This is a genomic window from Rhodococcus sp. NPDC003318, from assembly GCF_042879035.1.
GTDB lineage: Bacteria > Actinomycetota > Actinomycetes > Mycobacteriales > Mycobacteriaceae > Rhodococcus_G.
In genome coordinates, this window is record NZ_JBIAOU010000016.1 from 1 (window position 1) to 57,671 (window position 57,671).

At 69.9% G+C, this 57,671-nt stretch carries 51 protein-coding genes (1 of these 51 running past the window's edge); 15 read left to right on the forward strand and 36 right to left on the reverse strand.

Translation table 11 applies throughout. The annotated features are described in order from the left end of the window. Window positions 1-202: 202 nt before the first annotated feature. Complete coding sequence (gene tyrS, locus ACFYVR_RS20860; RefSeq protein WP_387476688.1) at window positions 203-1,477, reverse strand: tyrosine--tRNA ligase; 1,275 nt, start codon at window positions 1,475-1,477, stop codon at window positions 203-205. Between the two features lie 227 nt (window positions 1,478-1,704). Between tyrS and ACFYVR_RS20865 the strand changes: the two genes are divergently transcribed. After that, a complete protein-coding gene (locus tag ACFYVR_RS20865; protein ID WP_387476690.1) occupies window positions 1,705-2,634 on the forward strand; it encodes a TauD/TfdA dioxygenase family protein in 930 nt (309 codons plus the stop codon). A gap of 504 nt (window positions 2,635-3,138) precedes the next feature. Beyond that, window positions 3,139-4,065: a LysR family transcriptional regulator gene (locus tag ACFYVR_RS20870; RefSeq protein ID WP_387476692.1), complete on the forward strand. Its 927-nt coding sequence runs from the start codon at window positions 3,139-3,141 to the stop codon at window positions 4,063-4,065. Window positions 4,066-4,075: 10 nt separating this feature from the next. Here the strand turns inward: ACFYVR_RS20870 and ACFYVR_RS20875 are convergent, their stop codons facing one another. The 12 genes from ACFYVR_RS20875 to ACFYVR_RS20930 form a co-directional block, all read right to left on the reverse strand. Further along, complete coding sequence (locus ACFYVR_RS20875; protein ID WP_387476857.1) at window positions 4,076-4,693, reverse strand: DNA-3-methyladenine glycosylase; 618 nt, start codon at window positions 4,691-4,693, stop codon at window positions 4,076-4,078. Between the two features lie 75 nt (window positions 4,694-4,768). Beyond that, entirely contained in the window at window positions 4,769-4,984 is a 216-nt protein-coding gene (locus ACFYVR_RS20880) for a Trm112 family protein (protein WP_387476694.1), read from the reverse strand. Window positions 4,985-5,038: 54 nt separating this feature from the next. After that, window positions 5,039-8,011, reverse strand: coding sequence for an AMP-binding protein (locus ACFYVR_RS20885; protein ID WP_387476696.1), 2,973 nt, complete (start codon window positions 8,009-8,011; stop codon window positions 5,039-5,041). Between the two features lie 76 nt (window positions 8,012-8,087). Then, window positions 8,088-9,509 (reverse strand): argininosuccinate lyase, encoded by a 1,422-nt coding sequence (gene argH, locus ACFYVR_RS20890; RefSeq protein WP_387476698.1) that lies wholly within the window; start codon window positions 9,507-9,509, stop codon window positions 8,088-8,090. A gap of 2 nt (window positions 9,510-9,511) precedes the next feature. Next, the gene (locus tag ACFYVR_RS20895; protein ID WP_387476700.1) at window positions 9,512-10,711 is read right to left on the reverse strand and encodes an argininosuccinate synthase; all 1,200 of its coding nucleotides are present in this window, start codon (window positions 10,709-10,711) and stop codon (window positions 9,512-9,514) included. 86 nt (window positions 10,712-10,797) lie between these two features. Then, window positions 10,798-11,277, reverse strand: a complete 480-nt coding sequence (locus tag ACFYVR_RS20900) for an arginine repressor (RefSeq protein ID WP_387476859.1) — start codon at window positions 11,275-11,277, stop codon at window positions 10,798-10,800. 74 nt (window positions 11,278-11,351) lie between these two features. Continuing rightward, window positions 11,352-12,293 (reverse strand): ornithine carbamoyltransferase, encoded by a 942-nt coding sequence (gene argF / locus ACFYVR_RS20905; RefSeq protein ID WP_387476702.1) that lies wholly within the window; start codon window positions 12,291-12,293, stop codon window positions 11,352-11,354. Between the two features lie 2 nt (window positions 12,294-12,295). Beyond that, a complete protein-coding gene (locus ACFYVR_RS20910) occupies window positions 12,296-13,483 on the reverse strand; it encodes an acetylornithine transaminase (protein WP_387476704.1) in 1,188 nt (395 codons plus the stop codon). Beyond that, on the reverse strand, window positions 13,480-14,418 hold the full coding sequence (gene argB / locus ACFYVR_RS20915; protein WP_387476706.1) for an acetylglutamate kinase: 939 nt from the start codon (window positions 14,416-14,418) through the stop codon (window positions 13,480-13,482). Before argB ends, ACFYVR_RS20910 begins: the two co-directional genes overlap by 4 nt. Continuing rightward, window positions 14,415-15,659 (reverse strand): bifunctional glutamate N-acetyltransferase/amino-acid acetyltransferase ArgJ, encoded by a 1,245-nt coding sequence (argJ, locus tag ACFYVR_RS20920; RefSeq protein WP_387476708.1) that lies wholly within the window; start codon window positions 15,657-15,659, stop codon window positions 14,415-14,417. Before argJ ends, argB begins: the two co-directional genes overlap by 4 nt. Further along, window positions 15,656-16,717, reverse strand: a complete 1,062-nt coding sequence (gene argC / locus ACFYVR_RS20925) for an N-acetyl-gamma-glutamyl-phosphate reductase (RefSeq protein WP_387476710.1) — start codon at window positions 16,715-16,717, stop codon at window positions 15,656-15,658. The genes argJ and argC overlap by 4 nt, the downstream gene beginning before the upstream one ends. A 68-nt stretch (window positions 16,718-16,785) precedes the next feature. Beyond that, window positions 16,786-18,321 (reverse strand): class I adenylate-forming enzyme family protein, encoded by a 1,536-nt coding sequence (locus ACFYVR_RS20930; RefSeq protein ID WP_387476712.1) that lies wholly within the window; start codon window positions 18,319-18,321, stop codon window positions 16,786-16,788. 119 nt (window positions 18,322-18,440) lie between these two features. Between ACFYVR_RS20930 and ACFYVR_RS20935 the strand changes: the two genes are divergently transcribed. Together ACFYVR_RS20935 and ACFYVR_RS20940 are read left to right on the forward strand one after the other, a co-directional pair. Further along, complete coding sequence (locus tag ACFYVR_RS20935; protein WP_387476714.1) at window positions 18,441-19,109, forward strand: TetR/AcrR family transcriptional regulator; 669 nt, start codon at window positions 18,441-18,443, stop codon at window positions 19,107-19,109. After that, on the forward strand, window positions 19,106-20,773 hold the full coding sequence (locus ACFYVR_RS20940; RefSeq protein WP_387476716.1) for an acyl-CoA dehydrogenase family protein: 1,668 nt from the start codon (window positions 19,106-19,108) through the stop codon (window positions 20,771-20,773). The genes ACFYVR_RS20935 and ACFYVR_RS20940 overlap by 4 nt, the downstream gene beginning before the upstream one ends. Window positions 20,774-20,805: 32 nt before the next feature. Here the strand turns inward: ACFYVR_RS20940 and ACFYVR_RS20945 are convergent, their stop codons facing one another. The 8 genes from ACFYVR_RS20945 to infC form a co-directional block, all read right to left on the reverse strand. Then, on the reverse strand, window positions 20,806-20,976 hold the full coding sequence (locus ACFYVR_RS20945; RefSeq protein ID WP_387476718.1) for an adenylate cyclase: 171 nt from the start codon (window positions 20,974-20,976) through the stop codon (window positions 20,806-20,808). A 98-nt stretch (window positions 20,977-21,074) separates the two neighbouring features. Further along, on the reverse strand, window positions 21,075-21,497 hold the full coding sequence (locus tag ACFYVR_RS20950) for a hypothetical protein (RefSeq protein WP_387476720.1): 423 nt from the start codon (window positions 21,495-21,497) through the stop codon (window positions 21,075-21,077). A gap of 121 nt (window positions 21,498-21,618) precedes the next feature. Next, complete coding sequence (gene pheT, locus ACFYVR_RS20955) at window positions 21,619-24,105, reverse strand: phenylalanine--tRNA ligase subunit beta (protein ID WP_387476722.1); 2,487 nt, start codon at window positions 24,103-24,105, stop codon at window positions 21,619-21,621. A 36-nt stretch (window positions 24,106-24,141) separates the two neighbouring features. Further along, the gene (pheS, locus tag ACFYVR_RS20960; RefSeq protein WP_387476724.1) at window positions 24,142-25,212 is read right to left on the reverse strand and encodes a phenylalanine--tRNA ligase subunit alpha; all 1,071 of its coding nucleotides are present in this window, start codon (window positions 25,210-25,212) and stop codon (window positions 24,142-24,144) included. Window positions 25,213-25,262: 50 nt separating this feature from the next. After that, window positions 25,263-26,075 carry a TrmH family RNA methyltransferase gene (locus ACFYVR_RS20965; RefSeq protein ID WP_387476726.1) on the reverse strand — a complete coding sequence of 271 codons (813 nt, stop codon included), beginning with the start codon at window positions 26,073-26,075 and terminating at the stop codon, window positions 25,263-25,265. Window positions 26,076-26,098: 23 nt separating this feature from the next. Further along, on the reverse strand, window positions 26,099-26,488 hold the full coding sequence (rplT, locus tag ACFYVR_RS20970) for a 50S ribosomal protein L20 (RefSeq protein ID WP_387476728.1): 390 nt from the start codon (window positions 26,486-26,488) through the stop codon (window positions 26,099-26,101). 66 nt (window positions 26,489-26,554) lie between these two features. Continuing rightward, window positions 26,555-26,749, reverse strand: coding sequence for a 50S ribosomal protein L35 (gene rpmI / locus ACFYVR_RS20975; RefSeq protein WP_387476730.1), 195 nt, complete (start codon window positions 26,747-26,749; stop codon window positions 26,555-26,557). A 48-nt stretch (window positions 26,750-26,797) separates the two neighbouring features. Then, window positions 26,798-27,493 (reverse strand): translation initiation factor IF-3, encoded by a 696-nt coding sequence (gene infC / locus ACFYVR_RS20980; RefSeq protein WP_387476861.1) that lies wholly within the window; start codon window positions 27,491-27,493, stop codon window positions 26,798-26,800. A 251-nt stretch (window positions 27,494-27,744) separates the two neighbouring features. Here infC and ACFYVR_RS20985 point away from each other — a divergent pair, with 251 nt between their 5' ends. Then, a complete protein-coding gene (locus ACFYVR_RS20985) occupies window positions 27,745-28,122 on the forward strand; it encodes a DUF1844 domain-containing protein (RefSeq protein WP_387476732.1) in 378 nt (125 codons plus the stop codon). A 525-nt stretch (window positions 28,123-28,647) separates the two neighbouring features. Here the strand turns inward: ACFYVR_RS20985 and uvrA are convergent. Then, entirely contained in the window at window positions 28,648-31,572 is a 2,925-nt protein-coding gene (uvrA, locus tag ACFYVR_RS20990; protein ID WP_387476734.1) for an excinuclease ABC subunit UvrA, read from the reverse strand. Window positions 31,573-31,764: 192 nt separating this feature from the next. Here uvrA and ACFYVR_RS20995 point away from each other — a divergent pair, with 192 nt between their 5' ends. The 3 genes from ACFYVR_RS20995 to ACFYVR_RS21005 are packed head-to-tail and all read left to right on the forward strand — an operon-like array spanning window position 31,765 to window position 35,397. Next, entirely contained in the window at window positions 31,765-32,454 is a 690-nt protein-coding gene (locus ACFYVR_RS20995) for an MBL fold metallo-hydrolase (RefSeq protein ID WP_387476736.1), read from the forward strand. Between the two features lie 50 nt (window positions 32,455-32,504). Next, the gene (locus ACFYVR_RS21000) at window positions 32,505-33,050 is read left to right on the forward strand and encodes a pyridoxamine 5'-phosphate oxidase family protein (RefSeq protein WP_387476738.1); all 546 of its coding nucleotides are present in this window, start codon (window positions 32,505-32,507) and stop codon (window positions 33,048-33,050) included. A gap of 46 nt (window positions 33,051-33,096) precedes the next feature. After that, the gene (locus ACFYVR_RS21005) at window positions 33,097-35,397 is read left to right on the forward strand and encodes a HelD family protein (protein ID WP_387476740.1); all 2,301 of its coding nucleotides are present in this window, start codon (window positions 33,097-33,099) and stop codon (window positions 35,395-35,397) included. A 44-nt stretch (window positions 35,398-35,441) separates the two neighbouring features. On the opposite strand, the gene ACFYVR_RS21010 is transcribed toward ACFYVR_RS21005, so the two are convergent. Next, window positions 35,442-35,894, reverse strand: coding sequence for a universal stress protein (locus tag ACFYVR_RS21010; RefSeq protein ID WP_387476863.1), 453 nt, complete (start codon window positions 35,892-35,894; stop codon window positions 35,442-35,444). 180 nt (window positions 35,895-36,074) lie between these two features. On the opposite strand from ACFYVR_RS21010, the gene ACFYVR_RS21015 reads away from it, so the two are divergent. Both ACFYVR_RS21015 and ACFYVR_RS21020 read left to right on the forward strand, forming a co-directional pair. Further along, complete coding sequence (locus ACFYVR_RS21015) at window positions 36,075-38,927, forward strand: alpha/beta fold hydrolase (protein WP_387476742.1); 2,853 nt, start codon at window positions 36,075-36,077, stop codon at window positions 38,925-38,927. After that, the gene (locus tag ACFYVR_RS21020) at window positions 38,924-39,793 is read left to right on the forward strand and encodes an ABC transporter permease (protein ID WP_387476744.1); all 870 of its coding nucleotides are present in this window, start codon (window positions 38,924-38,926) and stop codon (window positions 39,791-39,793) included. Before ACFYVR_RS21015 ends, ACFYVR_RS21020 begins: the two co-directional genes overlap by 4 nt. A gap of 39 nt (window positions 39,794-39,832) precedes the next feature. Here the strand turns inward: ACFYVR_RS21020 and uvrB are convergent, their stop codons facing one another. After that, the gene (gene uvrB / locus ACFYVR_RS21025; protein ID WP_387476746.1) at window positions 39,833-41,989 is read right to left on the reverse strand and encodes an excinuclease ABC subunit UvrB; all 2,157 of its coding nucleotides are present in this window, start codon (window positions 41,987-41,989) and stop codon (window positions 39,833-39,835) included. Window positions 41,990-42,055: 66 nt separating this feature from the next. Between uvrB and ACFYVR_RS21030 the strand changes: the two genes are divergently transcribed. Beyond that, entirely contained in the window at window positions 42,056-42,559 is a 504-nt protein-coding gene (locus ACFYVR_RS21030) for a DUF402 domain-containing protein (protein ID WP_387476748.1), read from the forward strand. Between the two features lie 6 nt (window positions 42,560-42,565). Here the strand turns inward: ACFYVR_RS21030 and coaE are convergent, their stop codons facing one another. Continuing rightward, window positions 42,566-43,780 carry a dephospho-CoA kinase gene (gene coaE / locus ACFYVR_RS21035; protein ID WP_387476750.1) on the reverse strand — a complete coding sequence of 405 codons (1,215 nt, stop codon included), beginning with the start codon at window positions 43,778-43,780 and terminating at the stop codon, window positions 42,566-42,568. A 123-nt stretch (window positions 43,781-43,903) separates the two neighbouring features. On the opposite strand from coaE, the gene ACFYVR_RS21040 reads away from it, so the two are divergent. Continuing rightward, on the forward strand, window positions 43,904-44,122 hold the full coding sequence (locus tag ACFYVR_RS21040) for a hypothetical protein (protein WP_387476752.1): 219 nt from the start codon (window positions 43,904-43,906) through the stop codon (window positions 44,120-44,122). A 153-nt stretch (window positions 44,123-44,275) separates the two neighbouring features. On the opposite strand, the gene rpsA is transcribed toward ACFYVR_RS21040, so the two are convergent. Continuing rightward, window positions 44,276-45,748 (reverse strand): 30S ribosomal protein S1, encoded by a 1,473-nt coding sequence (gene rpsA, locus ACFYVR_RS21045; protein WP_387476754.1) that lies wholly within the window; start codon window positions 45,746-45,748, stop codon window positions 44,276-44,278. Window positions 45,749-45,937: 189 nt separating this feature from the next. Here rpsA and ACFYVR_RS21050 point away from each other — a divergent pair, with 189 nt between their 5' ends. Beyond that, window positions 45,938-46,801 carry a class I SAM-dependent methyltransferase gene (locus tag ACFYVR_RS21050; protein ID WP_387476756.1) on the forward strand — a complete coding sequence of 288 codons (864 nt, stop codon included), beginning with the start codon at window positions 45,938-45,940 and terminating at the stop codon, window positions 46,799-46,801. Between the two features lie 7 nt (window positions 46,802-46,808). On the opposite strand, the gene ACFYVR_RS21055 is transcribed toward ACFYVR_RS21050, so the two are convergent. From ACFYVR_RS21055 to ACFYVR_RS21080, 6 genes are all read right to left on the reverse strand, one after another. Continuing rightward, complete coding sequence (locus tag ACFYVR_RS21055) at window positions 46,809-47,006, reverse strand: hypothetical protein (RefSeq protein ID WP_387476758.1); 198 nt, start codon at window positions 47,004-47,006, stop codon at window positions 46,809-46,811. 2 nt (window positions 47,007-47,008) lie between these two features. Next, window positions 47,009-47,905, reverse strand: a complete 897-nt coding sequence (locus ACFYVR_RS21060) for an SPFH domain-containing protein (RefSeq protein ID WP_387476760.1) — start codon at window positions 47,903-47,905, stop codon at window positions 47,009-47,011. Between the two features lie 59 nt (window positions 47,906-47,964). Next, a complete protein-coding gene (locus ACFYVR_RS21065) occupies window positions 47,965-48,717 on the reverse strand; it encodes an amino acid ABC transporter ATP-binding protein (RefSeq protein ID WP_387476865.1) in 753 nt (250 codons plus the stop codon). An 8-nt stretch (window positions 48,718-48,725) separates the two neighbouring features. Continuing rightward, the gene (locus ACFYVR_RS21070; protein WP_387476762.1) at window positions 48,726-49,688 is read right to left on the reverse strand and encodes an amino acid ABC transporter permease; all 963 of its coding nucleotides are present in this window, start codon (window positions 49,686-49,688) and stop codon (window positions 48,726-48,728) included. Between the two features lie 29 nt (window positions 49,689-49,717). Then, window positions 49,718-50,614, reverse strand: a complete 897-nt coding sequence (locus ACFYVR_RS21075; RefSeq protein ID WP_387476764.1) for an ABC transporter substrate-binding protein — start codon at window positions 50,612-50,614, stop codon at window positions 49,718-49,720. 82 nt (window positions 50,615-50,696) lie between these two features. Continuing rightward, a complete protein-coding gene (locus ACFYVR_RS21080; protein WP_387476766.1) occupies window positions 50,697-51,830 on the reverse strand; it encodes an isocitrate/isopropylmalate dehydrogenase family protein in 1,134 nt (377 codons plus the stop codon). Here ACFYVR_RS21080 and ACFYVR_RS21085 point away from each other — a divergent pair. Together ACFYVR_RS21085 and trxA are read left to right on the forward strand one after the other, a co-directional pair. Further along, on the forward strand, window positions 51,829-52,341 hold the full coding sequence (locus ACFYVR_RS21085; RefSeq protein WP_387476768.1) for a 2'-5' RNA ligase family protein: 513 nt from the start codon (window positions 51,829-51,831) through the stop codon (window positions 52,339-52,341). The two genes, ACFYVR_RS21080 and ACFYVR_RS21085, sit on opposite strands and share 2 nt — an antisense overlap. Window positions 52,342-52,453: 112 nt before the next feature. Then, the gene (trxA, locus tag ACFYVR_RS21090; protein WP_387476770.1) at window positions 52,454-52,816 is read left to right on the forward strand and encodes a thioredoxin; all 363 of its coding nucleotides are present in this window, start codon (window positions 52,454-52,456) and stop codon (window positions 52,814-52,816) included. Between the two features lie 51 nt (window positions 52,817-52,867). Here the strand turns inward: trxA and ACFYVR_RS21095 are convergent, their stop codons facing one another. From ACFYVR_RS21095 to ACFYVR_RS21110, 4 genes are all read right to left on the reverse strand, one after another. Continuing rightward, complete coding sequence (locus ACFYVR_RS21095) at window positions 52,868-53,641, reverse strand: PIG-L family deacetylase (protein ID WP_387476772.1); 774 nt, start codon at window positions 53,639-53,641, stop codon at window positions 52,868-52,870. Between the two features lie 16 nt (window positions 53,642-53,657). After that, complete coding sequence (gene polA / locus ACFYVR_RS21100; RefSeq protein ID WP_387476774.1) at window positions 53,658-56,387, reverse strand: DNA polymerase I; 2,730 nt, start codon at window positions 56,385-56,387, stop codon at window positions 53,658-53,660. A gap of 114 nt (window positions 56,388-56,501) precedes the next feature. Then, window positions 56,502-57,197: an ABC transporter ATP-binding protein gene (locus tag ACFYVR_RS21105; protein ID WP_387476867.1), complete on the reverse strand. Its 696-nt coding sequence runs from the start codon at window positions 57,195-57,197 to the stop codon at window positions 56,502-56,504. An 85-nt stretch (window positions 57,198-57,282) separates the two neighbouring features. Beyond that, window positions 57,283-57,671 carry the end of an ABC transporter ATP-binding protein gene (locus ACFYVR_RS21110; RefSeq protein WP_387476776.1) on the reverse strand. The gene runs 604 nt beyond the window's last position, so 389 of the gene's 993 nt are visible here — the last part of the coding sequence; its start codon lies off the right edge, out of view; it ends in the stop codon at window positions 57,283-57,285.

Genomic DNA, 57,671 nt, shown 5'->3' on the forward strand with positions numbered 1-57,671 from the left:
GTCACACCACCCGACCGTCACCGAAACCCCAGGTCACCCACCCCCACACCACCCCGGACCCCGAAATCACACCGATGTGACCCCGACCACCCTCCGCACAGCACTCCCCGAAACGACGGAGGGCGCCGCCTCTCGCATCACGCGAGACGACAGCGCCCTCCCCAGGACTCGTGCTGCAGAACACGCAGCGGTGTCGGTCCGCTCAGGCGGACACCAGCTGGATGCCGGCGAAGTTGCGCTTGCCACGCCGGATCACCAGCCACTGCCCGTGCAGCAGGTCGGCTGCATCGGGCGTCCAGTCCTCGGCAGCGACCTTGGCGTTGTTGACGTAGGCGCCGCCCTCCTTCACCGCACGCCGAGCCGCCCCCTTGCTCTCGGACAACCCACTCGCCACGAGGAGGTCGACGATCGTCGACGGTTCGCCCGGCCGGACCTGCGCCACCGACGCCTCGATGAGGGCGGCGGCCAGGGTCGACTCGTCGAGATCGCGGAGCTCACCCTTGCCGAACAGGGCCTGACTGGCGAGTTCGACTGCCGCGGTGTTCTCCGCGCCGTGCACGAGGGTGGTCATCTCCGCAGCCAGCCGGCGCTGCGCAACCCGGGCCTGCGGACGCTCGGCGACCTCGACCTCGAGCTCCGCGAGTTCGTCCTGTCCGAGGAAGGTGAACCACCGCAGGTAGCGGATCACGTCGGCGTCGCCGGTGTTCACGAAGTACTGGTACCAGGCGTACGGGCTGGTCATCTCCGGGTCGAGCCACAGGCTTCCGCCGCCGGTGGACTTGCCGAACTTCTTGCCGTCGGACGAGGTCACCAGCGGCACCGTCATCGCGTGCACCGACTCCCCGTCGACACGTCGGTTCAGTTCGACACCGGCGATGATGTTGCCCCACTGGTCGGAGCCGCCGACCTGCAGCGTGCACCCGCGTTCGCGGCGCAACTGCAGGTAGTCGTTCGCCTGAAGCAGCATGTAGCTGAACTCGGTGTAGGAGATGCCGTCGGACTCGAGCCGCCGCTTGACGGTGTCTCGGGCGAGCATCACGTTCACCGAGAAGTGCTTGCCCAGGTCGCGCAGGAAGTCGATCGCGGACAGCTTCCCGGTCCAGTTCATGTTGTTCTCGACGATCGCCGCGTTGTCGCCGTCGAACGACACGAAACGTTCGAGCTGTGCCCGGATCCGGTCGGCCCACTCGGCGACGGTGTCCGCCGAGTTCATCGTCCGCTCCCCCACGTCGCGGGGATCGCCGATCAGGCCGGTGGCGCCACCCGCGAGCACGATGGGCTTGTGCCCGGCGAGCTGGAAACGCTTGAGCGTCAGGAGCGGAACGAGGTGACCGGCGTGCAGGCTCGGACCGGTCGGATCGAAGCCGCAATAGAGGGTGACCGGACCACCGTCGGCGTCACGACGCAGGGCGTCGAGATCGGTGGACTGCTGGATGAGTCCACGCCAGGTCAGTTCGTCGATGATGTTCTCAGTCACGAGGTCGATCATCCCATCCGCGCCACCGCGCCGTTCGAGCCGGTTGTCCCGCCGTCACCCCGACGAGGGGGCACTGAAGGCGCGCGCTGTTAAGTCCGAGCTGAAGGAAGCGGGTAGAGCGAGGTTGTTGGTTGCGGCGGTCACCGGTCGCAGCATGGGGATCGCAAAGCCCCCAGCGGCTCTGCAGTCCACACAACCCAGTCCGCGACCACACAAGGAGCTGGCGCATGACCACGATCACCGAATCGGCACTCGGACTCGACGTCGTCCCACTCGCCGGCTACATCGGTGCCAAGATCACCGGTGTCGACCTGCGGGACGATCTCGACGACGCGACCGTCGCCGAGATCCGAGCCGCGCTGAACAAGTACAAGGTCGTGTTCTTCCGCGACCAGCAGATCGGCCACGCCGAGCAGGTGGCCTTCGCTCGCCGGTTCGGCAGGGTGACCCCGGCGCACCCGCACGAGGAGAACCCGCCGGAGGGCTTCCCCGAGATCCTCCCCATCGACAGTCGCCGGTACGAGACGAACCTGGGCCGCAAGCGCACGTCCTACGACCACAGCTGGCACACCGACGTCACCGCCCTGGTCAATCCTCCCGCCGCGTCGATTCTGCGGGCGGACATCCTTCCGCCCTACGGCGGTGACACCGCATGGACGAATCTCGTTGCGGCGTACGAGAACCTGCCCCAGGAGCTCCGTGACCTCGCCGACCGGATCGACATCCGTCACCAGTTCCAGGCCCGGGCCGCGGAAGGCAGCCAACGCGATCGCAAGATCAGGGAGGCCAATCTCGTCGCCTACCACCCCGCGGTCCGGGTCCACCCGGAAACCGGCGAGCGGGCGCTGTTCGTCAGCCCCGGCTTCACGCGCGGCGCACGCGAGATTCGCGGCTTCAGCCCCGACCAGAGCGAGCGCATCCTGAAGCTGTTGTGGTCCGAGGCGACTCGCACCGAGTACACGGTCCGGTTCCGTTGGAAGCCCGGATCCGTCGCGTTCTGGGACAACCGCGCGACCGCGCACCTCGCCATCGCCGATGCTGCTCACCTCGGGCACGACCGGGTCCTCTATCGCGTCACCCTGGAGGGCGACGTCCCCAGGGGCGTGGACGGGCGCGAGTCGGAACTGGTGTCGGGCGAACCGTTCCACGGCGCCTGACCCGTCCACCCGTCCGACACGGACAACCCACCGAACGCCTCGGCTGTGCCCCGGCCCGCGCCACCGCGAGCCGGGGCACGGTGCCGTTCGCGGCGCGTGCCGACCACCGGGCCGCAACAATGGACTCACCGTGACGGGAATTGCCGTCCGTACCGCTGCCGCGCCTCCTGGCGGGCCCCCGACCTCGGCGATCCGGCGAATCTCGTTGACCGCCATAGACGAACCGGTACCGCGCCGAACCGCGGGCCACCCGAATTCGTCGGGTAGTGTGCGCTTCCGTGACTCCCCGGGTTCTCGTGGCTCGACGCCATGTCGATCTCATGCGTGCATGCAGCGCGACCTGTCGCCGCTGACCCGCGCCGCGCAACACCGCCACATCCACCCGAGGCCACCGCACCGTGGCCGTTGTCGACCATTCGTCGAAGGGGACGTCATGTCTGCAGTCTCTCCACCGGTCTCCGCCCGGCGCGAAGCCGCCGCCTCCGGCCCGAAGGCGGGTCTCTGATGCTGGACTTCCGTCGGATGATGTTGCTCTGCGATCTCGCGGATCTCGGTTCGGTGGCCGCGGTCGCCGAGCAGCGCGGGATCACCAGTTCGGCCGTTTCCCAACAACTGCGGGTTCTCGAGCAGGAAGCCGGAACCGTGCTGTTCCGGCGCGACGGTCGCACCCTCGGTCTCACCCGCGCGGGTGACGTCCTCGTCGAGCACGTCCGCAAGGTGGTGACCGCACTGGACGAGGCGACCAGCGCGGTCGCCGCATTTCGCTCCGACATCGTCGGCAACGTCGCCGTCGCGTCGTTCAACATGGGTATCGCCATGCTCGCCGCTCCGGTGATGTCGCGGCTGCGCCTCCGCCAGCCCAACCTCCACATCGAGATCCAGCAGGAACGTGCCGCCACCGCACTGCGGCTGCTCCGCCGCCGGGAACTCGACGTGGCCATCCTGTGCCGCTACCGCTTCGACGCACCGCTGTCGCTCGGTGGGCTGATCGAGGAGACGCTGATGGACGAGCCGATGACCCTGCTGGCCCCACCGGACCAGCACGGCCGGATCCGAACCCGGGGACTCCCCGCGCTGGCGGACAGTCCCTGGGTTGCCGGCCCGACGAACTCCGGTCTGGGAGCCGTGCTGCAGCACGCCGCCGAGGCCGCGGGATTCACGCCGAAAGTCAAGCACCGGGTGAACGGCGCGCAGAACCTGTGCATGCTGGCCGCCACCGAGGCGGCCTCCGCGATCGTCCCCCGCATGGCCGTACCCGGACACCTCGAGGGCCTGATCGTGGACGGTGTCCAACTCGGGTCGAGGACGATCAGCGCGGTGGTCCGACAGGGGCGCGAACGCGACCCCAACATCAGGCTCGTCGTCGACGAACTGCACAGCGTCGCCGCCGACACGGACCACACCCGTACGCCACTCGGCGTCGCCGTCTGACCGGCCCGATTCACGAGGTGGTACGACCCGGCGCGGGGGCTCGCGGGCTGCGCCGGTAGGCGGAGACCGCGCTCGACGTCGGATCCCACAACCGCCACGCGCGGTCCGCCTCGTGAGTGATGCCCACCCGCGCTCCGGAGGCCACGGGGACCGCGGGACCGGGCCTCAACCGGATCGGCGAACGCTCGTCGAACAGGTCGGCCCCGTTGTCCGACAACGATATTCCGAGTGCCTGCCCAAGATTTCCCGGGCCGCGGGCCAATTCGCGGGCACCGCGACCCGGACTGCGGCGAGTGCGGACGAGGACCTCACCGTCGAGGACCTCACCCGCGCGGAGCAGGACCGCGGCGGCCGTCCCCTGCGGCGCGCAACTGACGTTCAGACAGAAGTGCAGTCCGTGGCTGAGGTAGACGTACAGCCGACCGGCCGGCCCGAACATCACGGCGTTGCGGGCAGTGGGGCCGGGGAAGGAATGCGCGGCCCGATCCGGCCACGGGCCCGACTCATCTCCCCCGTACGCCTCGACCTCGACGATCCGCAGCCGCACCGGCCCCACGGACAGCATCGACCCCAGCACCAGGTGGGCTGCGCCGAGCGGGTCGGCCGCGGACAGGGCCTCGGCGGACAGGTCCGGCGATCTCGACAACTCGGTCACGACCGCGATTGTGCACGCACCGGTCCGGCGTCATGTCGCCCGGACGGATCAGTCGACGGTTCCGGTTCCGCGATCGAGGTAGTCCTGGTGCTCTGCCTCGGTGACGTCGCGGGCCTCGTCCGTCAGCAGTACGGGGATCCCGTCCTCGATCGGGTAGGCGCGCCGCAGTCGCGGGTTGTACAGCAGTTCGTCGTCGACCAGCAGGAGCGGGCCCTTGTCCTGCGGGCAGGCGAGGATGCTCAGCAGGGTGGGATCGAGCGCCACGAACGGTCCTCTCGGGTCGGGGTCACGGACGAGGGCCAGGCTACCCGCCGTGCCCTAGCCGCCGAGCGCCGCACCGCCGTGGTCGGTCACGTCGGCGAGGACGGCGCGCGTCAGTGGGCGGTACCCACCCTCGAGCCCGTCCCGGTACCAGGCACGCGGGCCGGGCGCCGGCAGACCCGCCGCCCTCAGCGCGCTGCGCCGGGGCCGGTACGAGTTGCTGATCGGGATCTCCGGCACCACGTGCACGAGGTCCGGACGCTGCGCCGGCTCCAGATCACCGAGGGCGTCCGCGAGGTCCGCGTCGGTCACCCCGGTACCGGGTCGAAGTGTCACCGCCGCGACGGCGAGCTGCTCGCCGGCGACCGTGACCGCATAGACGACGGCGAGGTCCACCTGGTCGAGGGTGCCGAGGGCGTCGACGATCGGTTCGCCGTGGACCGGGCCTCGTTCGGCGCAGACGACGGCGTTGCGATCGTCCATCAACCAGTGGTCCCCGTCGACGTCGGTGCGGAAGAGGTGTTCGGTCGGCACCCAGGCGTCACCCGCCGCGAACACGCCCCGCATCGCACCGTCGACCGTCTCGTGACCGGTGGCCTGCCCGAGCAGCAGGCCCACCTCACCGACAGCGCATTCGCGCACAAGTCCGTGCTCGTCCTCGATGAAACGGCGGGTGACGGGATCGTAGGCGGCGATGCGAACCGGGGCGCTGCCCGGCAGCGGACGCCCCTTCGATCCGGGCTTGGCGCCCGAGACGTTGGCGAGCACGACCGCGCCTTCCGTGGAGGCGTAGAACTCGAGGACCCGGGCGGGCTCGAACCGCTTCATCGTCCGCAGCCACAGCCCGCGGGGCATTCCCGATCCGATGAACAACCGGATCGGATGCGACGCGTCGAGCGCCGAGTCCGGACTGTCGATCAGTTCGCGCAGCATCGTCCACGTGTACGCGACGACCGTGACGCCGTACCGGTGCACCTCGGCCGCGAACCGGTCGGGATCGAGGCCCCGCGAGAGCGCGATGCGCGAACCGCCGACGATCGCACCGCCGAGCGTGGCCAACAGGACCGACGAGTGATACAGCGGGGCAACGGAGTACACCGTGTCACCGCGGTCCAGGTCGGCCGCGGTGGCCGTGCCGAACGCGGACAGCGCCCACCGACGGTTGGTGACGTGCTTGGCCTCGACCTGACCACCGACGCGGCCGAACAGCACGAAGGCCAGCTCGTTGGCGCGCCCGGGATTGGGGCGGTACCACGCCGGAACCGGGATCCGATCGGGGTGGATCCGTTCGAGGTCGATCGTCTCGGAGTCGGGTTCGAGGTCGAGGATGCGGGATTCGCCGCCGCCGAGGACGAGAACGGGAGGACCGAGCGTCTCGGCGGTGCGCAGGTTGTCGGGATCGGCGATGATCATCGTGACCTTGCCCAGCCGCACCGCTTCGGCGAGGTCCTCCCCGGGCGGCAGGAGGGCGACCACGGCTCCGAGACGGGAGAGCGCGGAGATCGCGACGAGCGCGCTCGGCCGCGTCTCCATCAGGACCCCGACGCGAGTGGACGGGCGGACACCGGACGCCACGAGACCCTTGACCACGTTGTCGATCCGGGCGTTGACCGCGGCGTTCGTGTAGGCACGGTCGTCGAAGAGGAAGCACTCGCCGCGCGGGTTCCGGTCGCCTGCCTCGGCGATCAGTTTCCCGAGCGAGATGGTCGTGTGCGGCTGGATCTGCCCGAGGCGGACCAGACGCGGCAATGCGCGCGTCGCCTCCGCGGTCAGTTCGCGGCTGCCACGCACCGCCTGCCCGGCCGCCTCGATGATGCCCCTGATCGCCCCGACACCCACCTCGGCGATCGAGGTCCCGGTGTGCAGCAGCCGGTCGGCGACCGAGACCCCGGTCTGGTCGTCGGGCAGGTCCTCGTACGACATCTCGGCGATGCCGTCCGGTCGTGGCCCCCTGCCGGTCCGCCACCGAACCCACGCACCGGTCGTAGGCCAGGTCTGCGAGGCGGACTGCGAGCCGACCACGAGGCCGAAATGCCCTGCGCGGAGGGTCGATTCGAAAACCTCCGCCTTGTGGGCGGCACGCCGGATACCGCGCACCGCGGTCGGCTGTCCGATGTCGTCGACCTCTCCGACGAATGCCAGGATGGGGCAGGTCACCTCGGCGAGGGACACCGGACGGTCGCCGATCACGAAGCCACCGGACACCATCCGGTTGTGGACGACGAACTGCTTGAGCAACTCCGCGACCGCCGGGCCCGACCAGGCGACCCAGCCGTCGGCGGCGAGGAAGCGGCGCTGCTGCTCACGCGGGAGCAGGGCCTCGCGATCGTGGAGTTGACGCAGGAACTCGAGCCGCGACTTGGCGGTCTTGACCGGGTCGAGGAGCTGGAACCCGGTCCGGGCCATCCACCCGGCGATGGACAGCCGGGTGAAGACGTGGTCGGCGAGGAAGTCCGCGGCGGGCGCCGCGATGTCGCCGGGGATCCCGAACGGCAGGGCCGCGAGGGTGTCGACCGGGGCGCCGAAGGTGATGATCGACGCGATGTGCCTGCAGCGTCGGTACGCGGCGGCCTGGTAGGCGAACATCCCGCCCTGTGAGTAGCCGCTCAGGTGGACGTCCTGACCGGTGTGCTGGTGCACGCGGTCGACGATGTCGCTGATGGCGACGATGTGGTCGGCGAGGGTGCGTTTCCAGCCGCCCTCCTCGGTGGCCGGTGAACCGAAGTCGACGACCCACGGGTCGAGGCCCATGCCGTGCAGGATGCCGACGGCACCCTGGTCCTGCGTCACGTCGTAGACGTCCGCCGACATCATCATCGGCGGCACCAGCACGATCGGCGGGCCCGGGGGTGTCGCCTGCTCGTCGGCGAAGTAGCGCCGGAGCCGGTACATCGGCTCCCGCTCGACGATCCGGAATTCCGACGGGCGCGCCTCGGTCTCGAGGCCGCCCAACCGGACGACCTCGAGACCGTTCTGCACGGTCGCGACCACGCGGCGCACGGAACCGTTCAGAACCTCGGACCAACTCACTGGCGCGCCCCCAAACTCGTCGACCGGCCTCCACCGGCACAGAGAACCATAGTCGCGCGCGCAGCGACGGAATCCGTCAGTTGCCGATCCAGTTCCGGAGTCGTGCCGCCGACTCACGGACCCCGTCGAGCTGACGCGCGACCTGTACACCGGCCGTGCCGCCTCGCGCGTTACGTGAGGCGATCGACCCCTGCACCGTCAGGACGTCCCGCACCGCGGGAGTCAGCGCCGGATCCACTGCCGCGAGCTCCGCGTCGGTGAGCTCGTCGAGCCCGACACCGCGGGCCTCGGCGACCCGCACACAGGCACCCGCCGCCTCGTGCGCGATCCGGAACGGGACACCCTGACGAACCATCCATTCCGCGATGTCGGTGGCGAGGGTGAATCCGGCCGGTGCGAGCTCGGCCATCCGGTCCGGGTGGAATTCGAGAGTCGACACCAGTCCGGTGATCGCGGGCAGCAGCAGTTCGAGCTGGGCGACGGAGTCGAAAACCGGCTCCTTGTCCTCCTGCAGGTCCCGGTTGTACGCCAACGGCTGTGCCTTGAGAGTGGCGAGCAGACCGGTGAGGTTGCCGATCAGCCGTCCCGCCTTGCCGCGGGTCAGTTCCGAGACGTCCGGGTTCTTCTTCTGGGGCATGATCGACGACCCGGTGGACCAGGCGTCCGCGAGCGTGATGTACCCGAATTCCGGTGTGCTCCAGATGATCACCTCTTCGGCCATCCGGGACAGGTCGACCGCGGTCATCGCGAGGACGAACGCCGCCTCCGCCGCGAAGTCGCGCGACGAGGTGGCGTCGATCGAGTTGTCCGCCGCGGAGTCGAACTCGAGCTCGGCGGCGATCGCGTCCGGGTTCAGCCCCAGCGACGAGCCGGCCAGCGCCCCGGACCCGTAGGGCGAGACCGCGGCCCGCTTGTCGAAGTCCGCCAGCCGCTGCACGTCCCGCAGCAGTGGGTGCGCGTGCGCGAGCAGGTGGTGCGCGAGCAGTACCGGCTGCGCGGCCTGCAGGTGCGTCTTGCCCGGCATCACCGTGTCCGGGTGCGCCGACGCCTGGGTGGCGAGCGCGTCGACGACGTCGAGCACCCCGGCCGCGATGCGGCGGACCGCGTCCCGCAGCCACATCCGGAACAGCGTCGCGACCTGGTCGTTGCGGGACCGGCCGGCCCGCAGTCGGCCGCCGACCTCGGGACCGACCCGGTCGATCAGGCCGCGCTCGAGCGCACCGTGCACGTCCTCGTCCGACTCCGCGGGCGTGAACGCCCCGGTGGCGACGTCGGCGCCGAGGCGGTCGAGGCCGTCCAGCATCGTCGCCAGGTCGTCGTCACCGAGCAGTCCGGCGGCGTGCAGCACCTTGGCGTGCGCCTTCGACGCCCGCACGTCGTAGGGCGCGAGCACCCAGTCGAAGTGCGTGGACTTGCTCAGGGCCGCCATGGCGGCGGCCGGTCCGGACTCGAACCGGCCGCCCCACAGTGCACCCTCGTTGGTGCCGTGAGCCGACATCGTTACAGGCCCAGGTCCCGCTTGGCCGCGACCTTGGAGGACAGGCCGTGGATGTTGACGAAGCCCTTCGCGTACGACTGGTCGAAGGTGTCGCCCTCGTCGTAGGTGGCCAGGTTGAAGTCGTACAGCGACTGCGAGCTGCGCCGGCCGTTGACGGTGATCGCGCCGCCGTGCAGGAACAGCCGGATGTCGCCGGTGACCTTCTCCTGGGTCTTGGCGACGAACGTGTCGAGGGCCTCCTTGAGCGGCGAGAACCACAGGCCGTCGTAGACCAGCTCCGACCAGCGCTGCTCCATCTGCCGCTTGTACCGGCCGAGCTCGCGTTCGAGGGTGACGTGCTCGAGTTCCTGGTGCGCGGTGATGAGCACCATCGCTCCGGGGGCCTCGTAGATCTCGCGGCTCTTGATACCGACGAGGCGGTCCTCGACCACGTCGAGACGGCCGACGCCCTGGGCGCCGGCGCGCTTGTTGAGCTCCTGGATCGCCTCGAGGACGGTGACCGGCTTGCCGTCGATCGCGACCGGCTTGCCTGCCTCGAAGCTGATGATCAGCTCGTCGGGGCTGTTCCAGTTCAGCGTCGGGTCCTGCGTGTAGTCGTAGACGTCCTTGGTCGGGGCGTTCCACAGGTCCTCGAGGAAGCCCGTCTCGACGGCGCGGCCCCACACGTTCTGGTCGATCGAGAACGGCGAACGCTTGGTGACGTTGATCGGGATGTTGTTCTCCTCGGCGAAGGAGATGGCCTTCTCGCGGGTCCACGCGTAGTCGCGGACCGGGGCGATGACCTCGAGGTCGGGCGCGAGGGCGCCGAAGCCGACCTCGAAGCGGACCTGGTCGTTGCCCTTGCCGGTGCAGCCGTGCGAGACGACGGTGCCACCGTGCGCGCGGGCGGCCTCGACGATGTGCTTGACGATCAGCGGACGGCTGATCGCGGACACCAGCGGGTACCGGTCCATGTAGAGCGCGTTGGCCTGGATGGTGGGCAGGCAGTACTCGTTCGCGAACTCGTCGCGGGCGTCGACGACGACGGACTCGACGGCACCGCAGTCGAGGGCACGCTGACGCACGACCTCCATGTCCTCGCCACCCTGGCCGAGATCGATGGCGACGGCGACGACCTCTTTGCCGGTCTCCTTGCCGATCCAGCTGATGGCCACGGAGGTGTCCAGCCCGCCCGAGTAGGCGAGTACGACGCGTTCAGCCATGGTCTGTGTGCTCCTTTTGGGTTGTAACTCTTCGACTGTGTTCATTGTCCCGCCGGGGTCGATCGGCCGGTCACGCAGGACCCCGGTCAGGCGAGATCTTCGATCTTCTCCGCGAGCTGCGCACCCGTCAGCGGTTCGCGGGCCACGACGAGAATGGTGTCATCCCCGGCGATGGTTCCCACAACCTCGGCCAGCGACGCCCGGTCGAGGGCGCTGGCGAGGTACTGCGCGGCCCCCGGCGGGGTGCGCAGCACTGCGAGGTTCCCGCTCGCGTCGGTCGACACCAACAGCTCGCCGAGCAGCCGCGAGAGGCGGTCGGTGCCGCCCGACACGCCGCGCACCGGGCTGCCGTCCTCGGGCACCACGTACACGCCGGCCCCGCCGTCGGCGGCGCGCAGCTTCACCGCGCCGAGTTCCTCGAGGTCACGGGAGAGCGTCGCGTGGGAGACCTCGATGCCCTCCGCCGCGAGCAGCGCGGCCAGCTCCGGCTGACTGCGTACCTCGTGCACCGACAGCAGCGCCGTGATGCGTGCCTGCCTGCCCGCGCGGGTCTGGGCCACGGCCAGCGCCTTCGGTTGCGCGGCGGCCGGGACCTGGGGCTGCGCGGCGTCCTCTTTCGGCTGCCCGGCGCGGGCGGTGGTCACGGCAGGTCCCGGTCCTGGTTCTCGAACAGCCACACCAGCAGCGCCTTCTGCGCGTGCAGCCGGTTCTCCGCCTCGTCCCACACCACCGACTGCGGTCCGTCGAGCACCTCGTCGGTGATCTCCTCGCCACGGTGTGCGGGCAGGCAGTGCAGCACGATCGCGTCCGGTGCGGCCTTCGCGAGCAGTGCCGCGTTGATCTGGAACGGGCGGAACGGTCCGACCCGGTCGAGGCCGTCGTTCTCCTGCCCCATCGAGGTCCAGGTGTCGGTGACGAGCGCGTCCGCACCGGCGACCGCGGCGTGCGGGTCGTCCGTGAGGGTGATCGACGCCCCGGTCTCGGCGGCGCGGGCGCGGGCGGCGTCGACGACCCACGGCAGCGGCGCGAAACCGGCGGGCGAGGCGATGGTGACGTCGAGACCGGCGGTGACACCACCGACCAGCAGCGAGTGCGCCATGTTGTTGGCGCCGTCGCCGAGGTACGTCAGCTTCAGTCCCTTCAGCTCGCCCTTGCGTTCACGCAGTGTCTGCAGGTCCGCCAGCACCTGGCACGGGTGGAACTCGTCGGACAGGGCGTTGACGATCGGGATCGTCGCGCCCGACGCCATCTGCTCGAGCCGCTTCTGGCCGAACGTGCGCCACACGACGGCGTCGACGTAGCGGGACAGGACTCGGCCGGTGTCCTGGAGTGTCTCCTCGCGACCGAGCTGGGTGCTGCGCCCGTCCACGACGACCGCGTGCCCGCCGAGCTGCGCGATGCCCACCTCGAAGGAGAAGCGGGTGCGGGTGGAGTTCTTCTCGAAGATCACCCCGACCGCCCGCGGCCCGGCGAGCGTCTGCTTGGCGTAGGGATTCTTCTTCAGTTCCGCGGCGAGGTCGAGGACCTCGGCCTGCTGCGCCGGTGTGAGGTCGTCGTCACGCAGGAAGTGTGTGGGTGACATCGTCAGTTCCCTTCGGCGGTGGCGGTGTCGAGGATGGTCGGCAGGGCGCTGACGAATCCCTGGGCCTGCTCCTCGGTGAGGATCAACGGCGGCGCGAGACGCACCACGTCCGGGGCGGCCGCGTTGACGAGGAATCCGGCGTCCCGGGCCGCGGCCTCGACGGCCGGTGCGACGGTGGCGGTGAGCACGATGCCGAGCAGCAGTCCGGCGCCGCGGACGTGGTCGACGAGCGGATGTCCGAGCGCCTCGATGCCGGCGGACAGCGATTTGCCGACGGTGTCGGCGTGGCTGATCAGATCGTCCTGCTCGACGGTCCGGAGCACCGCGAGCGCCGCGGCCGCGCAGACCGGATTGCCGCCGAAGGTGGTGCCGTGCTTGCCGGGCGTGAGCAGCTCGGCCGTGGCTCCGGTGGCGATGCAGGCTCCGATCGGCAGGCCACCGCCGAGCCCCTTCGCGAGCGTCATCACGTCGGGCACCACGCCCGCCGCCTGGTGGGCGTAGAACCAGCCGGTGCGGGCGATGCCGGTCTGCACCTCGTCGAACACGAGCAGTGCGCCCCGCTCGGCGGTGATCCGCCGCGCCTCGGCCAGGTAGCCCTCGGGCGGGACGACGACCCCGGATTCGCCCATGATCGGTTCGAGGAACACCGCGGCGGTGTCGGAGTCGACGGCCGCGTCGAGGGCGGCGATGTCGCCGTAGGGCACGAACTCGACCCCGGGCGGCATCGGCTCGAACGGTGCCCGCTTCTCCGGCTGCCCGGTGAGCGCGAGCGCGCCCATGGTCCGGCCGTGGAACGCCTTCTCGGCGGCGATGATCCTGGGGCGGCCGGTGAGCCGGGCGATCTTGAACGCCGCTTCGTTGGCCTCGGTCCCGGAGTTGCACAGGAACACCCGGCCGGGATGCCCGAGATGGTGCAGCAGCTGCTCGGCGAGCGCGACGGCCGGCTCGCTGGCGTACAGGTTGGACACGTGACCGAGGGTGTTGAGCTGTGCGGTGACGGCATCGATGATCGCCGGGTGCCGGTGGCCGAGGATGTTGACGGCGATGCCGCCGAGCAGATCCAGGTACTGCTTGCCGTCGGCGTCGGTGACCACGGCGCCGTCACCGGAGACGAGCGCGACGCGGGGCACGCCGTAGTTGTTCATCAGCGCCCCGGACCAGCGCTGCTGGAGGGCGGAGGTGCCGGTCATGCGGAGCCTTCCTCTTCGGGTGTTGTTGCTGGGACGACCACTGGGTGGGGGGCGGGCGTCACCATCGTGCCGATGCCCTCGACGGTGAGCAGCTCGAGGAGCACCGCGTGGGGCACCCGGCCGTCGATGACGTGGGCGGTGGGGACGCCGCCGTGCACGGCGCGCAGGCACGCCTCCATCTTCGGCACCATTCCCGAATCGAGGGACGGCAGAAGCGTTTCCAGCGCGTCGGTGTCGATCACGGAAGCGAGCGAGCTGCGGTCGGGCCAGTCGGTGTAGAGGCCCTCGACGTCGGTGAGGACGACGAGTTTCTCCGCGCCGAGCGCCTCGGCGAGCGCGGCGGTGGCGGTGTCGGCGTTGATGTTGTGCACGACCCCGTCGGCGTCGGGCGCGATCGTCGACACGACGGGGATGCGTCCGGCGGCAATGAGATCGAGCACCGCGTCGGGGTTGACGGTGGTGACGTCGCCGACGAGGCCGATGTCGGTCGGCTCGCCGTCGACGACGACCGTGCGGCGGGTCGCGGTGAACAGGTGTGCGTCCTCACCGGAGATCCCGACCGCGTACGGGCCGTGGGCGTTGATCAGCCCGACCAGTTCGCGGCCGACCTGACCGAAGAGCACCATCCGCACGACGTCCATCACCTCGGGGGTGGTCACGCGGAAGCCGCCGCGGAACTCGCCCTTCATACCGAGACGCTCGAGCATCGCGTTGATCTGCGGTCCGCCGCCGTGCACGACGACGGGATGGATGCCCACGGTCCGCAGGAACGCCATGTCCTCGGCGAACGCGGCCTTGAGTTCGTCGTCGACCATCGCGTTGCCGCCGTACTTGACGACGACGATCTTGCCGTGGAACCGCTGCAGCCACGGCAGCGCCTCGGCGAGGACGTACGCCTTCTGACTCGAGGTCAGGCCCAGGATGCTCTCGCTCATGACGAGTACGCGGAGTTCTCTTCGACATACGCGTGCGAGAGGTCGGTGGTGCGGATGGAGACCTCCGCGTCGCCGAGTCCGAGGTCGATGTGCAGGGCGATGTCGATGCCGGACAGGTCCACCTCGCGGGCACCGGGCGCGCCGACGCCGTCGATGCACACCGGGTTTCCGTTGAAGGACACCGAGATCCGGTCGGGGTCGAGTTCGATCGGCGCGATGCCGATCGCGGCGAGCACGCGACCCCAGTTGGGGTCGGATCCGAACAGCGCGGTCTTGACGAGGCTGTCCCGGGCGACGGTCCGGGCGCCGACGAGGGCGTCGGACTCGCTCACCGCGCCGGCGACGGTGACAGTGACGCGCTTGGTGACGCCCTCCGCGTCGGCCATCATCTGGTCGGCGAGGTCGTCGCAGATCGCGAGGACCGCGGCGTTGAGTTCGTCCTGGCTCGGGGCGACGCCGCTGGCGCCGGACGCCAGGAGCAGCACCGTGTCGTTGGTCGAGGTGGCGCCGTCGACGTCGAGGCGGTCGAAGGAGAGCCGGGTCGCGGAGCGCAGCGCCTCGTCGAGCTGTGCCGGCGTGGCGACGGCGTCGGTGGTCACGACGGACAGCATCGTGGCCAGTGCGGGTGCGAGCATCCCCGCGCCCTTGGCCATCCCGCCGACGTTCCACTTGTCCGCGTGGTGCAGCGCCGCCTGCTTGGGCACGGTGTCGGTGGTCATGATCGCGTGGGCGGCGTCGGTGCCGCCGCTGATCCCGCCGGCCAGTTCGTGGACGATCTCGGTGACCCCGGCGAGCACCTTGTCCATCGGCAGCCGGTCGCCGATCAGGCCGGTGGAGCAGACGGCCACCTCACCGGCTCCGGTCTCGGTGCCCCAGTCGCTCAGGGTGGCGGCGACGTGCTCGGCGGTGGCGTGGGTGTCCTGGAATCCGCCGGCTCCGGTGCAGGCGTTGGCACCGCCGGAGTTGAGGACCACCGCCCGCAACGCACCGGCCGTCAGAACCTGCTGCGACCACAGGACCGGGGCCGCTTTGACCTTGTTGCTGGTGAACACGCCCGCGGCGGCGGTGTCGGGGCCCTCGTTGAACACCAGTGCGAGGTCGGGCTTGCCGCTCGCCTTGATGCCGGCCGCGATGCCCGCGCCCCGGAAGCCGGCGGGCGCGGTGACGCCCTGGGTGCGGACGAGCCGACCACCCGCGACCTCCCGGGCCTCGGCGGAGGTGGTGTCGGGGACGGTGTTCACGGGGCTACTCCCACAGTCGAGAGACCATCGGTCTCGGGCAGGCCGAGGGCCAGGTTCATGGATTGGACGGCACCGCCTGCGGTGCCCTTGGTGAGGTTGTCGATCGCGGCGATCACGACGAGCAGCCCGGCGGACTCGTCGACGGTGACACCGATCTGCACGGCGTTGGAGCCGATGACGGCACCGGTCTGCGGGTAGACGTTCTCCGGCAGGACGTGCACGAAAGGTTCGTCCGCGTACGCCTTCTCGTAGACCGCGCGGGCCTGCGCGAGGTCCGCGGTGGTCTGCGCGGTGCAGGTGGCGAGGATGCCCCGGGGCATCGGCGCGAGCACCGGGGTGAACGAGACGGTGACGTCGGTGCCGGCGAGAGCGGAGAGGTTCTGGGTGATCTCGGGGGTGTGCCGGTGCACGCCGCCGACCCCGTACGCCTTCACCGACCCCATCACCTCGGAGCCGAGCAGGTCCGCCTTCGGGGCCCGACCTGCTCCGGAGGTGCCACTGACCGCGACCACGGTGACGCGCGGCTCGACGATGCCCGCCGCGACGGCCGGCGCCATCGCCAGACTGGCCGCGGTCGGGTAGCAGCCCGGCACCGCGATACGCGTGGCGCCGGTGAGCTTGTCCCGGTTGCCGGGCAGTTCGGGCAGCCCGTAGGGCCAGGTGCCGGCGTGGGGGCTGCCGTAGAACTTCTCCCAGTCGGCGGCGTTGGTGAGCCGGAAGTCGGCACCGCAGTCGATGATCACGGTGCTCGCGGGCAGGGCCTTGGCGATCTCGGCGGAGTTGCCGTGCGGCAGGCCGAGGAACACCACGTCGTGGCCGGCGAGGACGTCGAGGGTCGTCGCCTCGAGGACGCGGTCGGCGAGCGGGAGCAGGTGCGGATGGAATGCGCCCAGCGTCGAGCCCGCGTTACCACCGGCGGTGAGCGCACCGATCGTGAGCCTGCCGTCGCGGTGGGCGGGGTGCCCGAGCAGCAGGCGCAGGATCTCGCCGCCCGCGTACCCGCTCGCCCCTGCGATCGCGACCCGGATCGGTGTCGTGGAAGCTGCTGTGGTGACCATATGGACGATTATGCACCATCATGCAAGCCCATTCATCCGGGCGGCGCACGCAAGCCCCTCGTCAAGCATTACACCGCGAAGACCGACTCGCGCAGGACGTGTTTGGTGAGCTTGCCGGACGGGTTGCGGGGCAGCTCGTCGACCAGGACCAGTTCGCGTGGGATCTTGTAGCGGGCCAGCTTGTCCGACAGGTACGACCGCAGCCCCTCGAGGTCGATCCGCTCGCCCGGAGCCGGGACGACCACGGCGACAACCGTCTCACCCCACTCCGGGTGCGGTCGCCCGATCACCGCGACGTCGAGCACCTCCTCCCACGGACGGATCGCCTCCTCCACCTCCTGCGAGTAGACGTTCTCCCCGCCGGTGATGATCACGTCCTTGGTGCGGTCGACGATGTGGATGTAGCCGTCGTCGTCGAGACGCGCGACGTCGCCGCTGCGGTACCAGCGGCCCGCGAACACCTCCGCCGTCGCGTCCTCGTTGTCGAGGTAGCCGACCATCCGGGTGTCGCCCGCGAGCCAGATCTCCCCGGTCTCCCCCGGACCGGCGTCGACGCCGTCCGGGCGCACCACACGCAGGTCGACGCCCGGCATGCCACCGCGGCCGATCGACCCCGCCTTGGCGATCTGCTCGTGCGGGTACAGCGCGGTGCCGGTCGGCCCCATCTCGCTCATGCCGTAGACCTGGTAGAAGTCCTCGGACCGGTAGGCGTCCTGCAGCTGCCGGGCCACCTCGGCGCCGATCGGCGCGCCGCCGTAGGTCCAGCGTCGCATCGACGAGAAGTCGAAGTCCGCCAGGTCGATCCCGGCCGCCTTCGCCGCCTGCAGCGGTGCCAGATACGCGATCGGAGCCCCGAAGAAGGCCGTGATCTGTTGCGCGGGAATGATATTCAGGAACTCAATCGGGTGATACTCGCGCATCAGGACGACCGTCCCGCCGAGGAACATCGTCGGGACGAACCAGACGTTGAGCGGAGCGGCGTGCCAGATCGGCATCGCGATCAGCACCCGCTCGTCCCGGTCGAGACCCAGGGTGGTCGAGATGTACGGCGCGACGGTGGTGATCGACCGGTGGGTGTGCAGGCAGCCCTTCGGGGCACTGGTCGTGCCGGAGGTGTAGAGCACCTGCGCGATGTCCGTCTCGTCGACCTCCACACCGTCCCACCCCTCCGCGGCGGCGACGAGTGCGTCGAAGTCGCGGTCGGCATGGGTCGCCGCCTCCTCGCCGGGCTCGGTGAGCAGCCAGTCGACCTGCGGAGCGCCGGCCTCCGCGTTGTCACGCAGGTCGGCCGAGACCACACCGACCCGGGCTCCGCAGTGCCCGAGCGTGTACTCGACCTCGGGTGGCGCGAGCTTGTGATTGACCGGCACCAGGGCCGCACCCGCACGCCAGGCACCGAACGCCGCGATCGCGAAGGCGGGACTGTTGTAGGTCATCACGGCCACGCGGTCACCCCGGCCGACCCCGCGCGATCGCAGCACCGCTGCCGCCCGCTCCGACGCGGCGAGCAGTTCGGCGTAGGTGATCCGCTCGTCGCCGTAGACGATCGCGTCCTTGTTCGGATACTTGCGTGCCGTGCTCTCCAGCATCGCCGTCAGGTTCATCGGGTCACTCCTCGCGCTCGCCCGCCGTCCGCCGGGCGTTGCCGTGGGTCGGGATTCGTTCTACAGTCAACCGCGAAGGATTGAATCATGATTCAAAGCTTTGGGGAAGGGGCGAGCAGGTGGCGTACCGGTCGACGGAGAAGACGCGCGCCGCACAGGCGCAGCGGCGGGCCGCCCTGCTGACCGAGGCGACCGCCCTCGTCGCGAGCGGCGGATTCTCCGCCGCCACCGTCAAGGCGATCGCCGAGAAGTGCCAGGTCAGCGTCGGTTCGGTGTACTCGTACTTCGACGGCAGCGCCGACCTGCTCGCCGCGGTCTTCCGAGTCGGCGCCGACCAGGAGCTCGCCGCGGTCCGCGCCGCCGTCGACAACGCGGACGGCGCCGCCGACCGGCTGCGGGCACTCGTCGAGACGTTCGCGCGGCGCGCCATCAAGGGCAGGCAGCTCGCCTGGTCGCTGCTGTTCGAACCGGTCGACCCGCGCATCGACGCCGAGCGACTGACCTACCGCGCGTCCTACCACGCCCTGACCACCGAGATCCTCCGCGACGGCATGGCCTCCGGCGAGTTCCCACCCCAGCATCTCGAGGTCACCGCCGCGGCACTGATCGGCGCGATCAGTGAATCGCTCACCGGGCGCCTGTCCCCCACCCACGCCGTCACCGCCGACTCCACCGACGACGCCCGGACCGTCGAGGCGATCCTGCGCTTCTGCCTCCACGGCATCGGCTTCGTCGGGCACGACAACCCCGCCAGCTCAGCAACACCGATCGAAGGAACGCACCGATGACCGCCATTGCCCCGACCGGATTCCGCACCCACGAGGTGTTCAACCAGGCACCGCCGCGCGTCGGCGTCAACGAGTACACGGCGAACATCCCTCTGGTCGAGGGTGTGGCACGCTACGACGCGACGTGGGCGCAGCGCGAGCTCACCGAGGTCGGCTCGCTGGTGGGGACCGAGTCGTTCCAGCACGACGCCGAACTGGCGAACACGATCGTCCCCGAGTTCCGCTCCCACGACAGGTACGGCAACCGGATGGACGAGGTCGAGTACCACCCCGCCTACCACCGGATCATCGCCGCTGCCGTCGAGCACGGCGCGCACACCTCGGCGTGGGCCGATCCGAGGCCCGGCGCGAACGTCGCCCGGGCCGCGTCGTTCATGTTGTTCGCGCAGATCGAACCGGGTCACGCCTGCCCGATCTCGATGACCCACTCCGTCGTTCCCGCGCTGTCGGAGTTCTCGCCCGACCTGTCGCAGCTGTGGCTGCCCCGCCTCTACGGCCGCGGCTACGACGGCCGCCTGATCGCGCCCGGCGACAAGCCCGGCGTGCTCTTCGGCATGGCGATGACCGAGAAGCAGGGCGGCTCCGACGTGCGGGCGAACACCACTCGCGCCGTGCCGAATTCGGACGGCACCTGGTCGCTGACCGGGCACAAGTGGTTCTGTTCCGCACCGATGTCGGACGGATTCCTGATCCTCGCGCTCACCGAGCAGCCGTCGGGCACGGCACTGTCCTGCTTCCTGGTACCCCGGGTACTCGAGGACGGCACCCGCAACGTGTTCCGGATCCAGCGCCTCAAGGACAAGCTCGGCAACAAGTCCAACGCGTCCTCGGAGATCGAACTCGACGGCACCGTGGGCCACCTCGTCGGGGAACCGGGCCGCGGGGTGCGGACCATCATCGAAATGGTCGCCCGCACCCGCCTCGACTGCGTCTACGGCTCCACCGCGGGCATGCGGCAGGCCGTCGCCGAGTCGCTGTGGCACGTCCGTCACCGCTCCGCGTTCGGCGCCACGCTGATCGACCAGCCGGCGATGACGGCGGTCGCCGCCGACCTCGCCCTCGAATCGGAGGCCGCCACCTCGACCGCACTGCGTCTCGCCCGCGCCCACGACGCCGACGCCGACGACACCGAGAAGGCGTTCCGCCGACTCGCGACCGCCGTCGCGAAGTACTGGATCTGCAAGCGCGGGCCGCACCACGCGTACGAGGCACTCGAATGTCTCGGCGGCAACGGCTACACCGAGGCCTTCCCCCTCGCCCGCCGCTACCGGGAACAGCCCGTGATGGCCGTGTGGGAGGGATCGGGCAACGTCATCGCCCTCGACGTACTCCGCGCGATGACCCGCGAACCGGAGTCGGTGGCCGCGTTCGACGCCGAACTCGCGAAAGCCCGCGGCGCATCCGCCCTGTTCGACGCGCACCAGGACCGGATGCGGTCGGCGCTGGCCGAACTCGCGACCCTCGACGCCACGCAGGCGCAGTACCGTGCGCGGGCGGTCGCGGCGTCGATGGCACTCGGACTACAGGCGTCGCTGCTGCTGCGCACCGCCCCGACGGCCGTCGCGGAGACGTTCCTCGCCGCCCGACTCGGCGACGACCGTGACCTCGAGTACGGCTCGCTGCCGGCGGGCACCGACTTCGCCGCCATCCTCGACCGGCACTGATCCCTGGTCCGGCGATCCGCGCCGGACGGCGGTCATGCGGCGCGGTCGCGAGTGGCCAGGTCCGAGGAGACGGTGCTCTTCGGCTTCCGTTGCAGGAAGTCCTGTTTGATCGAGACCGCGAACAGCATCAGTACGCCCACCGTGACGACCACGATGGTCGCGATCACGACGATGTACCCGAACGCGACACCGATGTCCTCCATGGCCCGACCTCCCGTGTCGGCTCGAATCCCCGGTTCCCGGGAACGGTGCGTCCACCGTACGACGCACCGGCGCCGAGCGCAGCGGGACGCGCCGCCGGTCAGTCCCGGCGCAGCGAGCGCCGGATCTCGTCGAGCCGCTCCTGCGCCGCCTTCTCCCGGGCCGCGTACTGCTCGTCGAGGGTCCGTCCCGCGGGGGTCGTGGCGTCGAGTTCCCGTGCGCCGTCGGCCGTCCCGGCGCGGGTCTCGATCCGCTCGCGCACCGCGTCGAACGTGGGCACCCCGGAGTCCGTGAATCCCGTCGGCGCCGCATCGGTGGCGGCTCTCGGGTCCGGAACCACGTGCGCGTCGACGATCGTCGGAGGTGGCGGGACGATCGGCGCCGGTACCACGCGGATCTCGAGCGCCGCGGCGTGCAGCACGGCCAGCGCGGGACGCCCTGTGGTCGCCGCGGCCACGACCGTCCGGACCTCGTCGTCGGTCAGAACGGTCATTGCGTCCACGATGGACTGGATCTCGGTCATGACACCTCGCTCGGTCGGCCCGGCAGGATCGGCGGTTTCGCGCTCCGTTCTCGAGCCTAGTCCGACGAAGACGACACCCCGGTCCGCGGCAGAGCGGACCGGGGTCTCGCGGAGACTGCGGTCAGGATCGCAGCTGCGCGCCGACCGCGGCGGTCGCGGCGGCGACCGCGGCGTCGCGGGCCTCGCTGGCCTCGTCCTCCGTCAGGGTCCGGTCGGGGGCCCGGAAGCGCAGCGCGAAGGCGAGCGACTTACGGCCCTCGCCGACCTGCTCACCGGCAAACACGTCGAACAGCCGGATGTCCTCGAGCAGTTCGCCGGCCCCGGCGCGCAGGGCGACCTCCACGGAGGCCGCGGGTACCGCGGCGTCGACCACGACCGCGACATCCTGGAGCACGGCCGGGAACGGCGAAACCCGAGGCGCGGGAAGCGATTCCACGATCGGCAGCGCGTCCAGGTCCAGCTCGACCGCGCAGGTGCGGGCGGGCAGCCCGGCCCGTTCGAGCACCGCCGGGTGCAGTTCGCCGGCGTGGCCGACGACGACGCCGTCGACGAGCAGTTCGGCGCACCGGCCGGGATGCCACGGCAGGTACTGCGCCGCACGGCGCTCGAGCACGACACCGGCGGCAGCGGCGATCGTCTGCGCGGCGGCGAAGGCGTCGGCGGCGTCGGCCGCGCGCCCCGGGCCCCAGGGCCCGCTCGGCTCGCGCAGACCGGTCAGCACCGCACCGACGTGCAGCGGCTGCGCGGGCAGTGACCGCAGCAGTTCCGCGATCTGCTCGTCGGTGGGCCGACGGTCCACCGGCAGGGCGTCGACGCCCTTGGTGTCCGGTCCGGGCTGCACGACCTGCGCGATGCCGAACAGCGAGAGGTCGCGGCGGCCGCGGGACGCGTTGCGTGCCAGGATCTCCAGCAGACCGGGCAACAGCGTCGTCGCCAGTTCCGGGCGGTCCGCTTCGAGCGGGTTGAGCACCGTCGTCGTGTTGCGGCGCGGGTCGTCTGCATCGAGACCCCAGGTGTCGAAGACGGCGGCGGGCAGGAACACCGTCGGCAGCACCTCGACGTAGCCGTCGAACGCGAGCGCCTTGCCGACGGCGCGGCGCCGCTTCTGCTGCGGTGTCAGACCGCGACCGGCGGGGGCGGTCGGCAGCACCGACGGGATCTTCTCGAGACCCTCGAGGCGCAGCACCTCCTCCACGAGGTCCGCGGGCTGCGTCAGGTCGGGCCGCCAGGTCGGCGGGGTCACCTCGAGGTGTCCGGCGCCCTCGTCCGCGACGGACACGTCGACGGTGCAGCCGATCTGGGTCAGGCGCCGTGCGGCGGTGCCGTTCGGGTAGGTGACGCCGGCGACGCGGCTCGGCAGGTCGAGGGCCATCGCGATGGTCTTCGGCGTCGCGACCGATCCGACGTCCGTCAGCACCGGCTCGACGTGGCCTCCGGTGATCTCGGCGAGCAGACCGGCGGCCCGGTCCAGCGCGGCGGCGGACAGTGCCGGGTCGACGACCCGCTCGTAGCGCTTGGACGCCTCGGAGATCAACTTGTGGCGACGGGAGGTGCGGAACACCGCCAGGGGATTCCAGATCGCGGCCTCGAGCAGGACCTCGGTCGTGCCGTGCCCGACCTCGGTGCTCGCCCCGCCCATCACGCCGGCGAGGGAGATGACGCCGGTGTCGTCGCGGATGACGACGTCCTCGGCGTCGAGGGTGCGCTCCACCCCGTCGAGGGTGGTGAGCTTCTCCTCGGCCACCGCGCGCCGGACCACGAGGTCGCCACTGACCTTGGCGGCGTCGAAGGCGTGCAGCGGATGCCCGAGTTCGAGCATCACGTAGTTGGTGACGTCGACGGCCGGCGAGATCGGCCGGACGCCGGAGACCAGCAGGCGGCGCTGCATCCACCACGGGGTGACGGCGTCGGGGTCGACACCGGTGACACGGCGCAGCGCGAAGCGGGTGCACCCGGACTCGGGCTGCACCTGCAGCGGCCACGCGTCGCCGGACGCCGCGTACGGCACGGTCGCGGCGGGGTCGACGAAGTCGAGGTCGAAGCCGTTGGCCAGCTCACGGGTCAGGCCGCGCACCGAGAAGCAGTAGCCGCGGTCGGGGGTGATGTTCAGTTCGACGATGGTGTCGCCGAGGCCGAGCAGCTCGTTGGCGTCGGTGCCGGGGGCCGCGGTCCCTGGCTCGAGGATCAGGATGCCCGAGTGATCCTTGCCGATGCCGAGTTCGGCGACCGAACAGAGCATGCCGTCGGACACCTGGCCGTACGTCTTGCGGGCCGCGATGGTGAAGTCGCCGGGCAGCACCGCGCCGGGCAGGGCCGCGACCACCAGGTCACCTTCGGCGAAGTTGCGTGCGCCGCAGACGATTCCGCGCGGCTCGGCCTCCCCGACGTCGACCTGGCAGAACCGGATCGGCTTCTTGAACTCGGTGAGCTCGGTGATCTGCAGAACCCGTCCGACCACCAGCGGCCCCGGGACGGTGTGCAGCGGGTCGATCTCTTCGACCTCGAGACCCACCCGCACGAAACCGGCGTCCAGCTCGTCCGGGGTCACCTCCCAGCCGGGCGTCGCCCGCTGCAGGATCTCGGTCAGCCACGATTGCGCTACTCGCACGTCTACTCAGCTCTCTCGTTCGCTCTGCTGGATCACTCAGGCCTGGACACCGAAGGGCAACGTGAACCGGACGTCGCCCTCGACGATGTCGCGCATGTCGGGAATGCCGTTGCGGAACTGGAGGGTCCGCTCGAGGCCCATACCGAACGCGAAGCCGCTGTACTCGTCGGGGTCGATTCCGCTGGCCCGCAGCACGTTCGGGTTGACCATGCCGCAGCCACCCCATTCCACCCAACCGGCGCCGCCCTTCTTGCCGGGGAACCACACGTCCACCTCCGCGGACGGTTCGGTGAACGGGAAGTAGTTGGGGCGCATACGAGTCCGCGTCTCCGGGCCGAACAGCGCCCGGGCGAAGGCGTCCAGGGTGCCGCGCAGGTGCGCCATCGTCAGACCCTTGTCGACGGCGAGACCCTCGATCTGCGAGAAGACCGGGGTGTGGGTGGCGTCGAGTTCGTCGGTGCGGAAGGTGCGGCCCGGGCACACGACGTAGATCGGCACCTCGCGCGAGAGCATCGTGCGCACCTGCACCGGCGAGGTGTGGGTGCGCAGCACCTGCCGCGACCCCTCGGGGGCGATGTGGAAGGTGTCCTGCATCGTGCGGGCCGGGTGATCCGGCAGGAAGTTCAGCGCGTCGAAGTTGAAGTGCTCGGTCTCGACCTCCGGCCCCTCCGCGACCTCCCAGCCCATCGCCACGAACACGTCGCTGACCTGCTCGGAGATGATGGTGATCGGATGCCGCGCGCCGGCGGGACGACGCCCCGCGGGCAGCGTCACGTCGATCGCCTCCGCGACCAGCACCGCGGCGTCGCGCTCGGCGAGCAGCACCTCGCGACGCGCGTCGTACGCGGCGGTCGCGCGGGTGCGAGCGGCGTTGACGCGCTTGCCCGCGTCGGCCTTCTCCTTGCCGGGCAGGGCGCCGAGCGCACGGCGGACCAGCGACAGCGGAGCCTTGTCACCGAGGTGGTCGATCTTCGCCTTCGCGAGCGCATCGAGGTCGGGAGCCGCGGCGAACGCCTGCTCCGCCGCGTCGGCGGCCGCGGCGAGCGACTCCTCGGTCAGCGCCTGGGCGTCGATGGTCGGTGCACTGTCGCCCTCGTTGTTGGCCACGGCTCGTCAAACTCCTCGTGTTCGGTCCTGCTCACGCGTTCTCGCAGATTCTAGGCGGTCGTCCCGGACGCCCGATGCTGCACCCGCGCGCTCGAGTACAGGCAGATCGCGGCCGCGGTCGCGAGGTTCAGGGACTCGGCCCGGCCGTGGATCGGGATTCGGACCCGGTGGTCCGCGCGCGCGGCGAGCGCCTCGTCCAGACCGTGCGCCTCGTTGCCGAACAGCCATGCCGTCGGCCGCGCCAGCAGGTCGTCGGCGTCGTCGAGGTCGACCTCGCCGTCCGCCGCGGTCGCGAGGACCTGCATCCCCGCTGCCGCGATGGCGTCCAGCACCGAGTCGACGTCACGTTCGCGCGCGATGGGGAGGTGGAACACACTGCCCGCGGACGACCGGACGCACTTGCCGTTGTGCGGGTCGACGCTGTCCCCGGCCAGGACCGTCGCGTCCGCTCCGACGGCGTCCGCGACCCGGATCACGGTGCCCGCATTGCCGGGGTCGTTGATCGCGACCGGTACGGCGAGCAGCCGGGGCGTTCCGGACAGCGCATCGGCCAACGGGACGTCGAGGGTTCGGCACACCGCGACCAGCCCGGGCGGCGTCACCGTGTCCCCGAGCGCCTTCGCCGCCCGATCCGTGATCGGCGACACCCGTACCCGGCCCTCGAGGGCGCGTTCGACGATGTCGGCGTGGCGGACGGCCGCGTCGGTGGTGACGAACAGCTCCTCCGCCCGACCGGTGTCGAGTGCGGCGGTCACCGAGTTCGCGCCCTCGGCGAGGAACCGCCCCGTCTTGCGCCGCTCGGCGCCGCGCTGCAGCTTGACAGCAGAAACGACCCGTGGAGTCCGCTCGGTGAACGGGTCCACGGGTCGTTCCTGGATCGGCTTGCTCAGGCCGCTTCCCCGGCGGGAGCGTTCACGTCGGCCGGCAGCGCGGCCTTCGCGACGGCGACGAGACCCGCGAACGCCTCGGCGTCGGAGACGGCGAGCTCGGCGAGGATCTTGCGGTCCACCTCGACACCCGCGGCCTTGAGGCCCTGGATGAAGCGGTTGTAGGTGATGTCGTTCGCGCGAGCGGCGGCGTTGATGCGCGAGATCCACAGCTTGCGGAAGTCGCCCTTGCGCGCGCGACGGTCACGGTAGGCGTAGGTCAGCGAGTGGAGCTGCTGCTCCTTGGCCTTGCGGTACAGGCGCGAGCGCTGGCCCCGGTAGCCGCTGGAGGCCTCGAGAACGGAACGGCGCTTCTTCTGGGCGTTGACTGCCCTCTTTACGCGTGCCACTGAAAAAATCCTGTCAATCGGTCGGGCGCGCGATATCCGCGCCCGAGGAGGGGGAAGAAGGTCGAATCAGATGCCGAGCAGGCGCTTGACGCGGGGCGCGTCCGCCTTGTCGACCACGGCGACACCGTCGAGACGGCGGGTGACCTTGGTGGCCTTGTGCTCGAGCAGGTGGCGGCGTCCGGCCTTCTGGCGCAGGATCTTTCCGCTGCCGGACACCTTGAATCGCTTCGCGGTGCCGCTGTGGCTCTTGTTCTTGGGCATGGGTCCTCGGTTTCCGTTTCTTCTACTGCTGCGTACTCGTGCGGTCTGTCAGCTCGCCGGCGGCGCGGGGTTCTCCGGCGTCGCGGGAGCGGGGGCGGCCGGTGCCGCGGGCGGCGCCGGCGGACGGCCACCGCTCTGGGCCTGCTCCTGGGCCTTGACCCGGGTCTTGGCACCCTTGTGCGGAGCCAGCACCATCGTCATGTTGCGGCCGTCCTGCTTCGCGGACGTCTCGATGAAACCGAGATCGGCGACATCGGCACCGAGACGCTGCAGCAGCCGGAAGCCCAGCTCGGGACGGGACTGCTCGCGACCACGGAACATGATCGTGACCTTGACCTTGGATCCGGCCTCGAGGAAGCGCACGACGTTGCGCTTCTTCGTCTCGTAGTCGTGATCGTCGATCTTGGGGCGAAGCTTCTGCTCCTTGATCACGGTCTGCTGCTGGTTCTTGCGCGATTCGCGCGCCTTCTGCGCGGCCTCGTACTTGAACTTGCCGTAGTCCATGATCTTGCACACCGGCGGACGCGCGTCGGGCGCGACCTCGACCAGGTCGAGGTCGGCATCCTGAGCCAAGCGGAGTGCATCTTCAACACGCACGATGCCGACCTGCTCACCGCCAGGTCCGACGAGTCGAACCTCGGGTACGCGGATGCGCTCGTTGATGCGAGTCTCAGTGCTGATGGGGCCTCCTAGGTAGAGCGGTGGTCGTCCTGACCGCCGGCAGCCCGTCTGCCCATTCCCCAACAAAAGAACCCCGGCTGGATGCTTCCAGGCGGGGTCCGATGTCGACCGATCGATGCTCAGCGACGCCGTCACGTTCTGCGCCGCACATCCCCTTGCGGGAACCCTGGTCCACGTACCCGAGCGGGAACTCGGACCAAGGTGACCGGAACCGTTGACCTGCGAAGACACTTCGCGGAACAGCGGTGGGAGTCGGACTCCACTTGCTGCCCCCGACGTCGTCAGGGGCGGTCGTGTATGGAAGTCTAGCAGCCATGACAGATGCATCGCACGCAGGGCACGAGGACACCGCAGGGATCGACGAGGATTCGGCGATCCGCGAGTTGGCGGACGTTCCCGCGGTCGAGGTCATCAGTCGCGCCGCGGTGATGCTGATGAGCTCGGCGGCCGAGAAGCTCGGCCTGTCCGCGCCCGAACCGGAGGACAGCCCCCACCTCGATCTCGACGAGGCCCGCCGCGTCATCACCGCCCTCGCCGGTCTGGTCACGGCCTCCGTCGAGTACCTCGGTCCGCACGCCGGACCCATCCGCGACGGCCTGCAGGCGCTCCAGCGCGCGTTCCGTGAGGCATCGGCCCACCCCGACGAGCCCGGCAAGGGCCCCGGCGAGAAGTACACCGGACCCGTGCACTGAGCGACCTCCACTCCGAATCCGACCGCCCGTCCGATGTGAGCCACCTCACAACGGGCGGGCGAACTCGTTTCACCGAATCCTGGACGGACGACCGTCCTGCTCCTGTACAAACATCGGCGAAAGCAGTGACGGGCACCACAGCACCGGCACGTTCCCCGAGGTGACGAGGGAAGCGGCACCGCGACTGTGTCACTGCGATCGGGAGATCGTCGTCGTGCCGTCGACCGACGCACGCCCGCAGCCGAGCGGGACACGGCAAGTGATCGATTCCGGCACCAACCGGCCGGCGGTGCGTGCGTTCGGCAGGATCACCACGCCATCACCAAGGAGACACCCATGCCCCATCCCGGCGACATCGACGGCCTCTTCGGATCCCTGGCCAACATCGTGAACTCGCTCATCGCAGGCTCCTCCGGGGGCGCCACCCCGCTCCCCGCCGTCACGACGTAGGCGGGCCGCACACGAACGACGGTGCGCCGGACCGAGATTCGGTCCGGCGCACCGTCGTGTCCACAGCCGACCCGCTCACACCTTGGCCGCGGCCCTGCGCGGCGCACGCCCCCGCTTCGCCGGGACGGGCGGAACGACGGGAGCTGCGGCGAGGACCTCCCGCAGGAATCGTCCCGTGTAGCTCTCCGGAACTGCCGCGATGTCCTCGGGCGTGCCCTGTGCCACGACGGTGCCACCGCCGGATCCGCCTTCCGGCCCCATGTCCACAATCCAGTCGGACGTCTTGATCACGTCGAGGTTGTGTTCGATGACGATGACGGTGTTGCCCTTGTCGACCAGCCCGTTCACCACACCGAGCAGCTTGCGGATGTCCTCGAAGTGCAGGCCCGTCGTCGGCTCGTCGAGGATGTACACCGTCCGCCCGGTCGAACGCTTCTGCAGCTCCGCCGCGAGCTTGACGCGCTGCGCCTCGCCGCCCGACAGGGTCGGTGCGGGCTGACCGAGCCGGACGTAGCCCAGACCCACGCGCACCAGCGTCTCGAGGTAGCGATGGATCGAGGTGATCGGCTCGAAGAACTCCGCGGCCTCCTCGATCGACATGTCGAGTACCTCGGCGATCGTCTTGCCCTTGTAGTGGACCTCGAGCGTTTCCCGGTTGTACCGGGCGCCGTGGCACACCTCGCACGGCACATAGACGTCCGGCAGGAAGTTCATCTCGATCTTCAGGGTGCCGTCTCCGGTGCACGCCTCACACCGGCCGCCCTTGACGTTGAACGAGAATCGGCCGGGCTGGTAACCGCGGACCTTCGCCTCCGTCGTCTGGGCGAACAGCGTGCGGATCTTGTCGAACACCCCCGTGTAGGTGGCGGCGTTGGAACGCGGGGTGCGGCCGATCGGCGACTGGTCCACCTGGACCAGCTTGTCCAGCTGGTCGAGCCCGTTGACCCTGGTGTGCCGGCCCGGCACCTGCCGCGCGCCGTTGAGCTTGTTCGCCATGACGGTCGCGAGAATGTCGTTGACGAGGGTCGACTTGCCCGAGCCGGACACCCCCGTCACGGAGGTCAGCACGCCGAGCGGGAAACTGACGTCGACGCCCTGGAGGTTGTGTTCCTTCGCGCCGACGACGGTGACCTGACGCTTCCTGTCCACCGCGCGCCGCACCAGCGGCACCTCGATCGTCGAACGACCCGAGAGGTAGGCCCCGGTCAGCGACTCCTCGCACGTCAGCAGTTCCTCGTACGGACCGCTGTGCACGACGCGACCGCCGTGCTCACCGGCGAGAGGTCCGATGTCGACGACCCAGTCCGAGGTCCGGATGGTGTCCTCGTCGTGCTCGACGACGATCAGGGTGTTGCCGAGGTCCCGCAGCCGGGTCAGCGTCTCGATCAGGCGACGGTTGTCACGCTGGTGCAGGCCGATGGACGGCTCGTCCAGCACGTACAGGACGCCGACGAGTCCCGAGCCGATCTGCGTGGCCAACCGGATCCGCTGCGCCTCGCCGCCGGACAGCGTCCCCGCGGCCCGGGCCAGCGAGAGGTACTCGAGACCCACGTCGAGCAGGAATCCCAGCCGCGCCTGCACCTCCTTGAGCACCTGCCCGGCGATCGCCTCCTCCCTGGTGCCGAGCGTGAGGGAGTCGAGGAACCGCGCGCACTCGGCGATCGAGAGCTCCGCGACCTGCGCGATCGACTTCGCACCGAACTCGCCCGCGGCGATCGTCACCGACAGGATCTCCGGCCGCAGCCTGGTCCCGTCGCACGCCGGGCACGGCACATCCCGCATGTAACCGTCGTAGCGTTCCTTCATCTGCTCGGACTCGGTCTGTTCGAGCCTGCGGTGCAGGAACGGCATCACGCCCTCGAACTCGGCGTAGTAGGACCGGGTGCGTCCGTACCGGTTCTTGTACTTGACGTGGACCTGGTGCTCACTGCCCTCGAGGACGGCGCGACGCGCCTTCACGGGAAGTTCCCGCCACGGCGCGTTCACGTCGAAGCCCATCGCGTCGGCCAGACCGGACAGCAGCCGGCCGAAGTACTCGGACGTCTGCCCCATCGACCACGGCGCGATCGCGCCGTCGGCCAGGCTCAGCTCGGGATCGGGGACCACGAGGTCCGGGTCGACCTCCTTTCGGATGCCGAGACCGGTGCACTCCGGGCAGGCTCCGTAGGGCGAGTTGAAGGAGAACGAGCGGGGTTCGAGGTCGTCGATCGCGAGTGGATGCCCGTTGGGGCAGGCGAGGTTCTCGGAGAACCGCCGCTCCCGATCGGGGGCGTCCTCGGCGCGGTCGACGAAGTCGAGCACCACGATGCCGTCCGCCAGGCGCAGCGCCGTCTCCACGGAATCGGTGAGTCGCTGCTTGGAGCTCGCCTTGACGGTCAGGCGGTCGACGACGACCTCGATGTCGTGCTTCTCCTGCTTCTTCAGCTTGGGCGGCGAGGTCAGCTGGTGCACGACACCGTCGACGCGGATGCGCGCGTAGCCCTGCGTGGTGAGCTGTTCGAACAGGTCGACGAACTCGCCCTTGCGGGTGCGCACGACGGGCGCGAGGACCTGGAACCGTGTGCCCTCCTCCATCGCGAGGACCTGGTCGACGATCTGCTGGGGCGTCTGCTTCGCGATCTGCTCGCCGCAGACCGGGCAGTGCGGGGTGCCCGCGCGGGCGTAGAGGAGCCGCAGGTAGTCGTAGACCTCGGTGATCGTCCCGACCGTCGACCGCGGGTTGCGGTTGGTCGACTTCTGGTCGATCGACACCGCCGGCGAGAGCCCCTCGATGAAGTCGACGTCCGGCTTGTCCATCTGGCCGAGGAACTGGCGGGCGTAGGCGGACAGCGACTCGACGTACCGACGCTGCCCCTCGGCGAAGATGGTGTCGAACGCGAGCGACGACTTGCCCGAGCCGGACAGTCCGGTGAAGACGATCAAACTGTCGCGGGGCAGGTCGATGTCGATCCCCCGCAAGTTGTGCTCACGCGCCCCTTGCACGATCAGGCGGTCCGCCACACTCTGTCCTTTCTCACCGCGCTCCGGCCCCGACACTTCTCGGTCGCCAACTTCTCGGTCGCCCACATGGTAGGCCGACGGTGTGACAGGGCTTCGGGTCCACACGACCGCCGCACCTCCGCCGGCGTCCATTTGGACACGACGCGGGCAACCGATCCGCCATCGACCCCGATCCGACGGTAGCCTCCCCTCATGGACGCGCAGCAGATGCGAATCGACGATCACTACACCGGAGTACTGGCGCAGGGCGCCGACCCGCAGCGCCGCACCATCGCGGACGCCACGATCACGAAGATCTCGGTGGGCCCGATGGACAACAACGCCTACCTGGTGGTCGACACCGGCACCGGGGAGTCGCTGCTGATCGACGCCGCGAACGAAGCGGACCGGCTCGGCCTGCTGCTCGCGACCGCGGCCCCCCACCTGGGTTCGATCGTCACCACCCACCAGCATCGCGACCACTGGCTCGCGCTCGCCGACGTCGCGGCCGCCACCGGTGCACCGACGATCGCCCATCCGCTGGACGCGCCCGCGCTCCCGGTGCCCCCGGCCCGCACGGTCACCGACGGCGACCTCGTCGAGGTGGGCCGGCTCGCACTCGAGGTGATCCACCTGTCCGGTCACACCGACGGGTCGATCGCATTGGCCCTCACCGATCCGGCGTCGGGCCAGGTCCACCTGTTCACCGGCGACTCGCTGTTCCCCGGCGGTGTCGGCAAGACCGCGGACGCGCAGAAGTTCGACACGCTCTACCACGACGTCACCACGAAGCTGTTCGAACGGTTCCCCGACGACACCGTCGTCTACCCCGGCCACGGCAAGGACACCACCCTCGGCGCCGAACGCCCGTTCCTCGCCGACTGGCAGGAGCGCGGCTGGTGAGCTGACGCACCACGTCCCACCGTGGCCCCGCCGAGTGAGAGGGACACGTGATGACCGAACCGATCACCGACCTGGACCACCGCTACAGTGCACCCGGCGCGGTCGCGGTGAGCTGGGAGTGGGCGCTGCAACTGGTGGTCGACGCCGGCATCTACTGGTTGACGACGGTGCGCAGCGACGGGCGTCCGCACGTGACGCCGCTGATCGGGGTCTGGATGGACGGGGCGCTGTTCTTCTGCACCGGTGTCGGGGAGCGGAAAGCACGCAACCTCGTGACCGACAGGGCCGTCGCGGTGACGACCGGGTCGAACTCCTACGCCGAGGGGTTCGACGTGGTCCTCGAGGGCACCGCCGAGGTGGTTCGCGACACGGCCACCCTGTACCGGGTGTCGGACGCGTACGTGTGGAAGTACGGCGAGCAGTGGCGATTCCACGTCACCGCGGAGGGATTCCGAGGCGGCGGCGGCCCGGCGGTGGTGTACCGGGTGGCCCCGGCGACCGCCTTCGGCTTCGGCCGCGACCCGTTCAGCCAGACACGCTGGCGCTTCGACGCCGGACGGCCCGGCGCTTCTGCGGACCGGAGCCCGGGCGACTAGACTCACTGGGCGCTTTTTGCCCTGACGATTCGCCCGAGGAGACCACTTGCCCGACGAGGCAGCCGCCCACATCGACCGCGAGCACGAACAGCAGTACGTCACCATGCTGTACGGGCGACTGGACGGTCTGCGCGAGTACGCGAAGAACCGACTCGCCACAGTGCTGTTGCAAACCGGAGGGACGCCACAGGCCCGCAGCGAACGCGAGTCGTTCACGCAGATGTACACGGAGGACATCGCGAAGTACGACGCGGCGGAGAACGGGCTCTGTTTCGGCCGGATCGACCTGGACACCGACGGCACGGGCGGCGACGGCACGGACGGCGACGCGCACCGGTACATCGGGCGGGTGGGCATCCTCGACGAGGACAACGACTTCGAGACCCTGCTGTTGGACTGGCGCGCGCCGTTGGCCCGGCCCTTCTACCTCGCCACCACCGCGTCACCCGAGGGCGTGACGCGACGCAGGCACATCCGCACACGCAGCCGCACCGTCACCGGCATCGGTGACGAGTACCTCGACCTCGCGGCGGCTCAGCACGCCGGCGTGGTCACCGACGACGGTGGTGTCGCGGGTGAGAGCGCCCTGCTGACCGCGTTGAACGCGGCTCGCACCGGGCAGATGACCGACATCGTCGAGACCATCCAGTCCGAGCAGGACGCGATCATCCGGTCGACGCACAAGTCGGTGATGGTGGTGCAGGGTGGGCCGGGTACCGGCAAGACGGCGGTCGCGCTGCACCGGGCGGCCTACCTGCTCTACACGTACCGCCAGCAGCTGGCGAAGGCGGGCGTGCTGATCATCGGACCGAACGCCACGTTCCTCGACTACATCGGCCAGGTCCTGCCCTCGCTCGGCGAAACCGGGGTGCTGCTCTCCACGATCGGCGATCTGTATCCGGGAGTCATTGCCACACAACATGATTCACTGGAGACGGGTGAGGTCAAGGGCTCGCTGGAAATGGTCTCGGTGCTCAAACAGGCCGTCCGCGACCGCCAGCTCGTACCCCGGAGCCCGGTGACCCTTCCGTTCGACACGTACACCGTCACCCTCGACCGCAAGATCGCCACGCGGGCCCGCGGCCGCGCTCGCTCGTCCCGCCGGCCGCACAACCTGGCCCGCCCGATCTTCGTCTCGTCGGTGATCGAGGCACTCGCCGACCAGTTCGCGGCGAACCTCGGCGCCAACGTGCTCGGTGGCGCGAACCTGCTCAGCCGCGACGACGTCGCCGACATCCGCGACGAGATGCGACAGGACGTCGAACTGATGGCGGCGATCGACGAGCTGTGGCCGCGGCTGACACCGCAGCAGGTGCTCAACGACCTGCTGCAGTCCACCGAACGGCTGGACTCCGCGGCGAGCGGACTCACCGCGGAGCAGCGGTCACTGCTGTACCGCGCGCGGCACACCGGTTTCAGCGCCGCGGACGCTCCCCTGCTCGACGAACTCGCGGAGCTGCTCGGCTTCGACGACGCCGCCGAACGGGAGCGGGCGGCGCGACAGTGGCGGGCGCAGATCGCCGACGCGCAGGGCGCACTGGACATCCTGACCGGCTCGGCACCCCAGGACCTCGAGGACGACCTCGACCCCGAGATCCTGATGGCCTACGACCTGATCGACGCCAGCACCCTCGCGCAACGTCAGGACATGCGCCAGCAGTTGACCGCAGCGGAACGCGCGGCCGCCGACCGGACCTGGACGTTCGGCCACGTCATCGTCGACGAGGCGCAGGAGCTGTCCGCGATGGCATGGCGAATGTTGATGCGGCGCATCCCGAATCGGTGGATGACCCTGGTCGGTGACACCGCCCAGACCGGCGACCCGGCAGGCAGCTCGTCGTGGCAGACGGCGCTCGAGCCGTACGTCGCGAACCGCTGGAAACTGACCGAGCTGACGGTCAACTACCGCACCCCGTCGGAGATCATGGCCGTCGCCCAGGACGTGCTCGGGGAACTGGATCCGTCGCAGTCGGTGCCGCGCTCCGTCCGTGATTCCGGGCATCAGCCGTGGGCACACCGGGTCGGCGACGACGAGGTGGCCGCCGAGGTCCGCCGGCGCGTCGCCGCGGAGACCGGGCCCGGGCTGGTGGCCGTCCTCACGAGCGAGGCCGATGTCGAGGAGTTCAAGGACCTGCACGGCGACTCGGTGAGCGTGCTGTCGGTGCGCGAGGCCAAGGGCCTCGAATTCGACGTGGTGATCATCGTCGAGCCCGAGCGCATCGTGAAGACGTCGCCGCGCGGCATGAACGACCTCTACGTCGCGCTCACCCGCGCCACCCAGCGTCTCGGCGTCGTGCACGCCCGGCCCTTGCCGGAATCGTTGTCGAAACTGACTGTCGTGCAGTAGAAGTCGCTCGCGTGCGTCGATCCGACGCACGCGAGCGGTCGAGGTCAGCGGACGGTGTGGACGATCAGCACGTCGCACGTGGACTTGCGGGCGGCATCCGACGGCACCGAGCCGAGCAGGCGCCCCGTCAGGGTGTTCAGGCCCCGGTTGCCGACGACGAGCAGGTCCGCGTCGAGTTCGTCGACCAGCGCGAGCAGCGAGTCGACCGGCGCACCCACGACGGCACGTTCGACGACCGCGGTCGCCCCCGCCTGCTGCGCACGCTCCCGTGCGGTCCGCAGGATCTCGTAGGTGGGGGCGGAACCGGTGACCTGGTAGGCGTCCTCGCGCAGCGTGTCCTGTGCCGCCTCGATGTCCTTCGGGTCCGCGGGGTGGTACGCGCAGGCGATGACGAGCTTCGCGCCGGCGTCCGCGGCGAGCGACGCGGCCTTGTCCACGGCCTTCAACGACGAATCCGAGCCATCGGTCCCCACAACGATGGTGCGGTAGGCAGTCATTCGGTCCTCCGGTATCTCGATCGCGCCACCACCACGGTGGTGGCTGTGGTCGGGGCCGCTCACCGACACCTCACCGCATCGGACACCCGGCCGCTCGGAAGAACCCTAGTCGGATCGCCGCTCTCCGCGTGGGAATTGCGTCGGGAGCCACAGGCACCGTGTCTGGTTTGATTGGATCTCATGTCCCTCCCCCGCCCGCGCCGGCCTCGAGTCCTCGCCGCGCTGGTCACGGCGTTGATCGCGCTGGCCGTCGCGGTCACGGCCCTGGTCGGGGTGTCCGACCGAGCACCCGACGTCTCGGCGCAGGACGTGACGATCACCGCACCGGATTCTCCCGGCGCTCTCGATTCCGTGCGCCTCGACGCCCGGCTGTACCTTCCGGAGCGAACCCCGGCGCCGGCGGTCCTGCTCGCCCACGGATTCGGCGGATCCAAGGACTCGCTCGCAGCCCAGGCCACCGACCTCGCCGCGGACGGCTTCGTCGTCCTCACCTACAGTGCCCGCGGATTCGGCGCGAGCACCGGGTCGATCTCCCTCAACGACCCCGATCGGGAGGTCGCCGACGCCCGCGTACTGGTCGACTGGCTCGCGGCCCGACCGGAAGTCCACCCGGACGGCCCGGGCGATCCGAGGATCGGAGTGACCGGCGCCTCCTACGGCGGCGCGCTGGCGCTGATGCTCGCGGGCACCGACCCGCGCATCGACGCGGTCGCGGCGGCGATCACCTGGAACGACCTGGGACAGGCACTCTTCCCGAACTACGGCAGGCCCGTCGACACCACCACACCCACCACTCCGGCGCCCACGACCCCGGCGGCCGCCGAGTACGGCGGCCCGGGCGTCCTCAAACGCGGCTGGGCGGGCGTGTTCTTCGGCGCGGGTGTCACCGGCCCGGCGGACACAGCAGCAGACGCACCGAGCGCACCGAACCCGTGCGGCCGGTTCGCGCCGTCGATCTGCCTCGGCTACACCGCGGCAGCGGAAACCGGCATCCCCACCCCCGAGCTGTTGGCGCTGCTGCGCTCGCACTCACCGGCGGCGGTCGCGGATCGCATCACCGCGCCCACCCTCCTGGTCCAGGGCCAACAGGACACCCTCTTCGGTCTCGACCAGGCCGACGCGACAGCCCGGCAGATCGCCGCCACCGGAACCCCGGTTCAGGTGCGCTGGTTCCCCGGAGGGCACGACGGCGGCGGCGACTCCGCCGGCAGCCGCAACGCGGTGGCGCGATTCCTGTCCGATCGACTCCGGGACACCGACGACACCGCGTCGGAACCGACCGACGAACTGCCCTTCGTCTTCACCCTGCCCGGAACGCAGACCGACCAGAATCCCCCGTCCTCACGGCGGATGACGTCGCCCCGCTACCCCGGCCTGACCGCGTCGTCGGCACCGACGCCCCGGGAACGGCTCGACCTCTCCGGACCGCCGCAGACCGTCGACCGTCCCCCCGGGGCGTCACCGGCCGCGCTGTCGTCGGTCCCCGGACTCGGCAGCGCCGGCAGCCTGCTCGGTGCAGTCGACCCGGCCCTCGCGGCGGCCACGGACCCGCCGGGACAGACGGCACGCTTCGCGACCGATCCCCTGAGCCGGCCGCTGATCGTCACCGGCACCTCCACCGTGTCGCTGACGGTCACCGCGACCGCGGAGCCCGACGAGACGGTGCTGTTCGCCAAACTGTTCGACGTCGGCCCGGACGGCAGGCACGTCCTGCCGGGCGGCGCCGTCTCCGCCGTCCGGCTACCCGACGTACCCGCCGGGCAACCCGTTGCGGTGACCGTGACGCTTCCCGCCATCTCGTACCAGGTGCCCGAGGGCCACCACATCGAACTGGCCGTCACCACCACCGACCAGGCGTACGCCACACCGCTGTCCCCCGCTCGGTTCACCGTGGCGCTCACCGACACCGCACTGTCGGTGCCGAGTGTCACCGCGACCACGGCCAGTCGGGCCCTGCCGCTGGCGCCACTGATCGGAATCGGCGTGATCCTGGCCGGAGTGGCCGCACTCGTGACCGTCTCCACCGTGCGCTCGCGTCGGCGCGCCGTCGCCGAGGTCGACCCGGACCTGATCGACGTCCCACTCGTCGTGACCGGCCTCCGCAAAACCTACGCCAACGGCTTCCGTGCCGTCGACGGCGTCGACTTCACCGTCCGACGCGGCCAGGTCCTCGGACTCCTCGGCCCCAACGGGGCAGGCAAGACCACCACGCTGCGGATGCTGATGGGGCTGATCACCCCCACCGACGGCGAGATCCGGGTCTTCGGACACCGGGTGACGCCGGGCGCCCCGGTACTCTCCCGACTCGGCTCCTTCGTCGAAGGATCCGGACTGCTGCCGCACCTGAGCGGAATCGACAACCTCCGCCTGTACTGGGAGGCCACCGGCCGCCCCACCGAGGAAGCGCGGATGGACGAAGCACTCGCGATCGCCGACCTCGGCGACGCCGTGCACCGCAAGGTCCGGTCCTACAGTCAGGGCATGCGGCAGCGCCTCGCGCTCGCCCAGGCGATGCTCGGCCTGCCCGACCTGATGGTGCTCGACGAACCCACCAACGGACTCGACCCACCGCAGATCCGGACGATGCGGGACGTCCTGGTGAACTACGCCCGCACCGGCCGCACCGTCCTGGTGTCGAGTCACCTACTCGCTGAAGTCGAGCAGACCTGCACCGACGTGGTGGTGATGAACCACGGCCAGGTGATCGCCGCGGGCAGCGTCGAGGAGTTCACCTCGGCACAGGGCGCCACCGAACTGCGGGTCGACGACGCGGACGCCGCCGCGGACGCGATCGCAGACCTGCCCTGCGACGTGCACCGGATCGACGACGAACGACTGCGCGTGGACCTCGGCGCCGGTGATCCCGCAGACCTCGTTCGCACACTGGTGGGCGCAGGCATCGCAGTGCGGCGCGTCGCACAGATCACCCGACTCGAGGACGTCTTCCTGCGATTGGTCCACACATCCGACCACCGCGACAAGCCGAACCCCACCGACCACCGCGACAAGCCGCACCGACAGGAGGCGCCGTGACCGCGGACGAATCGACCATCCCCGCCGACGGGCGCGCTCCCGGCTACCGCGCACGGCACACACTCCCGCTGCGGACGGAGCTGGTCCGCCAGAGCAAACGTCGCCGCACCCACCTCGCCCTGGGGTTCCTCGCCGCGCTGCCCGCGATCCTGGTGCTGGCGTTCACGATCGGAGGAACCGAAACCTCATCCGGCACAACGAATCTGATCGACCTCGCCACCAGCGGCGGGGTGAACTTCACCGTGTTCACCCTGCTGATGTCGGTCGGGTTCCTGCTGATCGTGGTGGTCGCACTGTTCTTCGGCGACGCCGTGGCGAGCGAGGCGTCCTGGTCGTCCCTGCGCTACCTGCTGGCCGTACCCATTCCCCGGAGCCGGTTGCTGCAGCAGAAGGCGATCGTCTCCGCATTGCTGTCGGTGGGTGCGCTGATGCTGCTGTTCGCGGTGGCGTTGGCGATCGGCACCGCCGTCTACGGCGCCGGACCCCTGGTCACCCCGTTCGGTGATTCCCTCGGGTACGGGAAGGCGGTCGGTCGCCTCGCGCTCGCGCTGCTGTACATCGCGGTGAACCTGACCTGGGTCGCCGGTCTGGCGCTGCTGCTGTCGGTGCTCACCGACGCACCGCTCGGCGCGGTCGGCGGAGCGGTGATGGTGTCGATCCTGGTGCAGATCCTCGACCAGATCACCGCCCTCGGCTCCTGGCGGGACTACCTGCCCGGACACTTCTCGTTCGCGTGGTCGCGTCTGCTCGCCCCGACCGTCGACTGGCACGACATCGTGATCGGCTCGTTCTCGGCGCTCGCCTACGGCACCGTGTTCGCGGTGATCGCGTGGCAACGGTTCGCCGTCAAGGACGTCACCAGCTGAGGGGACGTCACCAGCTGACCGGAACCGATGCCGCCGGGCCTACTTCAGCCCGGCCGCGTCCATGCCGCGCAGCTCCTTCTTCAGGTCCGCGATCTCGTCGCGGAGCCGTCCCGCCAGCTCGAACTGCAGGTCCCGCGCCGCGTTCATCATCTGGTCGGTCAGCTCCTTGACCAGGTCGGCCAGCTCGGCCCGCGGCATCGACTTCACGTCGCGGCCCTCGTAGACACCGGCGCTGACGGCGCGCCCGGCCTCGCCCTGCGCCCGCCGACCGCGGCTGGCGTTCCGGCCGGAACCGCCGACCGCGACGTCGGTGTCGTCGGCCTCCTCGTACACCTGGTCGAGGATGTCCGCGATCTTCTTGCGCAGCGGCTGCGGGTCCACACCCATCTCCAGGTTGTACGCGATCTGCTTCTCGCGACGACGCTCGGTCTCCTCGATCGCGCGGGCCATCGAGTCGGTGACCTTGTCGGCGTACATGTGCACCTGACCCGACACGTTGCGGGCCGCGCGACCGATCGTCTGGATGAGGCTGGTGGTGCTGCGCAGGAAGCCCTCCTTGTCGGCGTCGAGAATCGCGACCAGGGACACCTCGGGAAGGTCGAGGCCCTCCCGGAGGAGGTTGATGCCGACCAGCACGTCGTACTCGCCGAGCCGCAATTGCCGCAGCAGCTCGACGCGGCGCAGGGTGTCGATGTCGGAGTGCAGGTACCGCACCCTGATACCGAGCTCGAGGAGGTAGTCGGTCAGGTCCTCGGACATCTTCTTGGTCAGGGTGGTGACCAGGACCCGTTCGTCGCGCTCGGTGCGCTCGCGGATCTCGTGCACCAGGTCGTCGATCTGCCCCTTCGTGGGCTTGACCACGACCTCCGGATCGACGAGCCCGGTGGGCCGGATGACCTGCTCGACGAACTCGCCGCCGGCCTGGCCCAGCTCGTACGGCCCGGGCGTCGCCGACAGGTACACTGTCTGCCCGATCCGCTGCGTGAACTCCTCCCACGTCAGCGGCCGGTTGTCTGTGGCGGACGGCAGCCGGAAACCGTAGTCGACAAGATTGCGCTTGCGCGACATGTCGCCCTCGTACATCGCACCGATCTGCGGCACCGTCACGTGCGACTCGTCGATGACGAGCAGGAAGTCCTCGGGGAAGTAGTCGATCAGCGTCGCCGGCGCGGAACCGGCGGGCCTGCCGTCGATGTGCCGCGAGTAGTTCTCGATCCCGGAGCAGAACCCGACCTGTTTGATCATCTCGAGGTCGTACTGGGTGCGCATCCGCAGACGCTGCGCCTCGAGCAGCTTGCCCTTGTTCTCCAGGTCGGCGAGGCGCTCCTCGAGCTCGGCCTCGATGTCGCGGACCGCGCGCTCCATCCGCTCCGGCCCCGCCACGTAGTGGGTCGCCGGGAAGATCCGCAGCGAGTCGACCCGCCGGACCACGTCCCCGGTCAGGGGGTGCAGGTAGTACAGCGCCTCGATCTCGTCACCGAAGAACTCGATGCGGACCGCGAGTTCCTCGTAGGACGGGATGATCTCGACGGTGTCGCCGCGCACCCGGAACGAGCCACGGGTGAAGGCCACGTCGTTGCGGTTGTACTGCACGTCGACGAGCAGCCGCAGCAGGGCGTCCCGCGGCACCTCGACGCCGACGTCCAGCTGGATCGAGCGGTCCAGATAGGACTGCGGAGTACCGAGACCGTAAATGCACGACACCGATGCGACCACCACGACGTCCCGCCGCGACAGCAGGCTCGACGTCGCCGAGTGCCGCAGCCGCTCCACGTCGTCGTTGATCGAGGAGTCCTTCTCGATGTAGGTGTCCGTCTGCGCGATGTACGCCTCGGGCTGGTAGTAGTCGTAGTACGAGACGAAGTACTCGACTGCGTTGTTGGGCAGCATCTCCCGCAGCTCGTTGGCGAGCTGCGCCGCGAGGGTCTTGTTCGGCGCCATCACCAGCGTCGGACGCTGCACCTGCTCGATCAGCCACGCCGTCGTGGCGGACTTGCCGGTACCGGTGGCGCCGAGCAGCACGACATCCTTCTCACCCTCGGACAGGCGGCGGGTCAGGTCCGCGATCGCCTGCGGCTGGTCGCCGGCCGGCCGGTGCTCGCTGACGACCTCGAACCGGCTGTCCGACCGCTCGATGTCGCCGACCGGCCGGAACTCGGAGTGCGCCACCACGGGATGCTCGGATGCAAACGCCATGCCACCCAGGGTAGGCGCAGGGTCCGACAACGCGGCCGACCCGCCACGACGCGATAGGTTTTCGCCATGCACGTTCACGCCCCGAAGGTCGAGACCTTCGATCTGACCGACCGCACCAACACCGACCCCAAGGGATTCGTCCGGGAGGTCGAGCACTACCGGGTCGAGCCGTGGGGCCTGTACATGGCACGTCACTCCGACCACCCGCACTTCCACTACCTGGAGTCGTGGCTGCTACCCGATCTGGGTCTGCGGGCGTCGATCTTCCACTACCACCCCTACCACGCCCGCGACCAGGACAGGTACGTCGACATCGGCGAGTTCACCCGCGACGGGACGGTGTGGCGGTCGGTGGACCACTACCTGGACCTGGTGGTCCGGACCGGCCGCGACACCGAACTGCTCGACGTCGACGAGTTGCTCGCCGCACACACCACCGGACTGCTCGACGCCGCGACCGCGGAGCGGGCGATCGCGGTCGCCACCCGCGCCGTGGACGGAATCGCCGCCCACGGCCACGACCTCGACGCCTGGCTCGCGGGTCTGGGTATGCCGGTCAGCTGGCGCTGACTCGTCTCACACCGTGTGGCCGGTGTCCTCCGCCCACCGCATCGCCCGGTGGTAGGCGTCGTCGAACCACGGTGTCTTCGCGTCGACGTACAGTTCGGTCGCGACCCGGACGTCGGGCTCACCGACCGCCGCGGCCGCGGCGCCGCGCTTGATCTCCAGGTACTCGTCACGCGCTTCGGCGTCGGCTCGCAGCCAGTCCCGGAACACCAGCGCGAACCGCTGACCCGGCCACCCGTCGACCCGAACGTGGATGTTCGCGGGCCGACCGGGGTCCGCGCCGGCATGGAAACGCTTGTCCCACAAGGAAGGATCAGCCTCTCCCCCGATACCGTAGGCCGGTTTCGGGTCGTCCGCGGTCACGTCGGGGACGCGTGGGAACCCCGCCTGAGCGAGCCGGTCGGCGAGCGCATCGGCCACGGCGAGGTCGGACACCGTCACCTGAATGTCGATGACGTCCTTCGCGTCGAGGCCCGGCACCGCGGTGGATCCGATGTGGTCGACCCGCACCGCGTCCCCGCCGCACACGAACGCCACCCGTTCCACCAGACGCCTGCCCTGCTCCGCCCAGTCCGGATCGGCGGGCGCGAGCACCGGAGCCGCCCGCACCACAACGGAATTCGCGACGTTGTCGGCATACTGGCGCAGTCGGTCCCACAGCGCTTTCACCGTCGAGTCGAGTGCGCCCTGCGGACCGCTGTTGTCGAGCCACACGTCAGCGGCGGCGCGACGCTGGTCGTCGCTCGCCTGTGACGAGATCCGCGCTCGCGCATCGGCCTCCGGCATTCCCCGCAGTTCGACCAGGCGCCGCACCCGCTCCTCGGCATCGACGTACACGACGACGACGAGGTTGAACGCGGCACCCATCCGTCCCTCGACGAGCAGCGGGATGTCCTGCAGCACGACCGAATCCGAGGGAGCCGCGTCGACCAACTCGGCGGTCCGGGCGCCGATGAGGGGATGTAGGATTCCGTTGAGTCGACCGCGGGCCGCCTCGTCCCCGAACGCCTTGGCGGCCAGGGCGGGTCGGTCGAGTCGTCCGTCGGGCTGCAGTATCTCCGGGCCGAACTCCGCCGCGAGCGCGGCGAGTCCCGGGGTGCCCGGCTCCACGACCTCGCGCGCGATCAGGTCCGCGTCCACGACGACGGCCCCGAGATCGCCGAGGATCCGTGACACGGTGGACTTTCCAGCTCCAATGCCTCCTGTGAGGCCGATTCGTAACACGCACCCCAGTCTGTCATCAAACACGCCCACACACATCCGCCCCAAATGACCGGGGTTTGCGCACGTCTCGGCTATCTTCGAGGGCGACGTGCCAGGCCATCCCCTCCGACACGAAGGAACACCATGAGCAGTACTTCACCGCAGCCTGGTCGGCACCGTCTTGGCATGGTCGACGGGGTGCACTGCATCCTGATTCCCGAGGTCGCTGCCGCCCTGCAGGAACACCACCGCACCTGGTTCACCCAAATGCTCAGCCCCGCCCGGCACAGCTTCGCAGCCATCCGCAAGCGGACCGCGGAGATGCAGGGCGCGTGGACCGCGGGCGCCGCGACCGCGAACTGACGCCACCACACCTTCACGACTGCGACCCCGCCCGGATTCGGGCGGGGTCGCAGTCGTCGTGCCGTGTTCCGTTGTCGGGCCCGGACGACGAAGGCCCCGGTCCGCAGTGGACCGGGGCCTTCGTCACGTCACACCCTCGCGGGTGAGGAGGTGTCAGGCGTTGCCGGACAGCTTCTCACGCAGAGCAGCGAGCTGAGCGTCGCTCGCCAGGGAGCCGCTCGCCTCGGCGGAGCCGGCGGACTCGCCCTCGGCGGCACCCGACTCGGAGGAGTAGTTGGTGCCGGACGCGCCGGCAGCAGCCTCTGCGGCCTCGTCGGCAGCCATCTTCTCCATCTGAGCGGTGTGCATCTTGTGGCGACGCTCGGCCTCGGCGTACCGGGACTCCCACTCTTCACGCTGCTTGTCGAAGCCCTCGAGCCATTCGTTGGTCTCGGGGTCGAAGCCCTCGGGGAAGATGTAGTTGCCCTGGTCGTCGTACGAGTCGGCCATGCCGTACTTGGACGGATCGAACTCGGCGTTGTAGTCCTCGTTCGCCTGCTTGAGCGACAGCGAGATGCGGCGACGCTCCAGGTCGATGTCGATGACCTTGACGAGCGCGTCGTCGCCGACGCCGACAACCTGGTCCGGGACCTCCACGTGGCGCTCGGCCAGCTCGGAGATGTGGACGAGGCCCTCGATGCCCTCCTCGACGCGGACGAACGCGCCGAACGGAACCAGCTTGGTGACCTTGCCCGGCACGATCTGACCGATCGCGTGGGTGCGGGCGAACTGACGCCACGGGTCCTCCTGGGTCGCCTTCAGCGACAGGGAGACGCGCTCGCGGTCCAGGTCGACGTCGAGAACCTCGACGGTGACCTCGTTGCCGACCTCGACGACCTCGGACGGGTGGTCGATGTGCTTCCAGGACAGCTCGGAGACGTGCACCAGACCGTCGACACCACCGAGGTCGACGAACGCGCCGAAGTTGACGATGGAGGACACGACGCCCTTGCGGACCTGGCCCTTCTGGAGCTGGTGCAGGAACTCGCTGCGGACCTCGGACTGGGTCTGCTCGAGCCATGCGCGACGCGACAGGACCACGTTGTTGCGGTTCTTGTCGAGCTCGATGATCTTCGCCTCGATCTCCTTGCCGACGTACGGCTGGAGGTCGCGGACGCGACGCATCTCGACGAGCGACGCGGGCAGGAAGCCGCGCAGGCCGATGTCGAGGATCAGGCCGCCCTTGACGACCTCGATGACGGTGCCCTTGACGGCCTCGTCCTTCTCCTTGAGCTCCTCGATGGTGCCCCAGGCACGCTCGTACTGAGCGCGCTTCTTCGACAGGATCAGGCGGCCTTCCTTGTCCTCCTTGGTGAGGACCAGGGCTTCGACCTCATCGCCGACGGAGACGACCTCGTTGGGGTCGACGTCGTGCTTGATGGAGAGCTCGCGGGACGGAATGACGCCTTCGGTCTTGTAACCGATGTCGAGCAGCACCTCGTCGCGATCGACCTTGACGATGGTGCCTTCGACGATGTCGCCATCGTTGAAGTACTTGATCGTGGCATCGATGGCGGCGAGGAAATCCTCGGCAGAGCCGATGTCGTTGACGGCTACCTGCGGCGAGGTGACGGTGGTGGAGGGCATTGGGTGAATTGCTCCGGAGGGATAGGAAGTCGGTTGATGATGTTCTGTCGGACCACGAATGCACACCGACGGCTCCCCAGGGGTGCCGCACGGCAGACACTCGCGTGCACCAGGGTACGCGACCACATGCAAGCTGGGCAAACCCGGGTGGAAGTGCCGCGTTCGACGGGCGCTACCGTCCTTCACGACATGAGTGAGCATCCAGAAGACACCGCGCGGCACGCCGCGGCGAACGCCGCCCTCGGCACCACCGGGTTCAGCCGTGCCCGGCTCGGGACGGCAGACAGCGAGCGGGCGAGCCGCGCCTGGTGGGACGCCGACGCCGTCGACTACCACCGCACGCACGGCGAGTTCCTGGGCGTCGACTCGGTCGGCGGCGAGTTCGTGTGGTGCCCGGAGGGCCTGCACGAGGGTGACGTGCACCTGCTCGGGGACGTCGCGGGCCGGGACGTGCTGGAGATCGGCTGCGGTTCGGCGCCGTGCGCTCGCTGGCTGGCCGGCCAGGGGGCGCGGGCCGTCGGGCTCGATCTGTCGCGCGGCATGCTCGAGCGGGGGCTGGCGGCGATGGACCGCGGCGGACCGCGGGTACCGCTCGTGCAGGCGGGCGCGGAGTCGTTGCCGTTCGCCGACGCGAGTTTCGACATCGCCTGTTCCGCGTTCGGTGCGGTGCCGTTCGTCGCCGACTCGGCGTTGGTGATGCGCGAGGTCGAGCGGGTACTGCGGCCCGGCGGCCGCTGGGTGTTCTCGGTGAACCACCCGGTCCGGTGGATCTTCCCCGACGATCCGGGCCCGGCGGGGCTGACGGCGACGATCCCCTACTTCGACCGCACGCCGTACGTGGAGGTCGACGACCGAGGTGTCGCGACGTACGTCGAGCACCACCGCACGATCGGCGACCGGGTCCGCGAGATCGTCGCCGCCGGACTGGAGCTGCGCGACATCGTCGAGCCGGACTGGCCGGAGTGGCTGGACCGGGAGTGGGGTCAGTGGAGCCCGCTGCGCGGCCGGCTCTTCCCCGGAACCGCGATCTTCGTCTGCCACAAGCCGGCCTGACGCCGCGTCACTCCGATCGTCGCGGCGTCCGGCCCGCATCGTCGAGCGCGCGCCGCAGCGCGTACTCGAGTTGCGCGTTGACGCTGCGCAGGTCGTCCGCGGCCCACTTGGCGATCGCGTCGTAGACGGCCGGGTCCAGCCGCAGCAGCACCTTCTTGCGTTCGACCTTCTTCCTGCCCCCCGGCGTCTCGCCCGTCTCGGCCATGGTCAGGCGTAGAGGCTGCCGGTGTTCACGATCGGCTGGGTCGCCTTGTCCCCGCACAGCACGACCAGCAGGTTGGACACCATCGCGGCGCGGCGTTCCTCGTCGAGTTCGACCACGGCCTGCTCGGCGAGCCGATCCAGCGCCATCCCGACCATGCCGACGGCGCCCTCGACGATCATGGCGCGCGCCGCGACGACCTGCGCGGCCTGCTGCCGGACGAGCATGGCCTGCGCGATCTCCGGCGCGTATGCGAGGTGCGTGATGCGCGCCTCGACGACGTCGACGCCCGCCAGGTCCGTCCGCTCCCGCAGTTCGGCAGTGAGCTCGGCGGCGACCTGGGCGCCGTCGCGCAGGCTGGTGGCGTCGCTGGCGTCGGAGCCGGACGGCACGATGGTGGTGTCGTACGGATGGGTGGTGGCCAGGTGACGCACCGCGGCCTCCGACTGGATCGCGACGTACTCCTCGTAGTCGTCGACGGCGAAGATCGCCTTGCCGCTGTCGACGACCTTGTAGACCACGACCGCCGCGATCTCGACCGGATTGCCCACGGCGTCGTTGACCTTGAGCTTGGACGTCTCGAAGTTGCGCACACGCAGGGTGACCCGACGCTTGACCGACAGCGGGACAACCCATTTGAAACCGTCGTCCGCCACCGTGCCGAAGTAGCGCCCGAAGAACTGGACCACCCGGGCCTCGTTCGGATTGACGATCGTGAATCCCGTTGCGAGCGCGACGATCACCAGTGCCACCAGCCCGGCAACGACCCAGCAGGCGATCCGCACCGCCAGCGTCGTGTCGAGCAGGATCCCGGCCAACGCCACCGCCGCGGCGGCCGGTGTCGCCACCGTCAGCGCGAGTAGCACCACGAACCCGTTCAGTCGAAACGCCCTACGCTCCATGTCGCCCGCCTTGCTATCGAAGTGATATCACCACGATAGCAAAGGGTCGGGATTCGGAGTCAGAGCAGCTTGGAGAGGAAGGCCTGGGTGCGCTCGTGCTGGGGGTTGGCGAGCAGTGCGCGGGGCTCGCCGGACTCGACGACGACGCCGCCGTCCATGAACACCAGCTGGTCGGCGACCTCGCGGGCGAAGCCCATCTCGTGCGTCACCACGACCATCGTCATGCCTTCCTTCGCGAGGTTCTTCATGACGCCGAGCACCTCACCGACCAGCTCGGGGTCGAGTGCGGAGGTCGGCTCGTCGAAGAGCATCAGCTTCGGGTCCATCGCCAGCGCCCGGGCAATCGCGACCCGTTGCTGCTGCCCACCTGAGAGTTGCGCCGGGTACGCGTCGGCCTTCGACGCGAGCCCCACCTGGTCCAGCAGATCCATCGCCCGGGCCTCGGCGTCCTTGCGCCGGACCTTCTTCACCAGTGTCGGCGCCTCCATCACGTTGCCGAGAGCGGTGCGGTGCGGGAAGAGGTTGAAATGCTGGAACACCATCCCGATGTCGCGGCGCTGCTTCGCCGCCGCGCGCGGGTGTAGTTCGTAGAGCTTCCCGCCGCGTTCGGAGTAGCCGACCAACTCGCCGTCCACGTACAGCCGGCCCCCGCTGACCTGTTCGAGGTGGTTGATGCAGCGCAGGAACGTCGACTTGCCGGACCCGGACGGCCCGACCAGGCACAGCACCTGACCGCGGTCGATCTCGAGGGTGACGCCCCGGAGCACCTTGAGCGCACCGAAGCTCTTGCAGACGCGGTCGGCCTTCACCATCGGCGTCGTCACATCGGACCTCCTGCGTCGGGTGCCGCAACCGGCGGCACCGGCTTGTTCTGGGCGTCCGCCAATGCCTGCAGTTGCCGTGCGGTGAGGACCCTCGACAGGCCCTTCGAGTAGTGCCGCTCGAAATAGAACTGGCCGACCATCAGGACGCTGGTGATCGCGAGATACCACGTCGCGGCGACGAGCAGCAGCGGGATCGGCTGGAAGTTCGCGCCGGAGATGTCCCGGGCCCGCCCGTACAGTTCGCCGGTGTACGGCACCGCGAGGACCAGCGACGTGGTCTTGAGCATGCTGATCAACTCGTTGCCCGTCGGCGGGATGATCACCCGCATCGCCTGCGGCAGCACGGTGCGCCGCATCGTCTGCGACCACGACATGCCCAGCGCCGTGGATGCCTCGGTCTGCCCCTCGCCGACGGAACCGACCCCGGCTCGGACGATCTCGGCCATGTACGCCGCCTCGTTGAGACCGAGTCCGATCACCGCGAACAGGAAGGCCGCCTGCAGGTCCTGCAGGTCGAAGTGGGCGAACTGCGGCCCGAACGGGATTCCGAGGGCGACGGACTTGTAGATCGACGGGAACAGACCCCAGAACACCAACTGCACGTAGACCGGCGTGCCACGGAAGATCCACAGGTAGACCCAGGCGGCCGTGCGCAGCACCGGATTCGGGGACAGGCGCATCACCGCGAGGACCACACCGAGTGCGACGGCGATGACCATCGCGATGACGGTCAGCGCGATCGTCCGGAGCGCGCCTTCGGTGATCCGGGCGTCGAACAGGTACTGGCCGTAGACGTCCCACGCGAAGGCGTCGTTGGTGGCGGCGCCGTAGACGAAGAGCGCGACCCCGGCGACGACCACGACGGCGGCGATCCAGCGGCCGGGATGGCGCAGCGGTATCGCGCGGATCGGTTCCGGTTCGTCCACCGGCGTGGGTTCGTGTGCCGTGTCCTGTGCCATGACCCTCCGCCTTCCTGCCGTGACCCGGGTCAGCTCGTCGCGCCGTTGATCTGCGCGGTCGTGACGGTCCCGGATCCGACGCCCCAGTTGTCGGCGATCTGCTGGTAGGCGCCGGAGTCGATGAGGTGTTGCAGCGCCTGCACGAGCACCGGAGCGAGCGGCGAGCCCTTCGGCACCGGCCAGCCGTAGGGCGCCGAGTCGAACTGCTCCCCCGCATTCTCGAGCCGGCCGTCGCTGCGCTTGACCGCGTACGCGGTCACCGGGGAATCCGCCGACATGGCGTCGACCCGGCCCAGGATCAACGCGTTCGACACGTCGTCCTGACTGTCGTACTTGATCTTCGCGATCGGCGGTCTGCCTGCCGCGACACAGTCCGCGCTCTTGGCGGGCACCTCGTCGATGTCCTCGTAGGTCGTCGTCTGCACGCCGACCCGCAGCCCGCACGCGTTGTTCGGGTCGACCGGCTCCCCGGTCTGCTGCGCCCACTGGACGCCGGCGAGGTAGTAGTCGACGAAGTCCACCGACTTCTGCCGCTCCAGGGTGTCGGTGAACGACGACATCCCGAGGTCGTAGGTGCCGGCCTGGACGGCCGGGATGATCTTGTCGAAGTCGGCCTGGATGAACTCGGCCCGCACCCCCAGCACGGCGGCGACGGCGTTCATCAGGTCGACGTCGAAGCCGACGATGTTGCCGTTCTCGTCCTTGAACTCGTTGGGCGCGTAGGGGACGTTGACGCCGATCCGCAGTCGGCCGTTCTGTGCGACCGGCGCCGGCACCTGCGCCGCGATCGAGTCGACGCGGTCGACGTGAACGGTGTCCGGCGGCACCAGGCCCTCGGTGTTGTGCACGCAGGCGGTGAGGGTCACCGCGACCGCGACCAACACGCCGAAACACCGGGCGCGCCCCGGGACTCGACGCCTCGGCATTCGACGTCCCGGTGATCGACGCCCCGGCATCGTCGCACCAGCCGGCGAGGACCGCACCCTTTGCAGCGTACTGGCAGCCCGGTCACCGCCGCAGGATTCGGGCCCCCACCGTCTCGGTGAACTCGGCAGTCGAGGCCAACCCGCCGAGATCCGCGGTCGCGACCCCGGCGGCGAGGGTGTCGGCGACCGCGCGCCTGATCCGGTCCGCGGCCCGACCGAGAACGTCGGCGTGACCGTGGGTCGCGAGCCAGTCGAGCAGCATCGCTGCCGACAGCATCAGTGCGGTCGGGTTCGCCCGGTTGCGCCCGGCGATGTCGGGAGCGGCGCCGTGCGCGGCCTGCGCCATCGCCTGGGTGACGGACGCGTTCAGCGACGGCGCAGTGCCGAGCGATCCCGACAACTCCCCCGCCAGGTCGGACAGGATGTCGCCGAACATGTTCTCCGTCACCACGACGTCGAAATCGCCGCCACGCCGGACGAGGTGCGCGGCCATCGCGTCGACGTGCTCGGTGTCCACCCGCACCCCGTGGTACTGCTCGGCGACCTCGAGGCACACGTCCCGGAACAGGCCGGTGGTCAGGCCGAGCACGTTCGCCTTGTGCACCACGGTCAGTCGGCCGCGCCTGCGCTGCGCCAGCTCGCACGCCGTGTGCGCGATCCGTTCACAGGCGTGGCGAGTGAACACGCCGACGGCGAGCGCGACGTCCGGCGTCGGCATGAATTCGCCGCCGCCCGTGTACATGTTGCGGTCGGCGTAGAAGCCCTCGGTGTTCTCCCGCACGATCACCAGGTCCATGTCGGGCACGGTGGCGCGGACACCCGCGAAGGCGCGCGCCGGACGGATGTTCGCGAACAGGTCGAACTTCTTGCGGATCACGCCGCCCGGCGTCAGTTGCCCGCGGAACCGGTCCGGATACGCCGCACTGTCGTGCGGCCCGAGCACCCAGCCGTCCAGCCCGGCGAGCGCCTCGAGAGTGCCGTCCGGGATCGGGGTGCCATGGCTGTCGATGGCGCCCGATCCGACTGGCAGCTCGACCCATTCGATCGCCGGTGCACCCGCTGCGGCGACGGCGGTGTCGACGATCCGCCGGGTGGCGGGCACGATCTCGTGACCGATACCGTCACCGACGAGCAGCCCGAGCCGCAGCGGCTGCACGTGGGCCGATCCGTGAGCGATTGCGTGAGGGGGGTTCACCCGACCATCATTGCTCAGCATGGTGCAGTCCGTGGAACTGCTGCTCGACACCGAGCTCGACACCGCGATCCGCCGGGAGTGGCGGCGCCTGTCGGATGCGGCGCTGCCGAGCCAGGACGTGGTCCGCAAGTCGACGAACCGCCCGCACATCACCCTCGCCGTCGCGCGGCACATCGACCCGGAAACCGACCTGCTGCTGCAGCAGCAGCTCACGCCACCGAACCTGCACCTGGCGCTCGGCGGTGTGGTGATATTCGGCGGACACCGAAAGACGCTGGCGTATCTGGTGATCCCCACCGCGGGTCTGCTGGCTTTGCAGCGGAGCATCTTTCGGGTGCTGCACACCAGCCCGGGTATCCCCGCGCACATCCATCCGGGCGACTGGACCCCGCACATCACCCTGGCGCGGCGCGTGTTCCCCGACGAGATCGGGCCGGCGGTCAACCTGCTCACGCCGGCCCAGGCTCACGGGGCGGCGGCGGGCATCCGGCGCTGGGACGGCGATGCGCGGCGGGAATGGCGCATCGCGTGACGCGTGAGCAGGGGCACCGGGAAGAATCGGCGCGGTAGGTGCGTTGAAGGGCGCAACGGCAACGTCCAGTTGCACCGATCCCGGCCGGCGGCCGGATACGAGAGGAAATGAATTGGCCACGCAGACCCTGACCCAGCAGAACTTCGACGAGGTCGTGACCGGCAACGACGTGGTGCTGGTCGACTTCTGGGCTTCGTGGTGCGGCCCGTGCCGCCAGTTCGCCCCGACGTTCGAGTCCTCGTCCGAGGCACACCCGGACGTCGTGCACGGCAAGGTCGACACGGAGGCCGAACAGGGTCTCGCGGCCGCCGCGAACATCCGGTCGATCCCGACGATCATGGCGTTCCGCGAGGGCATCCTCGTCTTCTCACAGCCCGGCGCTCTGCCCCAGGCGGCGCTCGAGGATCTCGTGACGCAGGTCAAGGCCCTCGACATGGACGAGGTCCGCAAGCAGATCGCGGCGCAGCAGGCCTGACCACTGCCCGCACCGGCCCCGTGACCACCCGGTCACGGGGCCGGTGTCGTCTCACAGGGCGAGCGCCGACTCCGCGTACCCGTCGGGCATGCCGCGGCGGCGGAACCACTCGGTGCCGAACGCGGACCGCAACAGCTCGACGGGCATCTCAAGGAACGGTCCGAAGTCGCCGACCTGCGTGGCGTGGGCGGACATGGCGGCGCGTTTGGCCTCGATCTGCGCGGACACGTCCACGACGGTGGTGATCAGGGCCTCCGGGAGGCCGAAGGAGTCCAGATCCGGCGGCTGCACGTCCTCCGTCCAGTCGGGCCGCGCCGCGATCATCCTCTTCATGTGCTCCCGGTTGACCGCCGCCTCGTACACCCGGTCCACGCCCGCCAGCTCCGCTGCGCGGACACCGACGTGGTGGACCTGGATGTGGTCGGGGTGTCCGTAGCCGCCGTTGCTGTCGTAGATCGTCATCGCATCCGCGGACTCCTCGACGAGCACCTGCGCCAGCCTGGCCGCAGCGACGTCGACGTCGATGTTGCAGAACGCGTCGGGGTGGGCGTTGTCGTCGGTCCCCGCCATCCCGGAGTCCCGGTAGTGCAGGGGTACCACCCGATGCACGCCGAGCGCGGCCGCGGAGGCCTGCAGCTCGTCGAGACGTCGCCCGGCGAGGGTCTCACCGGGCGCGAGCACCCCGTCGGGAACCTCGCCGAGCGCGCCGTCCGTCGCGGTGACGAGCACCACGCGATGCCCGTCCTCGGAGGCGCGCCGAATCACGCCGCCGGTGACGAACACCTCGTCGTCGGGGTGGGCGTGGAAGCAGACCAGGACTGCCATGTCGGTACCTCCCGGCTCAGTGGGCCGCCGCGTCCCAGCTGCGGCCGACCCCCACGGACACGTCCAGCGGCACGGACAGCTCGATGGCGCCGGCCATCTTCTCCCGCACCAGCGCCTCGACGGCGTCGCGTTCGCCGGTGGCCACCTCGAGCACGAGTTCGTCGTGCACCTGCAGCAACATCCGCGACCGCAGGCCCGCGTCCCGAAGCCCGGTCTGGACGTCGATCATCGCGACCTTGATGATGTCGGCGGCGGTGCCCTGGATCGGGGCGTTGAGGGCGGCTCGTTCGGCGACCTCGCGGCGTTGGCGGTTGTCGGAGGTCAGATCCGGCAGGTAGCGGCGACGACCGTACAGCGTCGAGGTGTAACCGACCTTGCGGGCCTGCTCGACCACTTCGTGCAGGTAGTCACGGACACCACCGAACCGGGCGAAGTAGGCGTCCATCTGCTCCTTCGCCTCCTCGGTGGAGATCTTCAGCTGCTGAGCGAGCCCGTAGGCGCTCAGGCCGTACGCGAGGCCGTACGACATCGCCTTCACGCGGCGACGCAGCTCGGCGGTGACCTCCTCGATCGGGACACCGAACGCCCGCGATCCGACGAAGCTGTGCAGGTCCTCGCCCGTGTTGAAGGCCTCGATCAGACCGTCGTCCTTGGACAGGTGGGCCATGATCCGCATCTCGATCTGGCTGTAGTCCGCGGTCATCAGCGACTCGTAGCCGGCGCCGACGACGAACCCGTCCCGGATCTGCCGGCCCGCGTCGGTGCGGACGGGGATGTTCTGCAGGTTCGGTTCGGTCGACGACAGGCGGCCGGTCGCGGCGACGGTCTGGTTGAAGGTGGTGTGGATGCGGCCGTCGTCGGCGACCGACTTGAGCAGACCGTCGACGGTGACCTTGAGCCGGGTCGCGTCCCGGTGCTCCAGGAGGTGCCCGAGGAACGGGTGCTGCGTCTTCTCGAACAGCGACTCCAGCGCGGCGGCGTCCGTGGTGTAGCCGGTCTTGGTCTTCTTCGTCTTCGGCATCTCCAGCTTCTCGAACAGCACCACCTGCAGCTGCTTCGGGGAGCCGAGGTTGATCTGTTCGCCGATCACCTCGTAGGCGGCCTCGGCGGCGGCGGACACCCGGCTCGCGAAGGTGGACTGCAGGTCGTGCAGGTGGTCGGTGTCCACCGAGATGCCGATCGCCTCGACGTCGGCGAGCACCTCGAGAAGCGGCAGTTCCAGGTCCGTGAGCAGCCGCGCCGACTCGATCGCGGCGAGCTCGGTGTCGAACGCGGCGGCCAGGTCGAGGACCGCGCGGGCCCGCAGGATCTCGGTCTCGGCGGCAGCCGCATCGGCTGAGTCCTCGGCGTCGAGCAGCGACAGCTGCGCGTCGCCGGTGTCCTCGACGCGCAGCTCCCGCTTGAGGTAGCGCAGGGACAGGTCGTCGAGGTTGAAGCTGCGCTGCCCGGGCCGTACCAGGTACGCGGCGAGCGCGGTGTCGCTGGTCAGTCCGCCGAGCGTCCAGCCGCGTCCGCGGAGGGCGTGGATCGCGGACTTGGCCTCGTGCAGCGCCTTCGGCGCGGACGCGTCGGCGAGCCAGGCGGCGAGCGCCGTCTCGTCCTCCTCGGTGACGGTCGACGCGACGACGTAGCCGCCCTCTCCGTCGGCGGCGGCGATGGCGAGCGCCGTCACGTCACCCCCGTACGGGGCGCCGGAACCGACGACGGACAGGGCGGCGCGGGAACCGTCACGGACGTGCGCGTCGAGCCACGCGGCGACCTCACCCGGCGCCAGCGCGCCGCCGCGCACCTCGAAGCCCTCCTCGGCCTCCGGCTCGGCTGACGCGAGGGTCTCGAACAACCGGTCCCGCAGCACCCGGAACTCGAGGTCGTCGAACAGGGCGTGGATCTTGTCCCGGTCCCACGGGGCGAGCGCGAGCTGAGCGGGCACGTACGGCAGCGGCACGTCGCGGACCATCTCGGTGAGCTGCCGGTTGAGCACCACCGACGACAGGTTGGCGCGCAGCGCGTCGCCGACCTTGCCGCGCACCTGGTCGACCTTGTCCACGAGTTCGTCGAGCGAACCGTACTCGCGGATCCACTTGGCGGCGGTCTTCTCACCCACCCCCGGAATGCCGGGCAGGTTGTCGGACGGGTCGCCGCGCAACGCCGCGTAGTCCGGATACTGCCGCGGGGTGAGCCCGTACTTATCCTCGACCGCGGCCGGGGTGAAGCGCGTCAGGTCCGAGACGCCCTTGCGGGGGTAGAGCACGGTGACGTCGTCGGTGACGAGCTGGAGGGAGTCCCGGTCGCCGGTGCACACCAGAACCCGGTAGCCCTCCCCTGCGGCCTGCGTGGTCAGGGTGGCGATGATGTCGTCGGCCTCGAAGCCGGCCTCGGCCATCACCGGGATGCCGAGCGCACCGAGAACCTCCTTGGTGATCTCCACCTGCCCCTTGAACTCGTCGGGGGTCTTGCTGCGGTTCGCCTTGTACTCGGGGAACGCCTCCGCACGGAACGTCTGCCGCGACACGTCGAACGCGGCGGCGACATGCGTCGGCTGCTCGTCGCGCAGCAGATTGATCAGCATCGAGGTGAACCCGTAGACGGCGTTGGTGGTCTGGCCGCTGTGCGTCTTGAAGTTCTCCGCGGGCAGGGCGAAGAACGCGCGGTAGGCGAGCGAGTGCCCGTCCAGGAGCAGCAGCGTCGGCTTGTCGCCGCTGTCGGCGGTGGCGGGGGCAGGTGCGGGAGACGTTGTCGGGCTCACCGCAGTGAGTCTAGGGAGCCACCCCGACACCGTGGCAACGGACACGGGCCGGCGGTCGGGCTGACGCTCCGATTCGCGACGGACACGACGACGACGACGGTCACGCGCCGGGCATCACCCGACGCCGAGGTAGGCGTGCTTGACGGCGGGGTCGGCGAGCAGTTCCGGGCCGGGTCCGGTCCGGGTGATCTCCCCCGTCTCGAGAATGTACGCGCGGTCGGTGCGCCGCAGCGCCTGCTGGGCGTTCTGTTCGACGAGCAGGATGGTGGTGCCCTGCGCGTTGATCTCGGCGATGATCCGGAAGATCTGCGCGATCACCATCGGCGCCAGGCCCATCGACGGCTCGTCGAGCATCAGCAGCCGTGGCCGCGCCATCAGGGCCCGTCCGATTGCGAGCATCTGCTGCTCGCCGCCGGACATCGTGCCGCCGACCTGGGTGCGCCGCTCCGCGAGCCGGGGGAAGAGGCCGAAGACCCAGTCGAGGCGTTCCGCGTACTCGGCCTTCGTCTCGAAAGTTCTTGCGTAGCAACCCATGTCAAGATTCTCCTGCACCGTCATACCCGGGAAGACCCCGCGGCCCTCCGGCGCCTGCACGACCCCGAGCGCGACCCGCTCGTGCGCCTTCACGTGGGTGATGTCCTTGCCGTCGAACATGATCCGGCCCCGCGTGAGCGGCAGCAGGCCGGACAGCGCTCGCATGGTCGTGGACTTGCCCGCCCCGTTGGCGCCGAGCAGGGTGACCAGTTCGCCTCGACGGACGTGCAGCGAGATGCCGTGCAGCGCACGGATGCGGCCGTAGTTCACGACCATGTCGGTCACCTCGAGCAGCGGTGCCCCGGTGTCGGTGGGCGTCCCGGTGCCGGAGGGCGTCCCGGCGTCGGTGGGTGTCCCGGTCTCATTCTGCTTCATCGGGCACTCCCAGGTAGGCGGCGACGACGGCGGGGTTCTCCCGGATCGCGGCGGGCACGTCGTCCGCAATCTTGCGGCCGAACTCGAGCACGACGATCCGGTCGGTCACGCCCATCACCAGCCGCATGTCGTGTTCGATCAGCAGCACGGTGAACCCGTCGTCGCGGATCTTGCGGATCAGGTCCTGCAGCGCGGCCTTCTCGCTGGGGTTGAATCCGGCCGCGGGTTCGTCGAGGCACAGCAGTTTCGGTTCGGTGGCCAGGGCGCGGGCGATCTCGAGGCGGCGCTGGTCGCCGTAGGAGAGGTTGCGGGCCTTCTCCACCGCGCGGGGCGCGATGCCGACGAACTCGAGCAGCGCCATGCCCCGCTCGACGG

Excerpts from the sequence above, each read along its gene's own strand:
- argB (WP_387476706.1), bottom strand. The coding sequence starts at position 14,418 with ATGAGCGAGAGCATCCTGGGCCTGACCTCGAGTCAGAAGGCGTACGTC.
- ACFYVR_RS20895 (WP_387476700.1), bottom strand. The coding sequence starts at position 10,711 with ATGGCTGAACGCGTCGTACTCGCCTACTCGGGCGGGCTGGACACCTCC.
- ACFYVR_RS21050 (WP_387476756.1), top strand. The coding sequence starts at position 45,938 with ATGAGTGAGCATCCAGAAGACACCGCGCGGCACGCCGCGGCGAACGCC.
- uvrB (WP_387476746.1), bottom strand. The coding sequence starts at position 41,989 with ATGGCGTTTGCATCCGAGCATCCCGTGGTGGCGCACTCCGAGTTCCGG.
- ACFYVR_RS20940 (WP_387476716.1), top strand. The coding sequence starts at position 19,106 with ATGACCGCCATTGCCCCGACCGGATTCCGCACCCACGAGGTGTTCAAC.
- rpsA (WP_387476754.1), bottom strand. The coding sequence starts at position 45,748 with ATGCCCTCCACCACCGTCACCTCGCCGCAGGTAGCCGTCAACGACATC.
- ACFYVR_RS20945 (WP_387476718.1), bottom strand. The coding sequence starts at position 20,976 with ATGGAGGACATCGGTGTCGCGTTCGGGTACATCGTCGTGATCGCGACC.
- ACFYVR_RS20930 (WP_387476712.1), bottom strand. The coding sequence starts at position 18,321 with ATGAACCTGACGGCGATGCTGGAGAGCACGGCACGCAAGTATCCGAAC.
- ACFYVR_RS21010 (WP_387476863.1), bottom strand. The coding sequence starts at position 35,894 with ATGACTGCCTACCGCACCATCGTTGTGGGGACCGATGGCTCGGATTCG.
- ACFYVR_RS21055 (WP_387476758.1), bottom strand. The coding sequence starts at position 47,006 with ATGGCCGAGACGGGCGAGACGCCGGGGGGCAGGAAGAAGGTCGAACGC.
- ACFYVR_RS21030 (WP_387476748.1), top strand. The coding sequence starts at position 42,056 with ATGCACGTTCACGCCCCGAAGGTCGAGACCTTCGATCTGACCGACCGC.
- argF (WP_387476702.1), bottom strand. The coding sequence starts at position 12,293 with ATGTCACCCACACACTTCCTGCGTGACGACGACCTCACACCGGCGCAG.
- ACFYVR_RS21015 (WP_387476742.1), top strand. The coding sequence starts at position 36,075 with ATGTCCCTCCCCCGCCCGCGCCGGCCTCGAGTCCTCGCCGCGCTGGTC.
- ACFYVR_RS20870 (WP_387476692.1), top strand. The coding sequence starts at position 3,139 with ATGCTGGACTTCCGTCGGATGATGTTGCTCTGCGATCTCGCGGATCTC.
- ACFYVR_RS21065 (WP_387476865.1), bottom strand. The coding sequence starts at position 48,717 with ATGGTGAAGGCCGACCGCGTCTGCAAGAGCTTCGGTGCGCTCAAGGTG.
- ACFYVR_RS20865 (WP_387476690.1), top strand. The coding sequence starts at position 1,705 with ATGACCACGATCACCGAATCGGCACTCGGACTCGACGTCGTCCCACTC.
- ACFYVR_RS21105 (WP_387476867.1), bottom strand. The coding sequence starts at position 57,197 with ATGGTCGTGAACTACGGCCGCATCCGTGCGCTGCACGGCATCTCGCTG.
- rpmI (WP_387476730.1), bottom strand. The coding sequence starts at position 26,749 with ATGCCCAAGAACAAGAGCCACAGCGGCACCGCGAAGCGATTCAAGGTG.
- ACFYVR_RS21085 (WP_387476768.1), top strand. The coding sequence starts at position 51,829 with ATGGTGCAGTCCGTGGAACTGCTGCTCGACACCGAGCTCGACACCGCG.
- ACFYVR_RS21075 (WP_387476764.1), bottom strand. The coding sequence starts at position 50,614 with ATGCCGAGGCGTCGAGTCCCGGGGCGCGCCCGGTGTTTCGGCGTGTTG.
- argH (WP_387476698.1), bottom strand. The coding sequence starts at position 9,509 with ATGTCGGCTCACGGCACCAACGAGGGTGCACTGTGGGGCGGCCGGTTC.
- ACFYVR_RS20995 (WP_387476736.1), top strand. The coding sequence starts at position 31,765 with ATGGACGCGCAGCAGATGCGAATCGACGATCACTACACCGGAGTACTG.
- ACFYVR_RS21060 (WP_387476760.1), bottom strand. The coding sequence starts at position 47,905 with ATGGAGCGTAGGGCGTTTCGACTGAACGGGTTCGTGGTGCTACTCGCG.
- ACFYVR_RS21095 (WP_387476772.1), bottom strand. The coding sequence starts at position 53,641 with ATGGCAGTCCTGGTCTGCTTCCACGCCCACCCCGACGACGAGGTGTTC.
- ACFYVR_RS20910 (WP_387476704.1), bottom strand. The coding sequence starts at position 13,483 with ATGACCGGCACCTCCGCCCTCCAGCAGCGCTGGTCCGGGGCGCTGATG.
- ACFYVR_RS21000 (WP_387476738.1), top strand. The coding sequence starts at position 32,505 with ATGACCGAACCGATCACCGACCTGGACCACCGCTACAGTGCACCCGGC.
- ACFYVR_RS21040 (WP_387476752.1), top strand. The coding sequence starts at position 43,904 with ATGAGCAGTACTTCACCGCAGCCTGGTCGGCACCGTCTTGGCATGGTC.
- ACFYVR_RS20985 (WP_387476732.1), top strand. The coding sequence starts at position 27,745 with ATGACAGATGCATCGCACGCAGGGCACGAGGACACCGCAGGGATCGAC.
- ACFYVR_RS21070 (WP_387476762.1), bottom strand. The coding sequence starts at position 49,688 with ATGGCACAGGACACGGCACACGAACCCACGCCGGTGGACGAACCGGAA.
- ACFYVR_RS21080 (WP_387476766.1), bottom strand. The coding sequence starts at position 51,830 with ATGCTGAGCAATGATGGTCGGGTGAACCCCCCTCACGCAATCGCTCAC.
- argC (WP_387476710.1), bottom strand. The coding sequence starts at position 16,717 with ATGGTCACCACAGCAGCTTCCACGACACCGATCCGGGTCGCGATCGCA.
- ACFYVR_RS20950 (WP_387476720.1), bottom strand. The coding sequence starts at position 21,497 with ATGACCGAGATCCAGTCCATCGTGGACGCAATGACCGTTCTGACCGAC.